The following is a 56846-nucleotide window of genomic DNA, read 5'->3' as shown; positions in this document are numbered from 1 at the left end:
GCGCCGGTGGTAATCGGCCACCGCCGCCTTCAGCGAGCCGCCCTTCTCTTGCGCGGCAAACGGGATCACCGTTGTCGTGCCGCCGCAGATGGCCGCGCGCGTGCCGGTGAAGAAGTCGTCGGCCATGCGCATGCCGTCGGGCATGGGCTGGTCGAGATGACAATGACCGTCAACACCGCCGGGCAGTGCCAGAAGGCCGCTGGCATCCATCTCTCGCGCGCCGCGTGGCAAGCCGTGGCCGAGCACGGCGATGCGGCCATCGCGCACACCGATGTCGCAGGTAAAGCGATCGGATGCGGTCACCACATCCGCATTGCGGATCACCAGGTCGAGTTCCGTGGACATGCTTAGCGCTCCTTCATTCCGTTAAGCGACGTCCGAGAACAGGCGGCCCCATCCACGCAGCTCGCGCGTGTCGACGCCCGCCAGCCGCAGTGATTTCCACACGACGGTCGAGATGGTGTCGTACACGGGAATGCCCGTTTCCGCTTCCAGCGCTTCAACCAGGTGGGCAGCGCGCAGGTTCGTGCAGAACGTGGTGATGGCGGCCGGCTTTTGCTGCGCAACGTCGCGCACCAGCGTGCGGATGGTGTCTTCTTCCACGTCTGCAAAGCTGTGGTTGACGTGCAAGTCCAGATGGCGCTCAGCCACGCACTTGAAACCGTGGCGCGCGTAGTTCTGCACGATGCGCTGCTGCACGTCATCCAGATACGGCGTAACGAGGGCGAAATCGCGCGCGCCGGTTTTGGCCAGAATCTCGTTGAGCGCCAATACTGACGTGGTGGCCGGAATGCCGGTGGCTTCCGTGATCTGGCGGCACAGCGCCTCGTCTTTCTCAAAGCCGAGCCAGCCGGACGACGTGCCGTTCCAGGCAATCACGTCGACATGCGCGTCGGCCAGCAACTTGGCGGCGTTCAGGATCTTCTCCAGATCGAACTGCCCAAGCGCCTGGTCGCGCAGAGAAATTTCCGTCACGGTAAAACGCGAGAAATGCGCGCTCACATTGGGCAGGCCGCTCACCATGGCGCTGGTAATGGGTTCCAGCGCCGTGTTGGAAGATGGGGTGAGCATGCCGAGCTTGATGCGTTTTGTCATGGGAGTCTTCTTCGTGGTTTGCGCCCCGCCGCACGCGAGCGTGGGCATCGGGGCGTGCTTTTTATGTTGATGCGTACGGTTGCAGCTTGTGGTCAGAAATCAGAAGCAAACGCCGCGCCGCAACCGCAAGTGGCATTGGCTTACGCCAGTTCATCGCGCCTCAGACCGGCAGCTTCTTGCTGTAGTCGATCAGCAGCGTCGAGCAGATGAAGAGGCCCGCACCGGCGGCGGCAAACAGGATCAGCGCCATGTCGTACGAACCGGTCGTCTGCACGATCAGGCCGACGATGATCGGCATGCCAACCCCGGCGAAGTTGCCGCCCAGATTCATCGTGCCGCCCAGGAAACCCACACGCTTGCGCGTTCCCAGGATCGACGGAATGCACCAGAACAGGCCGCACCAGCGCAGGAAGAACAGCGTGGTCGACAACAGTGCCACCACAACCACCGGGTCCTTGAAGCGGGCCACCGTGTAGATGGCGATCGTGGCCAGTACCGAAGCGATGCCAAACAGCGTGCGCAGCACCCGGGCTCGCGATGCCCCGGTGGCGATCCATTTGTCCGCAATCCAGCCGCCCACCATCTCGCCCACAAAGCCGGAGAAGAACATGGTGAACACGGCGCCGCCCATCTCCTTGATGTCCAGCCCGTGCACCTTCGACAGATAGGTCGGCATCCAGGTCAGGAGACCGTAGAACAATGCGTTGAAGCACATCCAGCCGAAGAACATGCCCCACACCGAGCGGTACTTGAAGAAGTCCAGCACGTTGCCGCTGACGGCGGCCGGCTCGGCAGCCTGGTCGGCGGCGTGTGCCTCTTCAATGTAGGCGGCTTCAGCCTCATTGACGGACGGATGCTCGCGCGGGTGGTTGCGGATGTACCACCACGAGAAGAGGCCGGCCACCATCGTCCCGATACCGGCCACCACGAACGACGTGCGCCACGAATCGAATTCGGCGATCAGCCCAGCGATGATGAGTGCGCCCAGTGCCGCGCCCAGCGGCGCGCCACCGTCGAGCAGCGTGGCACCGCGACCGCGTTCGTTCTGCGTCATCCAGATGGCGTTGAGCTTGCCGCCGGCGGGGTAGATGGGCGCCTCGGCCGCACCCAGCCCCAGACGCGTGACGAGCAGCGGCACCCAACCGGTACATAGTGCTGCAATGGATTGGAAGAAACCCCAGCCCAGCGTTGCGCCGGCAATTACCACGCGCGGCCCAAAGCGGTCGGCCAGCATGCCGCCCGGAATCTGCATGAGCGCGTACGTCAGAAAGAACGAACTCAGCAGTAAGCCTTGCACCGCCGGGCCGATGTTGAATTCCTTCGCGATCAACGGCATCGCGACTGACAACGATGCGCGGTCGACGTAGTTGATGGAAATCAGCATCAACATCATCAAGAAAATCTTCCAGCGCACAGAGCTCTTCGTCTCCGTTAGCGCCATGGCCGGGGCCGGGCTTGCGGTTTCCATTACGCGTGTCTCCTGGTAGCTCAGGAAGTCGTTTCGGAAAACGGGCTTGGGGGCCGGACTTGACGCCGATCCGCCCCAACTCCGCCCACCGAAACGACCTCCTGAGTCGATTTGATTGGTTTGTGTTGCGCAACGTGGCCGAGTATAGGATACGTAATCTGTAATTACAACATCTGTAAGTTGTTGATTTTATTGACTACAAAAAGCACAATCTCGGTGTGTGATAGCCTTTTGTGGTGCATCTTCCCCATTCTGGTGACGTCTGTGACCCAACCGCTGCTTCAATCCCCTCGCCTGCGCACGCTCGGCATGTCGGCCGAAATCGCTTCGCGCCTGCGCACCCTCATCGAAGAAGGCGAACTGCCGCCCGGCGCCCGCATCGACGAGCGTGCCTTCTGTGAAATGTTCGATGTCTCCAAGACGCCGCTGCGTGAGGCGCTCAAGGTGCTGGTGGCCGAGGGGCTGGTGCTGCATCGGCAGTACATCGGCTACCGCGTAGCACCGCTCGATCTGGATGAACTGCGCGCCACCTTCGAAACGCTGCATGGGCTGGAATTCACGGCTGGAGAACTGGCAGCGGCCCGGCTGTCAGAGGTGGCTCTGGCGCGCCTGGAACGCAAGCACCAGGCGATGCTTGACGCGCACGCGGCGGGCAGGCGTACCGAGTACTTCCGCATCAACCAGGAAATTCACCAGCTCATCATTGATGGCACGGCCAACCCAGTGCTGGCCGGCATTTACGCGACGTTGATGAGCAAGGTGCACCGCGCGCGCGGCGCGGCCAACGCCGACACGCTGCGCTGGCAGGAATCGCACGAAGAACACGAAGCCATCATGGCCGCCCTTCGCGAGCCAGGACGCCCGCGCTTGGCACAGGTGCTGCGCCTGCACTCGGAGAACACTGCCAAGGAAGTGCTGAGCGTCGTGGCAAGCAGCCTGGCCGAGGCCGGGCGCCCGACCCGATCGACCAAGGATGCCCCCAAGAAAGGCGCGCAATGAAACTCGTACGCGTGGGGGCGCCCGGCGCAGAACGCCCAGGCTTGATCGATACGCAAGGCCGCGTGCGCGACCTGTCAGGCGTGATCAGCGAACTGGGCCCGCAGCAGTTGTCCGATGCCGCGCTCGCACAACTCGCAGGCGTAGACATCGGCGCCTTGCCCGTGATGCCGGATACCCGTTTTGGTGTGCCATGGACCGGCATCGGCAAGATCATCGCGATCGGCCTGAACTATGCCGACCATGCCGCCGAAGCCGGCTTGCCCCCTCCCGCGGAACCCATCCTTTTTCTTAAAGCCAACAGCGCATTGAACGGTCCCAACGATGCCGTCATGCTGCCGCGCGGCTCTGAAAAGACCGACTGGGAAGTTGAACTCGGTGTGGTGATCGGCAAGACGGCGAGCGATGTTTCCCGCGAACAAGCGCTCTCACACGTTGCCGGCTATTGCGTGGTGAACGATGTGTCGGAACGCGAGTTCCAGCTTGAGCGCGGCGGCACGTGGGACAAGGGCAAGGGCTGCGACACCTTCTGCCCCGTCGGCCCGTGGCTGGTCACGCGTGACGAAGTGCCCGACCCGCAGGCGCTTGGCCTGTGGCTCGACGTCAATGGCAAACGTGCGCAGCGGGGCAGCACGGCGACCATGGTGTTTGGCGTGGCGCATCTGGTGAGCTACGTCAGCCGCTTCATGACGCTGCACCCAGGCGACCTGATTTGCACCGGTACGCCGCCCGGCGTCGGCATGGGAGCCAAGCCCCCGCGCTATCTCAAGGCCGGTGACACCATGCGCCTGGGCATCGACGGCCTTGGCGTGCAGACACAGACGGTCGCCGCCTACACCAAAGCCTAGACAGACATGCGGCGCGGCGCGCTTAACGCTGTGCCGCCACCAGCTTGCGCATCGCGTCCACCAACTTCGGATCAACCGCGCCCAGCGTATTGGTGCGCGCGGTGATGCGCCCTTCTGCGTCCAGCAGCAGGATCGTGCTCGAATGGTTGAAATCGCCATCTGCCAGGCGCCGGTATTGCACGCCCAGCAGCGCCGCCACCTCACGCGTGCCGCTGGCGTTTGCGCGGGCGACTTGCCAGTGGTCGTCGGCGCCATGCGCGTTGGCTGTCTTCTTGAGCGCCGCAACGGAATCGCGCTCCGGATCGACCGTCACCATCAGCACCCGCACGCCGTCGTGCGCGGGCTTACCACCCTTGGCGAGCGTCGCGCGAATGGTCTCAAAGATCATCGGGCAGACCATCTGGCACGACGAATAAAACATGCTCACGAGTACCGGCTCGCCGCGCAGGTCTGCCAGGTGGAAGACGCGGCCGTTCTGGTCGGTCAACGCCACATCAGATTGATACAGCGAGCCCGAAGCGACGGGCCCGGCAGCAAGCGCGACGGCTGCGGCACCGGCCAGCATGAGTGCCACAAAGGCACGACAAAGTTGCTTAAGAAGCGTCATGGACGTTCTCCATTGATGGATCGGGCGCAGCGAAAGCCAAGGCTTCCTGTGGCATCGGCGCCTTCAAGTGATGACAGCAACGCCACGCGCATCAGCACGGCGTAGCTGTCGCGGCGCACGATGCTGATGGCACCGGCGCCGCAAAACTTCTGCTTGTCGGGGTCGCCCTGCGTGCGGCTGTCCCCGGCGATGAAGAGTGCGTTGAAATCGTCGACCCATTCCCAGATCAGGCCGTGCAGATCGCGCACGCCATGGACATCCGCTGGACCGCCAACGGGCGGCAACACACGCGTGGCGGGCCGTTCGTACCAGCCAAGAATGCGTTGCGCCCATTGCGGGTCGTCGCGGGCGTCTGCGCGTGTGGCGTCGGCCGCGGCGGCGGATTCCCACTCAAGCCAAGTCGGCAGGCGCGCCCCTTCGCTTTCGCAATAGGCACGGGCCGCAAACCAGCTCACGCCAGTCACCGGCGCTTGCGGTGAGGCTTGCGCATCGGCGTGCGTCGCGTCGGCCCAGTCGGCAAGGTAGGCCTTGCCGGCAAAGACCTGCGGCACACGGCCACGCTGCCAGGCCTCGTGACGTTGTACGAAAGTCTGGAACTCACCGATGGTGACCGGCGTGGTGCGCAACTCAAACGGCTCGATGCGCACCCGCTGCGGCTGCCCCGGTGCGTTCTGGGGCAGCACGCTGTCGAAGTCGCCGCCGGGCAGCCGCACATAGGTGGCGCCCTGCGCAGCGGCGCCAGCCAGCGCCATCAACATGGCAGCAAGGTGCAAGGTCAGGCGGCTCATGGTCGTGCGGATCCGGTCAATGTTCGGCCACGGCCTTGGCGGGCGCCGGCTGGGCACGCACCTTCTTCACGTCGTCCGCGCTCACGCGGCCACCGGGGTTGTCCCAGCTGTTGAGCACGTAGGTCAGGATGTTGGCGACCTCGTCGTCATTGAGCTGCGTCATCGGCGGCATGACGGAGTCGTATTCCTGCCCGTTGACCTTGATCTTGCCGTTCAGGCCATGCAGCACGATGTTCATCGCCCGCTTCGGGTCTGCGGCGAGGAAATCCGACTTGGCCAGCGGCGGGAACACGCCCGGCAACCCGGCGCCATTGCCCTGGTGGCACACCGAGCAGGTACCCGCAAACAGCGCGCGGCCAGCCTGCACCTGATCCTGCACGGTCAGGGTACCGCTCACCGAAGCCTCGGTCGCCTTGGTGACGGCGCTCATGTTCGGTGCGGCACGATCGCCCAGGTACACAGAATCCAGTTCCTTGCCGGAATAGACGAGCTTGTTCTCCGGGCCATCCACCTTGAGGATCGCCATGGCGCCCTTGTTGAAGGCACGGAAGATGGAGTGGTCGACCAGCACATAGCTGCCAGGCACGCGCGCGGTGAACTTCACAACTGCCGCGCCACCCGCCGGGATCAACGTGGTCTGCACGTTCTTCTGCACGTTGGTGCCGCCCTCATAGCGCACCTGGTCGAAGATGGCGCCAATTACGTGGAAGCTTGAGACCAGGTTGGGCCCGCCGTTGCCAACGAAGATGCGCACCGTTTCACCCACCTTGGCGTGCAGCGCCTTGTCACCGGTGAGCGCACCTTCGGCACCGTTGAACAACACGTAGCTCGGGCGTTCGTCAATGGCTTTTTCCATGTCGAACGGCTGCAGGCCCTTCTCGCGGTACTTGCCGGCCGTGTAGAAATCGCCCTGCATGACGTAGTACTCGTGATCCACCTTGGGCAGGCCTTCGGGCGGCTCAACCAGGATCAGGCCGTACATGCCGTTGGCGATATGCATGCCCACGGGCGCGGTGGCGCAGTGGTAGACGTAGACGCCCTCGTTAAGCGCCTTGAAGGTGAACTGCGATTCATGGCCCGGTGCGGTGAAGCTCGATGCTGCGCCGCCGCCCGGACCGGTCACGCCGTGCAGGTCGATGTTGTGCGGCATCTTGCTGCTCGGGTGATTCTTGAGGTGGAACTCCACCGTGTCGCCCTGCCGCACGCGAATGAAACTGCCGGGAACGGTGCCGCCGAACGTCCAGAAGGTGTAGCTGACGCCTTCGGAGATCTGCATTTCCTTCTCGACCACTTCCAGCTCCACGATGACCTTGGCTGGATAGTTCCGGTGGACCGGCGGTGGCACAAGCGGCGGACTCGTGAGGACGGCGTGGATCGGCTCGCCGCGCGGCGGGCCAAAATCACCCGGCAACTTGGCGCTGGCGGCGCGCGCCGCAGTGCCCGCAAGCACTGCGCCCAGCACCACAGAAATCAGGCCCGCGCGCATCAGGCTGCGGACGGTGTGAAGACGGCTCATTTTTTCTCCCGTGTATCGGTCTGGTGTCGTCCGCTCCACGTTAGGCCCCGGCAGCCAGTAGGGCTTTGATACAGCGCAAACGAAAAACGGCCCTGATCGGCACATCCGCGCTGCTGCATGGCGGACAAGCCCAGTCGTGGCGTGATTTGCCGCCTCAAGATACCCATAAAACAAGCATCTGATATACATCAATAAGGCCGGAGATTCACCTCAGTAACATAGTTGCATCCTTAATGCATCTTTTTGATGCGACACCCACAGAGGGAATCCCCATGACACAGTCCGCCTCCACCATCCAGCTCGACCTGCGCGTGCTGGCGCCGCGCGAGCGCCATCCGCTGATCTTCTCCGCCTTTGGCGAACTCGGCATCGGCCAGAGCCTGGAGCTGATCAACGATCACGATCCGCGCCCGCTGCAGTCTCAGTTTCAAGTCGAGCGCCCGGGACAGTTTTCCTGGGACTACCTTGAGCGCGGCCCCGGTACGTGGCGCGTTGCCATCACCAAGGTGGCCTCTGCCGCCAGCGCCGGCCACTGCTGTGGTGGCTGCGGTGGTGGCGCCTGAATTTCCGATCGCATCCTGCAAGGAACCTTGTCATGAAAAACAACCAAAGGCTGTGGCGGTGGCTCGGCCTGATCTTCATCCTGTCGTTCGGAGCATTGGGCTATCTGGGCCGGCAGATCTATCTGGCAGCACCGCCGATCCCGCATGCCGTTGTCACCTCTGTGGGCGAGGTGCTCTTTACCGGCGAACAAATCCAGCGCGGCCAGGAAGCCTGGCTGGCAGCCGGCGGCCAGCAGCTTGGCACCGTCTGGGGCCACGGTAGCTACGTTGCACCTGACTGGTCTGCCGATTGGCTTCACCGTGAAGCCACGGCGCTGCAAGCCATCCGCGCGCATCAGCAGTTCGATACCGATGCGCCGTTGACGACCGTGCAGCAAGCCGCCGTCGACGCCAGCGTGAAAGAAGAAATGCGCCGCAATACGTACGACGCAAATCACGACATCCTGACCGTGTCGCGTGAGCGTGCGGAAGCCATCCGCGGTGTGGCGCAACACTTCGAGGCGCTGTTCGGCACCGATCCATCGCTGGCAACGTTGCGCGATCAATACGCCATGGCCACCGGCGTGCTGCCGGAAGCGGCCGATCGCGAAGCCCTGGCGGCGTTCTTCTTCTGGACGTCGTGGGCCGCCGCTGCCGACCGCCCAGGCGAGACCGACATCTCGTATACGAGCAACTGGCCGCATGAACCGCTCGTGGGCAACACCATGACCGGCGGTGCCGCCATGTGGTCGATGGTCAGCATCGTGCTGCTGCTGGGCGGTATTGCCGCCATGCTGTGGCTGCACGGCAGCAGCAAGCACGAAGAGGAAGCTGCGCCGCTGCCGGCCGATCCGTTCCTCAACGTGGTCGCCACGCCGTCGATGAAGGCCACGCGCAAGTACTTCTTTGCCGTGATCGGCCTGATGCTGGTGCAGATCGGCATGGGCGCCATTACCGCGCACTATGCGGTGGAAGGTGAATCGTTCTTCGGGATTCCGCTGGCGCAGGTGCTGCCGTATGTGATCAGCCGCACGGTGCACACGCAACTGGGCGTGCTGTGGATTGCCACGGCGTGGCTGGCCACGGGCCTGTACATTGCGCCGCTGCTGTCGGGGCGTGAACCGAAGTTCCAGAAGCTGGGCGTCGACCTGCTGTTCTGGGCGCTCATCTTTATCGTGGTGGGCTCCATCGCCACCGGCTGGCTCGGCACGTTGCAACATCGCGGTGCGGACTTCGGCTTCTGGGTCGGCAACCAAGGGCTGGAATACACCAGCATGGGCCGCGTGTGGCAAATCCTGTTGTTCGTCGGCCTGCTGTTCTGGGTCGTGCTGCTGGGCCGCGCCCTGTGGCCGGCACTGAAGACGCCGTCGGAATCGCGCGGGCTGATCGCCATGGTGTTCCTGTCGGCCACATGCATCGGCGGGTTCTATTCGACGTCGCTGGTGTGGGGCCAACACACGCACTATTCGATGATCGAATACTGGCGCTGGTGGCTCGTCCACCTGTGGGTCGAGGGCTTCTTTGAAGTGTTCGCCACCGCCGTCATCGCGCTCATCTTCACGCGCCTGGGCCTGATTCGCGCCAGCAGCGCCAACCGGGCCATCGTGGCTGAAACGATCGTGTTCCTGTTCGGCGGCATTCTGGGCACGCTGCATCACCTGTACTTCACGGGGACACCGACCTCGATCATCTCGGTGGGTGCAGTGTTCTCTGCGCTGGAAGTGGTACCGCTTTCGCTGATCGGGCTCGAAGCGCTGCAGAACTATCGTCGCACGCAAGGCACGCCGTGGCTCAACGCCTACAAGTGGCCCGTGCTGTGCTTCGTGGCCGTGGGCTTCTGGAACACCGTCGGTGCGGGCCTGCTCGGCTTCGCCATCAACCCGCCGGCTTCGCTGTACTACGTGCAGGGTCTGAACATGACGGCCGCCCACGGGCACGCGGCACTGTTCGGGGTGTACGGCATGCTCGGTATCGGCTTGATGCTGTTCTGCCTGCGCGGCCTGTATGCGCGCAGCCTGCATGCCGATCGCCTGCTCAAGCCCGCGTTCTGGGGCCTGAACATCGGCCTGGCAATGATGGTGTTCATGTCGCTGTTGCCAGCCGGTATCTACCAGGCCTGGGCCAGCGTCACCAAGGGCATGTGGTACGCCCGTTCGCCGGAGGTGGTGCACTCGAAAGTGATGGAAACGCTGGTCTGGCTGCGTGTGCCGGGTGACATCGTGTTCGCCATCGGTGCGCTTGTGCTGGCTTGGTATGCGCTGCGGCTGCTGCGCCGTCCGAAGGCACAACAGACCGAGCCGCTGCCGGCTTCGGCTCGCGCCACGCGTTAATTCTTAACCCAGCTGTTCTCTCAAAAACCCGCAGGGCCCGTGTCGATTCGACCGGGCCCTGCGGGTTTTCCTGTAATGCCTGCCGCTCGCAAGCTCCCTACAATGACGAGTCATATAGATGAATAGTTGACCACTTCCGATACCCATGCCCGCCGATCTCCGCCTGCCCCGCTATCAGCAACTGCGTGACGATCTGGCCGCGCAGATCGCCCAGCAGCATTGGCGCCCGGGCGACGCCATCCCGACCGAAGCCGAGCTTGCCAAGACGTACAACGTGGCGGTCGGCACCGTCCGCAAAGCCGTCGACGTATTGGTGGCCGAAGGGCTGCTCGAACGCTTCCAGGGCCGTGGCACCTTCGTGCGGCGTGCCAGCTTTGCCAGTTCCTTGTTCCGCTTCTTCCGCTTCCAGAGTGAAAGCGGCGAGCGGCGCATTCCCGAGAGCCGCATCCTCAAGCGCGACGTGCTCGATGCGCCGTCGGCGCCGGCTGCGGGTCTGCAGATTGAGACCGGCTCACCGGTCATTCGCCTGACCCGGCTGCGCCTGCTGGATGGCGCGCCAATGCTCGCCGAAGAAATCTGGTTGCCGTACGACCGTTTCGCGCCGCTCGCCACGCTGGAACTCGACGCGTTTGGCGACCTGCTGTATCCGCTGTACGAATCCCACTGCGGCCAGATCATCGCCAGCGCCGAAGAAACGCTCACCGCCGAGGCCGTCAACGCAACGTATGCGCGGCTCTTGCGCATCCAGCCCGGCGATCCGGTGATGGTCATCGAACGCGTTGCGCGCGGCTACGACCGGGTGCCGCTTGAATGGCGGCGCTCACGCGGGGCGGCGGCGCACTTCCGGTACCACGTGGATATCCGGTAACGCCACCTCTCGCTGCCACCCATACGGACAAAAAACACACACAGGAGACAACATCATGCAGGCCAACTCATCGACGGCCCCACCGCTGCTGGATGTGCGCGGCGTCACGCTGCAGTACAAGACACGCCAGCATCTGGTGACGGCCACCTACCGCGTCGACTTTCAGGTCTACCCCGGCGAGCGCTACATCCTGCTGGGCCCATCGGGCTGCGGTAAATCGACATTGCTCAAGGCCATCGGCGGCTACCTCACGCCCACCGAAGGCGAGATCCGCCTGAAGGGCCAGCCCGTGACCAAGCCTGGCCCGGATCGCATGATGGTGTTCCAGGAGTTCGACCAGCTCCTGCCGTGGAAGACGGTGAAAGAGAACGTGCTGTTCCCGCTGCTCTCCACGGGCAAGCTGGGCCCGCGTGAAGCCGAAGAACGTGCCCTGCACTACATCAACAAGGTCAACCTCACCAAGTTTGCCGACCACCACCCGCACATGCTGTCGGGCGGGATGAAGCAACGCGTAGCCATCGCCCGCGGCATGGCCATGGAACCCGACGTGCTGCTGATGGACGAGCCCTTCGCAGCGCTCGACGCGCTTACGCGCCGCAAGATGCAAGACGAGTTACTGCAGCTGTGGGATGAAACACGCTTCACCGTGCTGTTTGTCACGCACTCGATTCCGGAGGCGATCCGCTGCGGCAGCCGCATCCTGATTCTCTCGCCGCATCCCGGGCAAGTGCGCGCCGAACTGCCGAGCCTTGTACGCGGCGATGATGACCCTGAGCGCTTTAAGGCCCTCGAAGCCGAGATCCACGACATGCTGTTCGCCCGCACGGTGGAGGAAACCCATGCAGACTGAAACCCTATCCATGCCGGCCACCACCGACATCAGCAACCGCGCGCCCGTCTACAGCACGCCCGTGGCGTTCGAGCGCATCGGCGTGGTGGAAAAACCGCTCTCCATTGCTGAACGCCTGTACGAGCAGGCATGGCTGCGCAAGCTCGTCATCCTCGTCGTGCTCGCACTCGTGTGGGAAGGCGGTGCGCGCTGGCTCGACAACCCGCTGCTGCTGCCGACCTTCTCCGATACCGTGCAGGCGCTGTGGGCAGGGCTGGCCAGCGGCACGCTGTTCGCCCGCATCGGCACGTCGATGCAAACGCTGCTGGCGGGCTATGCGCTGGGCCTGGCGCTGTCGTGCGCACTGGTGGTTCTGGGTATCAGCAATCGGCTCGGGCAGGACTTCCTGGAAACGCTCACCGCCATGTTCAACCCGCTGCCGGCCATCGCCCTGCTGCCGATCGCGCTCGTGTGGTTTGGCCTGGGCAACGGCAGCCTGATCTTCGTGATCGTGCACTCCGTGGTGTGGGCGGTGTCGCTCAACACGCATGCAGGCTTCCTGTCGGTATCGAACACGCTGCGCATGGTGGGCCGCAACTACGGGCTCTCGGGCATGGGGTATCTGACCAAGATCCTGATCCCGGCGGCGTTCCCATCCATCCTCACGGGCCTGAAGATCGGCTGGGCCTTCGCATGGCGCACGTTGATCGCCTCGGAACTGGTGTTTGGCGTCAGTTCCGGCCAGGGCGGCCTCGGCTGGTACATCTACGAAAACAAGAATCAGCTGCAGATTCCGGAAGTATTCGCCGGCCTGCTGACGGTGATCATCATCGGCCTGCTGGTAGAGAACCTAGTATTCCGCACGCTGGAAGCCCGCACCGTCAAACGCTGGGGCATGCAGAACTGAACATGGGAGCAACGCCAGCGCCCCAGACGGTTTGGCCGTACCTTGCCCTATGCGGCGCCTTGAATTTTTGTGAGCGGGCGGAAAAAGGAAGGAGGCCTGTTTGAGCGAAGCGAGTTTGCCTCCTTCTCCGCACGGTCACAGAAATTCAAGGAGTCTTTCGCCGCATCGGGCGCGCCTTTCTTTGCTTACTTTCTTTGGCAAGACAAAGAAAGTGAGTCGCCCCCGGCAGGGGGTGAAACAAGGGATACACCACCAACAAGCATAAAGACCAACAGAGCAACAAGGAGACAAAATATGCAGCACCCCCGCCGCACCATCCTCCGCCTGACAATCGCCGCCACGCTGGCTGCATCGCTCCTGGCCGGCGCCGTCAGCACCGCGCATGCCGAAGCCAGCGAAGTCCGCATCTCCCACGGCTACGGCATCCTCTACCTGCCCATCATGGTGATGGCGAGCGAACACCTGCTGGAGAAGCAAGCCAAGGCCGCCGGCCTGGGCGACGTCAAAGTCAGCTATCGCATCCTGGACGGCGGCAACGTCATCAACGACGCCATGCTCTCGGGCGCGCTGGACATCGCCTCGCTGGGCGTGCCAGGCTTCCTCACGCTGTGGGACAAGACGCGCGGCAGCGCGATGGAAGTGCGCGGACTGTCGTCGCTGAGTTCGTCGTCGATGTACCTCATGACACGCAACCCGAACGTGAAGACGCTGGCGGATTTCTCTGACAAGGACCGCATTGCCGTGCCCGGCATCAAGACCTCACTGCCGGCCGTGGTGCTGCAAATGGCTGCCGCCAAGACCTTCGGCGACAAGCAGTTCAACAAGCTTGACCCGATCACCGTGCCGCTGCCGCACCCTGACGCCACCGCCGTCATGCTGGCCGGCGGCAGCCAGATCAACAGCCACATGGCCTCGCCGCCCTTCTCGTACACCGAGGCCGCGGCACCCGGCCTGCACCGCGTGTTCAACACGGTCGATGTGCTGGGTAACATCACGCTGGACATGACCTACACCAGCAAGAAGTTCTACGAGGCCAACCCGAAGCTGTCGGCGGCGTTCGTGGCGGCGCTGGATGAAGCCAACGCCCTCATCGCCAAGGACAAGACCAAAGCTGCGCAGATCTACATTGCGCAATCGAAGGTGAAGAGTTCGCCGGAAGAAGTGAAGAAGATCCTGGACGATCCGGATTCGCGCTTCACGACCACGCCCGTGGGCGTCGCACACTATGCTGAATTCATGCAGCGCGTGGGCACGCTCAAGAACAAGCCCGCGTCGTGGAAGGATGTTTTCTTCCCGACGGTGCAGAACCGGCAGGGTTCGTAACGCAAAACGCCTGAGCACAACGAGCAGCACGCAGCATCCGCACGGAGGCATTTCATGGCACTACGCATCGTCCGGCTCGGCGAGCCGCGTCACCCCGACGAAGGCTTGCGCATCGGCACCGTGCGGCGCCCGCCACGCGGCGTGCCCAAGGAAGAATTCGCCAGCCGCGATTTCTACGACGTCTGGATGCCGCTGCTCTCTCCCACGCCCGAACTCGTCAAGCAGGCCCAGGCCGCACAGACCGCGCACGACAAGGATCAGCAAAACAAGGGCTGGCAAACCTTCGTGCGCCACTTCCGCACCGAAATGCGCGACGGCGATGCGGCACGATTGCTCGACATGCTGGCCGCGCTTTCGCACCAGACCAACCTGTCGGTCGGGTGCTATTGCGAGGACGAGGCGCATTGCCATCGGTCGGTGCTGCGCGAGTTGTTGAGGGAACGTGGGGCGAAGCTGGCTCCGTGAACAAGCACGCCACTTATACAAGGAAGACCATGACCAGCCTGCCCCGAACGCTTCGTCACCGCACCGCATCTGCCCTTCTGCTCGCACTGGCAATGACCAGCGCGCAGACAGTCATGGCGCAAACTGCGCCCGCCGTGCTCCAGCCAGCCGATGCACACCACATCGTCGCCACGCTATCGGCCACGGGGGTGCAAATCTACGTTTGCAAGCGCGACGGCGACAAGCCCCTGGCGTGGGCCTTCAAGGCGCCACTGGCGGAGCTTTACGATGCCAGCGGCAAGCTCGTCATCAAACACGGTGCGGGCCCAAGCTGGGAAGCCCCAGACGGCAGCAAGATCACAGGAAAAGTCTTGCAGCAAGTGCCCAACACCGCGGAAGCCGGTGCCATTCCGCTGCTGCTGTTGCAAGCCACCAATGTTGGCGGCGCGGGCTTGTTGAGCGGTGTGCGCTACGTGCAGCGGCTGCAGACCCACGGCGGCATCGCACCCGCACAACCTTGCACGGAAGAAAGCCAGGAAGGCCGCAGCCCGTACCTGGCGCAATACGTCTTCCTCGACTGACGCACCGCTGCCAGAGGTTGGTGCCCCTACCCCATACGGGGGACGACGCGCCTCCTTGGCGACCCTATAACGAAGAGACGCGCGACCGGTGGTTCACCGCGTCGCGCCGTCGTCATTCGTCATTCCAGGAGCACCACCATGGGCCGCCGCTACATCGATTGCCGCGCCTTCCCCAGCGAGACCAACTGCTCGGTCGCCATCAGCGCCGACAGCGATGCCGAACTGCTGGAGGCGGCTGTGCAGCATGCCGTTTCCGTGCACAAGCACACCGATTCCCCCGAGTTGCGGGCGCAACTGCAGACCCTTTTCCAGGACGGCACCCCCGCCGTAGCGCCACCAAAGATGGCCGCTACCTGATCAAAACGCGGCCGCCCCTACCGACGCGCCGACAGCGCCAGCATCAGCCGCACCACATCGCACTGGCTGTGCGTGTTGGTCTTGCGATAGACGTGCTTGAGGTGCGTGCGCACCGTGTCGAGTGAAATGCCTAGCGTGCGGGCAATACAGGCTGGGTCGGAGCCGCTTGCGAGCAGATCGGCCACATCGGCTTCGCGGCGCGTCAGGTGGAATGCATCGGTCAACCACAGGCTGGCCGGCTGCGCAGGCGAGAACCCTGTGCGTGCCGCAACGCGTTGCCAGCACAACGGCAGGGCTTGCGCAAAGTGCGGCAACAAGGCTTGTGGTGCCGCACCGTGCCGCATGGGTTGCGGCACGCCCGACTTGCAGTAATCGAGCCACACCGCGCCGCGCACTTCGGCATCGGCCACAGGCCACGAATCGACGCCATCACCGCGCACTGCATGCAGCAGCATGTCAGCCGCGCGCGCGCCACGCGATGCCACCCAGTGCCACCTTCTATCGACGCGCCACCGGATCATTGCCGCAGCATGGTCTGCGCCGCACGCGTCGCGCAGCACGTTCATCACGCCCACGGCATCGCCTGCGCAGGCCGCTACGTAGCAGTGGCGCAGCACGGTTGCCGAGGCATGAGGTGACGTGGTCAGAAGACGCGGCATAAGGCAATACGGGCGCAGCGGCTTGCGACCGCTGCGCCCGTCTGGAAAGGGACTTCATTATAGGAAGCGCGTCACCTCCTGCACTGCTCCTTTTGCCCTAGGCCAGCCTGCGCCTCAGGCCAGCGCGCGGCGCGACATCCAGCGTGCGCGCAGATGGTCGTACGCGAAGTTGAAACAGAACGTGTACGGCAGGAACAGCAGCATGATGCCGACGTCGAGCACAAAGGCTTCCCACAGGCCCACGTCCAGCCACCAGGCGGCCAGCGGCACCAGCATCAAGACCAGCCCGCCTTCGAACAGACAGGCATGCACCACCCGCAGGATCACGGTGCGCGAAAGCCGGTAGCGACGCTCCACGCGTTCGAAGATGGCGTTGAACACCATGTTCCATACCATTGCCACCGCGGCAAACATGAGGGTCATGACACCCATTTCAGCCAACGGCAAATCCATCAGCCAACTAAACAGGGGCGCGCAGATGAGCATGGCAATCAGCTCGAACGTCAGCGCATGTACGAGACGCTCGGCTGGCGTTTTGTATGAGACTTGCATTGCGATTACCTCCAAAAGCAGACGTCATTTTCATCGGTGTAAGCCGCTTTATCCAGTTTCGTATCATCGGTTTTTCCGATACATTGATAGGAACTCCCCCCCCTCTGAGGTTCCGATGCGCCACTCCCCGGAAGCCCTGCTCGCCTTTGCCGAAGCCGCCACGCTGGGTTCGTTCTCGGCGGCGGCCCGCAAACTGGGCAAGCGGCAATCCACCATCAGCGAGGCAATCGCCAACCTGGAGATCGATCTTGGCCTGACGCTATTCGACCGCAGCACGCGTCAGCCGACGCTGACCGAGGCGGGCCGTGCCATGTTCACGCAAGTGCGTCGCGTGCTTGACGCCAGCGCGCAGATGGACCGCCTGGCCGCGCAGATGGCTGGCGGCCTGGAAGCGCGCCTGACGCTCGTGGTGTCAGACACTTACCAGTCCGACCGCTATGAACAAACGCTCGCCACGCTTGAGCAGCGCTACCCCGACCTCGAACTCGAATGCCTGATCGCCGAACACGAAGACGTGGTCGACATCATCCAGTTGGGCCGCGCCCAGATCGGCCTGGTGGCCGCGCAGGCGGCCTATCCGGCCGACGTTGGATGGGCAACCATTGCAGAGCAATCGGAGATCGGACTGTTCGTCGGGCTGCAGCACCCGCTCGCCCGATATGGCGACGAGGAAGTGCCACACGCAATCCTGCGCGAGGCACGCGAACTGCGGCTGAACACCTTCGTCGACAGGGCTGGGCCGCGTGCCGACGCAGTGCCCGTGCGCAGCGCTCGCCGATGGTCTGCGCCGAGCTATCTGATGCTGCTTGAAATGGCGGTGCTGGGCTTCGGCTGGACGGAGCTGCCGCGCTGGCTGGTGGATCACTTTGCGGCAGACCGGTTGCATGAAGTGCGTGCGCGCGGCTGGCCCCGCCTGGTGCCAGTCGACGCGGTATGGTCACGCAATCGCACGCTTGGGCAGGCAGGCGCGTGGCTGCTGGAGACGATGCTGGCGGGCTAGGGGCTCACGCGTTTTCGTCGAGCCGGTCGATGATCAGATGCGAAAGCTGCGCCGTCTGCTCTTTCGACAGCGAAAACTCCATGCCAAATGACGGAAACGCAGAGGCAGGCGCCCCCAGCGCGGGCGACCCGCTCGCCACGCGGCCCGTCAGCGAGAACGACTCCAGCTGTCCATCGACGTAAGCACTGAAATCGAGAGCCAGCCGGTCGCCGGGCTGAAACGCCGCGCTGGCACTTTGCACAAGTGCACCATTCAGGCAGATGTCGCGGATCACCGCCACACGATCTGCCGCTGATGCCGCCTGCCCTTCGGGGCGCAAGCGGGCACCGATCCGTACTTGCACGCGCTTGGCACGGCGCAACGGCATCTTCTGCATCTTGATCGGCGCAGACAGCACCAGATACGGTGAGGGAAACTGCCCCACCGATACCACGCTGCACATCATGGTGACGACCGCGCGGCCCGAGAACCCGCGCAACAAGAGAATGTCCCGTACCTCCGGACGCAGCGTGCGCTTGCCGTCGGCCGGCTGCGTGACGAACACCGCTTCGCCTTCGATATAGCCGATCAGTCGACACGGCAGCAGCCCCCGCAGCGGGGCAGATTTCTCCTGCACCTGCAGAACGATGCCGACGCCCAGGCCCGTTGTCCCAAGGCGGGGCTTCGTCTCAGCCGGGGCGGCGGGCGCGGGGGGAGCAACGCCACTGCTTTCGTCCAACGCCAGCACGGGACCATGATGAAACAGCAGGCGCACGTCTTCGGCATCCGGCACCACAGCGCCGGCGGGCAGCAGTAGGTGACCTACGCTGTCGGCCAGCGGGAACGGCAGCGGCTGGCCGACCGGCACGTCTTCCTGGGTAAGCTGCCGCGTTTTTGGTTGGGTCATGAGGGGGCGATGGATCTGTGCGTCTGGGCCGGGCATATGCCCCGGCAGGCATACCGGCCATTTTGCAACAATGGCGGGCAAACGGCCGGAGATCAACTCGCGCGAACCCTGCCTGCCTGACGCACATCAACGACAAGCGTTTGCATCACACCGCCAGTGCCGTCGCCTCGATTTCAACCGCCAGACCGTAATGCAGCGTGGGCACGGGCACCACGGCGCGTGCGGGCCGCAGTTCGCCGATCCACGCCCGATACAGCGCATCGAACGCCGGCCAGTGCGTTTCCATGTCGGTCACATACACGCGCACCTGCACGAGGCGCGAGCGGTGAGTGCCGGCCGCGGCAAGCACGGCGTCAAGATTGGACAGCACTTGGCGCACCTGCGTCTCGAATGGCGCATCAACGAGCTTTTCGCCTGCCGGCGTGACTGGAATCTGCCCTGCCACGAACACGAAACCATTGGCGCAGACTGCGTGCGAGTAGTGCCCCGCAGGCGGACGCAACGCCGGCGCGTTCAGGTAGCGCGCATTGCTCATTTGGCCACCTCCGCCCCCAGCACCAGCCTGGCGAAGTGCTGCAAGTCGACATTGCCGCCCGACAGAATCACGCCGACGCGCTTGCCATGCACGTCGACCTTGCCGGTGAGTGCGGCTGCGGCGGCCAGACAGCCGGTGGGCTCAACCACCGCCTTCATTCGGCTGGCGAAGAATTGCATGGCGCTCACCAGTTCCGCATCGCTCACGGTCACGATGTCGTCGACCAACTCGCGAATCACGGCAAACGTGTAGTTGCCCAGGTGCTGCGTCTGCGCGCCATCGGCCAGCGTCTTGGGCGTATCGATATGGACGATCTCGCCCTTGCGAAAGCTCTGCTGGCCGTCGTTGCCAGCCTCGGGCTCCACGCCAAAGATCTTGCACGCGGGGTTCAGCGCGCGCGCCGCCGTGGCGCAACCCGAGAGCAGGCCGCCGCCGCCCAGCGGGGCCAGCAGCACATCGAGCGGGCCGACCTCTTCGATCAGTTCCTTGGCCGCCGTGCCTTGCCCGGCCATCACGTGCGGGTGGTCATATGGCGGGATCAGCGTGAGGCCATGTTCTTCGGCCAGCCGGCGGCCGATGGCTTCGCGGTCTTCGGTGTAGCGGTCGAAGAACACCACCTCTCCGCCGTAGCCGCGCGTGGCTTCCACCTTCACGACGGGCGCGTCCTTGGGCATGACGATGACAGCACGCATGCCCAGCAGGCTGGCCGACAGTGCAATCGCCTGCGCGTGGTTGCCAGACGAAAACGTGATGACGCCCGCCTTGCGCTGCTCCGGCGTGAATTGCGACAGCGCGTTGTACGCGCCGCGAAACTTGAACGCACCCATGCGCTGGAAGCTCTCGGCCTTGAAGAACAGCTCGGCGCCAGTCATGGCATTGGCGGTTGCTGACGTCAACACGGGCGTCTTGTGGGCAACGCCTTGCAAACGCGCGTGGGCGGCAACAACGTCGTCGTAGGAAATGGGCAGGCTCATGCGAGGTTCTCGGGAAGGTAGGTGTAGACGGTTGAGCGCGCCACGCCGAGGGTCTGCGCGACTTCGGTCAGCGCACGGCGCAAGTTCAATAGGCCGCTGGCGGCCAGTTCTCGCATAGCTTCGCGGCGCTGGTCGAGCGTCATGGCCATGGGTGTGGTGTTGCGTGCGGCGGCAAACTGTTCCAGCGCGACGCGCACGTCTTCCACACGGCGTGGCGCCAACGATTCGGGCACCGGCGGCGCGGCCACATCAACGCGCATCAGTTGCGTAAGGCCGGTTGTCACGGCGTTCAACATGGAGACGTCCATGTTCAGGCAGATGGCCGCGACATATTGCCCACGGCTGTTCTTCAGGCCGATCGACGTGCTCTTGGCCGGGCGCCCGTTGGGAAACCGGTTGGCGTAGTTTTCAATGACTTCCGGGAAGTCCGGATCGGCAAGGCGTGCGAGTCCCAGCTCGGTCACGGCGTCGCCCACTTGGCGGCCGGACAGGTTATTGGCGATGGCGACGACGGAATGATCCGGATCGGTCAGGTCGTGCAGGACGACTTCCACCAGCGGCGCCAGCGTGTTGCCTAGCGCCTCGACGATCTTGCGGCCTTCGCGCAGCAGAAGGCGGTTTTCTTCGATGGACTTCATGGACGTTGACGATACGTCAATTCCTGACATTTCGTCAACACCATGGGAGCCGCCATGACGGCGTGCGGCTCCCCGCGAGAAAAAAAAACGCCTGCCCGAAGGTCGAGAGAGAACGGAGGTAACTGGGGCAGGCGAAGAAAGACTACTCAGGCACCAGTTGGCCCGGGGGCTGCGCCGTTTCGTGAGATGCGTGCTGCGCCTCGGCCGCGTTGCCAGGCCGTATCCTGAACCAGATCGAGTACATCGCCGGCAGGAACACCAGGGTCAGGATCGTGCCCGCGAACGTTCCGCCGATCAGCGTGTAAGCGAGCGCACCCCAGAACACCGAATGGGTTAGCGGGATGAAGGCCAGGATAGCGGCCAGCGCCGTGAGAATCACCGGGCGGGCACGTTGGACCGTCGCTTCCACCACGGCCCGGAACGGGTCCAGTCCTTCGCTCTTGTTGTGCTGAATCTGCCCGATCAGGATCAATGTGTTGCGCATCAAGATGCCCGACAACGCAATCAGGCCAACCAGCGCGTTGATGCCAAATGGCTGCCCAAACAGGATCAAGGTCGGGACCACGCCAATCAACCCCAGCGGACTGGTCAGGAACACCATGACCATCGCCGGAATCGATCGCACCTGGAAGATGAGAATCAGCAGGGTCACCGCCAGCATGATGGGGAACAGCGGCAGCATGGCCTTCGTTGCCTTGCCCGACTCTTCGATGGAGCCCGCCTGCTCAATGCGGTATCCGCTCGGCAGTTTCTCGATGATGGGCTGAAGCTGCTTGCTGATGGCGGTCGACACATCGGGCGGTTGCAGACCGTCTGCAATATCGCCGCGCACCGTGATGGTCGGCATGCGGTCGCGCCGGCGGATGATCGGCTCTTCCATGCGCACATCGATCTTGCCGATCTGCGAGAGCGGAATGCGCTGCCCGTTGGCACCAGCCAGTGTGAAGTCTGCGATCTTGGCCGGGTCGAGCCGCACGTTGCCAGCCGAGCGCGCGGTCACCTGCACGGTGCGGATGTCTTCGCGCACCGCCGTCACCGGAACGCCGTTGAGCAGGAATTGCAGTTGCTGCGCGACGGCACTGGAGGTCAGGCCCACGGCCTGGAGACGGTCTTGCTGCAAGGTGAAATGCAGCGTGGGCACACGCATGCCCCAGTCCGTATTGACCGTGCGCATCATCGGGCTGGCGTCCATGACCTGCCGCACATCGGCCGCGATGCGGCGCAACGTTTCCGCATCCGGACCGGTCACGCGGTAAGCCACGGGGAACGGCGAATACGGACCGAACACGAGCTGCGTAACACGCACGCGCGCCTCGGGAGCGAGGCCATCTGCAACGGCCTGGCGCAAGCGCAGCTTCAGCGCGTCACGCTCTTCCTGGCTGTCGGTGCGGATCACGATCTTGGCGAACGACGGATCCGGCAGCTCCGGCCCCATGGCAAGATAGAAACGCGGTGCACCCTGGCCGATGTAAGCCGTCACGATCTTGGCTTCCTGCTGTTTGGCGAGCCAGCCTTCGATTTTTGCAGTCGCTGCGTCGGTCTGGTTGATCGACGTGCCGTAGGGCATCTGCACCTCGACCAGCACTTCGGGCCGATCCGAAATCGGGAAGAACTGCTTCTTGACCACCGCCATGCCCACAATGGCCAGCACGAAGAGCCCGACCACCGCCCCCGCCACCAGCCATTTCCGCGCGATCACTCGCCCGAGCAACGCGCGGAAGCGGTTGTAGCGCGGCGTGTCGTAAATGGCAGCGTGACCACCTTCGACCTTCTTGAAGTCGGGCAGCATCTTCACACCCAGGTAAGGCGTGAACACGACCGCAACCACCCACGACGCAATCAGCGCAATGCCGACGATCCAGAACATGTTGCTGGTGTACTCACCCGCCGTGGAGCGTGCAAAGCCGTTGGGCATGAACCCGACAGCCGTCACCAGCGTGCCCGAGAGCATGGGCGCGGCTGTGTGGCTCCACGCATAGGCCGAAGCGGCCACGCGGCTGTAACCCTCTTCCATCTTCACCACCATCATTTCGATGGCGATGATGGCGTCGTCCACCAACAAACCCAGTGCCAAAATCAAGGAGCCGAGGGTGATGCGATCGAAGTTCTTGCCTGTCGCGGCCATCACCACAAACACCACGGCGAGCGTCAGCGGCACGGCTGCGGCCACCACAAGGCCTGCACGCCAGCCCATGCTGACAAAGCTCACCACCATGACCACCAGCAGCGCGACAAAGAACTTGAGCATGAACTCATCAACGGACGCGGCGATGTTGACCGCCTGATCCGTCACCTTGGTCAGGCTCATGCCGAGCGGCATGTCCGCATTGATTGCGCCGATTTCCTTGTCGAGCGCCTTGCCCAAATCGAGCCCGTTCCATCCGTCGCGCATGACGATGCCCAGCAGCAGGGCGGGCTGCCCACCATTGCGCACCATGAACGTGGCGGGGTCTTCATAACCGCGCTTGACGGTGGCGATGTCCGAGAGCTTTAACGTACGGCCTTGCGAAACCACCGGCGTATCGCGAATCTTTTGCAGTTCATCGAACGCGCCATCCAGGCGGACGAACACCTGCGGCCCTTTGGTTTCCACCGAGCCGGCGGCCGTCAACGCATTCTGGCTGTTGAGCGCAGCAAACACATCTTGCGGGCTCACGCCCAGCGTTGCCAGCCGGTCATGCGAAAACTCAACGTAGATGCGCTCGGACTGCTCGCCGATGATGTTGACTTTCTTCACGCCGGGCACGTGCAGCAAGCGCTGCCGCTGCGTCTCTGCATCGCGCACGAGCGCACGTTGCGGCTCGCCCTGCGCCTTGAGCGCAAACAGGGCAAAGGTCACGTCCGAATATTCGTCATTGACGATCGGCCCGATCACGCCCGACGGCAGGTTGCCCACCTCGTCGCTAACCTTCTTGCGCGCTTGGTAAAACTCCTCCTGCACTTCCGACGGCGGCGTGGTGTCGAGCAAGGTCAACGTGGTGAACGCCAGGCCCGGGCGCGTGTACGTTTCTGTGCGGTCGTACCAGCGCAGCTCCTGCATGCGCTTTTCGATCTTCTCAGCCACCTGGTCCTGCATTTCCTGCGCGGTAGCACCCGGCCACACGGTCACGATGTTCATCACCTTGACCGTAAACGCCGGGTCTTCCGCACGGCCCAGTTTGAAGAAGGAAATGAGCCCCGCCAGCGAGATCAGGCAGATGAGAAACAGCGTGACGGCACGCTCGCGCACGGCAAGCGCCGATAGGTTGAAGCGGCCCGGGCTCACAGTCGCACTCCCGCGATGGCAGTGCCGGTGCCCTGCCCGGCCACGCGGACTTGCTGGCCCTCACGCAGCAGTTGTGCGCCTAACGCGACGATCCGCTCGCCTTGTTTGATCTGGCCGGCAACGCTTGCGCCTTCGTCACCAAGGCGCACGATGGTGATGGAACGCCACGACACCTTGGCAGGGTCCCCCTGAATGACCCAAACACCGGGACCCTTGCCGGTATCAAACACCGCACCTAGCGGTACCTGTAGATCGCCTTGCGCTGTCGCCAGCCGCTCAGGAATCTGGATCGTGACGGTCGCACCAAGCGGCGCATTTGCCAGTTCGCCATCCAGCACATAACGCGCTTCGTACGTGCGGGTGAGCCGATCGGCTGCATCCGACAACTGTCGGAGCTTGGCGGGCGTGCCATCGCTTTCCTTGCCGAACAACGTGGCTTGTGCGACTGAGCCGATTGCCGGCCGCAACGTTTCCGGCAACTGAACCACCGCTTCACGGCGCCCGGCATGGGCCAAGCGCACCACCGCCTGTCCGGCATTCACCACTTGGCCCGGCTCGGCCAGCGTTTCCATGACCACGCCATCGCCATCGGCAACGAGTTCTGCATAGCGGCTGGCGTTGCGCGCTACGTCAGCCTGCGCTTCAGCGGCGCTCAGTTGCGCTTTTGCGGCATCCGCGGCGGCCTTGGCCTGGTCATAGGCGGAGGCGGAAATCGCGCCAGTGCCACGCAAGTCGCGGTAGCGCGCTTCGTCTTCCGCCGTCTGTTGCGCGCGTGCCCGGGCGGCGGCCACGGCTTCTTGCTGTGCGTGCGCGGCCAGCTTCAGATCCACAGGATCGATGCGCATGAGCGGCTGCCCGCGCTTGACGGGTTGCCCCGCGTCCACCAGCCGCTCCAGCACCTTGCCGGACACGCGGAACCCGAGGTCGCTCTGCACCCTCGCAGCCACCACGCCCGTGAACGAGCGCGATGCAGACGCCACAGGCCGAACAAACGCCGCGCGCACCAGAGGCGCCTGGGTGCGTGGGTCAGCGGGGGCTTTTTCGCCGCAAGCGCTCAGCGCGAGCGGCAAGGCAAGAACAACGGAAGAAGTAATAAGGCGACGCGAAAGCATGAAAGCCCCATCGACAGGATGAACTGGGCTTTCATTCTTGTTCTTGTGACCAATTTAGTCAATGGTCACAAAGAAAAAAACTGCATGTCAGGGGGAAAGACTCCGGAGCACGAGGCTCGAAAGCAGTCCCGGCGCCGTGTCCGTGTAGTCAAAGCTGTACTGCAGAAGCAACGGATTCATGTAGGGGCGCATGACCAGGGAGATGGCAGCTGTGGCTTCGTCCAGCGGCGTCTTGCGCTCGAAGTCTCCGGTCTCGCGGCCCTCCTGCAGCACACCGCGCAGCAACGTCTGGATACGGCCTTCGTAGGCAATCACAGACTGCCAGCGCTCAGTCGCTGCCGAGGCGGCAATTTCATACAGCTTGCGGTCATGGGAAAACAGCCGGAGGCTGGACTCCGTCAAGGCTTTGAACATGCGGCGCAGCTTCTCGGGCGGAGAGTCTGCCTCCGCCAGGGCTGCATTCACGTCGGCCTCGATCTCGCGCAGGCAGTTGGCGCAAATCATCTCGCCAATGGCCTGCTTGGACTCGAAGAACTTGTAAATGTAGGCCTTGGAAAAACCGATGGCCTTGGCCAGATCGGACACAGCGGTCTTCTCGTAGCCGTAGCGGCTGAAGTGCTCGGTGGCGGCGGCGACGATCTGGTCTCGCACATCGTGATCCGCCGGGCCGCGGGCGGAGACGGGGTAGGGAGGGGTCTTCATGGGCTTCAGCTTACGCGAGTCGCGATAGTTGAACAACTTGTGACCAATTTGTACTATAGTCACTAAAAATTTCGATGGACCTCATCATGTTGCCAAAACACGCCTCTGCGGCCCTCCTCCTTGCATGCTTGGCGGCCGGATGTGCGGTCGGCCCCGACTATGTGAAGCCCGACGCACCGATCCCGGACCGGTTCCGTGGCCAGACCGCAGTGGAGCAGCGCCCCGCCAACACGGCAGCTGACCTCTCCACGTGGTGGGCGGGCTTTGGCGATCCGCAACTCACCAGATTGGTGCAGCTTGCACTGGAACAGAACCTGGACCTTGCCCAGGCGTTCGCACGCGTTACCCAGGCCCGTGCAGGTTTGGGAGCAGCCAATGCCGCGCTGCTGCCCTCCGGCAATGTCACGGGTCAGGCTGCGCGTGCATACCAGTCTGTCGAAACCCCATTGGGCCGCGTGCTGAACTCGAGGCCCGGCTTTGACCGCTACGGCAACGCGTTCGAGGCTGACGTGAACGCCAGTTGGGAGCTGGACGTATTTGGCGGCCTACGCCGTGGCCGCGAGGCTGCGCTGGCGGACTACCAAGCCTCCCAAGCAGGCGCCGTCGCCACACGGCTGGCCGTGGCAGCGCAGACTGCCGATATCTACATCACCATCCGCGGCTTGCAAACGCGCCTGAAGGTGGCGCGCCATCAGGTGAAGACGCAAGAGGAATTGCTCGCCACCATCAACCTGCTTTACGGCAAGGGGCTGGCGGCGGAGCTTCAAGTCAGGCAGGCGGAAGGTGCGCTGGCGCAGGTTCGCGCCTCCATTCCGCAGCTTGAAGCAGGTCTGGATGCAGCGATGAACGCGCTGGACGTGATGCTCGGCTCGTTACCGGGCACGCACCGGGACGAGCTTGCGCAAGACGGTGACATCCCCGCCGCACCGCAGATTGCCATCAGCGGATCGCCCGGCGATTTGCTGAGGCGCCGCCCCGACCTCATCGTCGCCGAGCGCCGCCTGGCGGCTTCCAACGCGCGCATCGGCGTCGCCATCGCGGAGTACTACCCGAAGTTCTCGCTTGGCGGCCTGTTGGGCAGTGCCACATCGGTGGGCGCCGGAAGCCTGTTCGGCAGCGGCGCCAGCCAATTTGCCGGCGTGCTGGGCCTGCGCTGGCGCCTGTTCGACTTCGGCCGCATCAACGCGCAGATCGATCAGGCCAAGGGGCAAGAGGCGGAGATGCTCGCAGCGTACCGGCTTGCCGTGCTTCGCGCCACGGAAGATGTGGAGGACGCCTTCTCTGCCCTCGTCAAGCGCGAGGAGCAGGCCACGGTGCTCACGCAAGGCGTGGATTCGCTGAGCCGCGCGCGAAATGCTTCATTTGCTGCGTATCAAAAAGGCGTCGTCAGCCTGATCGAAGTCCTGCAGGCAGACGAGAGCCTGTTGCGTGCATCGGACGCACGCGCCCAGGCCCAAACGGAATCCGCGCGTGCCGCTGTCGCGGCATTCAAGGCACTGGGCGGAGGCTGGCAGCCCGATATCCCGACCGCCGTCGCCAGCAAATAAACCGCTGACAAAAACCCGATTTACCGCAGATCCCATTCACCCATACAGAAAGAAGTTGCCATGTCGAATTCCAAAGTCGTTGTGATTACCGGCGTGTCCTCGGGCATCGGCCGTGCCACCGCCGCGAAGTTTGCTCTGCGCGGGTGCCGCGTATTCGGCACCGTGCGCAACATCGCTCGCACTCAACCGATCGCCGGCGTTGAACTGGTCCAGATGGATATCCGTGATGAAGCCTCTGTCCAGCGCGGAATCGAGACGATCATCGCGCAGGCCAAGCGTATTGATGTACTGGTCAACAGCGCCGGCGTGGCCCTGCTCGGCGCGACAGAAGAAACGTCGGTTGCCGAAGCCCAGACGCTGTTCGACACCAACGTGTTCGGCATCCTGCGCACCACGCAGGCCGTCTTGCCGCACATGCGTGCGCAACGCTCGGGGCGCATCGTCAACATCAGCTCGGTGCTCGGCTTCCTGCCAGCGCCTTACATGGGCCTGTATTCGGCATCCAAGCACGCGGTGGAGGGAATGTCCGAGACCTTGGATCACGAGGTGCGCAAGTTCGGAATCCGTGTGGTGCTTGTCGAGCCGTCATTCACCAGAACCAGCCTGGATGCCAACGCACCTCAAGCGGTTTCCAAGGTCTCCGCCTACGACGCGGAGCGCGGCATCGTTTCGCAGGCCATTCAAAAGAGTGTTCAGAAGGCGCCGGACCCTGATGGGGTCGCAAGCACCATTGTCGATGCCGCACTGGGAGCCTGGAAGATGCGCCGTACACCCAAAGGCGAGGCGTCCCTTCTCAGCAAGCTGCGCCGGTTCATGCCGGCAGGCCCTGTTGACGCGAGCCTGAGGAAGACATTCGGCCTCTCCTGAGCGCGCTGCGGCAAGCGCGCTCACTCCCCACCCAAAAGCTCAACAATGTTCATTTGGAGTCCAGAACTTCGGACCTGCCACCAGAAAACATCTTGAAAAAAGCTCATCAAACCTGCCCCTTCATGGAAGCTTGACGACGCATCCTGTCAGGCGTGGCGGCAACGCGTGCGTCTGCCGCCAAAGCCCCGCATGGCATGGTTCCTGCACGCCGAAATGCGCCGTACCACCAAAAAAAGTCGGGGGACTTGCGTGATGAAGGGGCAGCACAAAAGGGGAATTCGCCTAACAAGAGAGATGTGCACGGGGGCTCACGCTACGCTGCACTGTAAGCGGCGGCGCTGTGTTTTCCGGACCCGCTATGGAGACGGAGCCCCGCACACCAGGGTGACCGCAGACCTCGCCGCCTGATCGCTCGTCAGGATGTGCTCGAAGTGCCGCTGCGCCGCGTGCATCATCACCATGCGGCTGTCTAAAGCCATCGCATGCGCAACGGCGCAGGCTCGCCTACCGCGCACGGGCCGCACATTGCACGGCGTGCGACTGTTTGGGCTTGCGGCGCTGTTCGCTGCGCAGTACGCCCACGCTACCCCGCTGGGCACATGGGATTTTTCCATCGAGCGGGCGCCCTTGGAGCGCGTGTTGATGGAAATCGCCAACGTGAGCGGACAGCCCATGTCGTTCCCCTCCGGTCTTGCCAAAGACCTGTTGGCTGGTCCGGTTCGCGGTGCCATGTCGGCTCAGCAGGCTGCGGAACAGGCCCTCAAAGACAGCGGTCTGCAACTGACCACGCTGCCCGACAACACGTTGACCATCGTGCGGACCACAGAGCAGCCGCGCGACATCGGGACCCTGCCCCCAGCTGAAGTACGCGCAAAGACGGGCGGCGACTTTGCCGTCTTCACAACAGGCCCCATCACGCATATCGAGACGCCTATCACGAGCGTGCCCCACGCCGTCAGCACCCTCACAAGAGAGTTGCTCACCAGCCAGAATGCCCCGTCGATGGCGGATGCCCTGGCGCTTGCCGGTGTCTCATCAATGTCGCTCGACCCGACTGCCGCCCCACGGTACGCCACGCGGGGTTTCATGACAGGACAGATCTCGGTCGATGGTCAGCCCGACAAGATGGCTGCGCTGCGCCCCCTCGAGGCGGTAGAAGATGTTTCAGTGATCAAGGGAACGCATGCTGACATCGGGGGTGCCCCCACCGCCGTGGGCGGCATCAATGCCAATCTCAGGGCACCCACGGTAGCGCCGCAACGAACGGTGTCCGTAGAAATCGGCTCGCACGCCGAGCGCAAAGCCCTGGTGGATCTGGCCGGCCCAATCGGATCGACCGACCTGTCTTACCGGACGGTGGCGTTGCAGGACACAACAGCCAACAGCGATTCCGGATACGCCGGTCGCCGCAAGAGCTACGGGCTCGCGGCGCTCGGGTGGCACGATGCCGCTACGGAGGTCACGGTCGGACTCGAATCCGTCACCAGCCGCCAGCCCATGCCGCTCGCCACGTTCGCACTGAATGGCGCGCCTGTCCGATTGGCCATGCAAAGCCCGCTGGGCAATGCCGACGACAACGTGCAGTCCCGCGCGAGCCGCGCCTATTACAAGGTCTCGCGCAACCTGTCGGACGATTGGTCCTTGCACTCACGTGGCACATACGAAGCGCTCACCGAACAATCTGCGCTCTGGCATACGGCGCTCGTGGTCAACAACACGGCACCTACGTCGACGCTGAACCTTGGCGATCGCAGCAACGACACCTCATGGGCCATCTCGAACGAGCTCACGGGCAGGTTCGCACATGGGCCGTTCCAGCACGTGCTCACATTCGGCTGGGATGAGTTTCAGGAACGGCAGGACATGGTCTTTGCGGCGACGCCTTTGCTGATGCCGCAGAATCCGTTTGCCCCTGTTCAACTGCCGCCGGCCACGTTCGTGCCGGGCATTCAAGTTTCGCAATCGGTACGGCAGTCGGTGTTTCGCGTGCGCGACCAAGTCGCCATTGGCGAGCATTGGGAGCTATCCGGCGCCCTGTACGTGAACAACTACATCGCCAAACTGCCGCTCGCGCAGCTTCAGGGCTCCCCCTGGACGCCGTCGCTGGGCGTGCTCTACAAGCTGACGCCGCATACCGCATGGTTTGCCGATTACTCACGCGGTTTCCGCCTCAACACCAGCTACTTCGACCCGTGCCAAGCCTTGTTGCCTGAACGGAGTCGTCAGTTGGAAACCGGGCTGCGCTGGGCAGATGTCAACCGCGCGCTGACGATGCAGGCCGCGTTGTATCGCATTGACGCGCGCCACGTGAGGGTGGTGGATGTGGCGCCCGCCGGCTACGACACGCAAATCGCACAACAGAGCAGCGAAGGACTGGAAGTCTCGATGCAAGGTGCGGTAACGAAAGGCTTGGACACTTCGCTGTGGGTGGCACTGTCTCGCGTATCGGGCACGCTGACCACGGGGTTCCTGCCGCAGGCGCCATTCCTGAGCGGAGCGGTTTGGACGACGTACACCATGCAGGCGGGCCCATTGAAAGGCGCGGGCGCCGGGATTGGCGTCACCGGGCAACGCGGCGCCCCATGCTACGGTGACACCCCGTTTCGCATGCCCGGCTTCATGCGCGCCGACGCCAGTCTCTTCTGGCACCAGAAATCCTGGAGCGTCGATCTCTTCGCGCGCAATCTCTTCAATATCCGGGCTTACGGCAACGCACAGTCTGGAAACTTCATCCCCGTTCAGCCGGGCCGCACGCTGACACTGCGCGTGACCCACAACTTCTGACGTTGGCCGGCCAAGCCGGCAAGGCGAGCGCTTAAGAAAAGCCGCTTAGCGCTCGCCACCCAGTCGGGGCCACCGGCCAACAGGTGGGCTTAAATCTGGCTCATGCCGCCGTCGGCAATGATCTCCGTGCCGACAATGAAGGCCGATTCCGGCGCCGACAGATGCAGCACGGTCGAAGCAATCTCCTCCGGCTGGCCAAAGCGGCCCAGCGGCACCTGGCTCTGGATCTGCGCAGCGGTGGCGGCCAGCGTGTCGGCATCCAGGCCGAGCTTGCCGTACAGCGGCGTCGTCACGGGGCCGGGGCTGACCACATTCACGCGGATGCCCAAGCCGATCAGCTCACCCGACAGCGTCTTCGCCAGCGAGATCAGCGCAGCCTTGCTCGCGGCATACACCGACGAATTCGGCATGCCGATGTGCGCGTTGATGGAGCCGTTCAGCACGATCGACGTGCCCTTGTTGAGGATGGGCAGCAGTGCCTGGATCTGAAAGAACGCGCCCTTCACGTTGGCGTTGAAGGTGGCATCCCACAGTGCCTCGTCCACGTCCGGCACGGCGGCAAACCGGGCCATGCCGGCGTTGATGAACACGGCGTCCAGACGCACGCCGGCTTCCTGCAACTGACGGGTCAGCTCGCGTGCGGCCGCCACGCTGCCGGTTTCATTGCGGATGGCGATGGCGTTGTTGCCGAGCGCGGCGCGCGCCGTTTCCAGCGCTGCGGCATCACGGCCGGTAATGACCACACGGGCGCCTTCCCGCACAAATGCCTGGGCGGCTGCCAGGCCAATACCGCTGTTGCCGCCAGTGACCAGAACGGTCTTGCCTTCGAAGCGATTCATGATGTCCTCCAGTAGGAAAGTTGAACTTGAACAATCGCGTGACTGCAGTGTGGACGCGGGTAAGCGGTTTGCCATACGATCTGGACGATGAACATGTTCGAAGGAATTGCACATGTTGACGGACGAAGAATTGGCCCTGCTTGAGGCCATCCGGCAGACGGGCAGCCTGTCGCGCGCGGCGGCGCAACTGGGCAAGGCGCCGTCGACCGTGTCGTATGCCGCACGGCAACTGGAGCAGCGCTTCGACGCCTTGCTGTTTGATCGGCGCGGCTACCGGCTGCAGCTCACGCGCGCCGGGCAGTTGTTGACGGAAGAAGCTGCGCGGCTGGCGCAGGACGTATCGCGCGTGGCGCAGCGCGTGCGGCAGGTGGCCAACGGCTGGGAAGACCGCTTGTGGATCGTGACGGACGAACTGCTGGAGTTCGAATCGCTCATGCCCGTGATGCACGCGTTCGACGCACTGCAATCGGGCGTGGCGCTGCGCGTGACGCACGAGGTACTGGCCGGCACATGGGAGGCGCTGCGCGACGGCCGTGCCGATCTCGTCATCGGGGCGACCAACGAGCCGCCGTCCATCCCGAACCTCGGGTGGTTCGAACTGGGCGTGGTGGAGTGGGTGTTTGCCGTGTCGCCTCGGCATCCGCTGGCAGCCATTGAGGCGCCACTCGCGCGTGAGGAAATTGCCCGGCATCGGGCCGTGGTGGTGGCCGATTCAGCGCGAACCACCGCCGGCCGCGCCTACGGCATGCTCAGCGGGCAACCTACGCTGGCCGTGCCCAGCATGCGTGCCAAGACGCTCGCGCAGCGCGACGGCCTGGGCGTCGGCTGGCTGCCGAGGCAGCGCGTGGCATCGCTGCTCGCGCGCGGCGAGCTGGTGGAGAAACGCACCACCGATCCACGTGAACCGAACCTGCTCTACGTCGGCTGGCGCAGCGGCGATGGCGATGGTGAAGGCCGCGCACTCCAATGGTGGCTCGAACAACTACGGCAGCCGCGTCTGGCCAAGCGGCTTGTGCAGGGCGTCGACGCATTCGCCTGAAACTTCACCGGGCCACGTGATCTTGCCTATGCTGGGATGACGCCGACGCCGCATTCGCCCGTCGGCGCAACACAAGCGACGCCGACTGTTGCGGAATGATCAACGTTGCAGCGTTTGTCTTCTGACAAACCCTCGGGTGGGTCAACGCGCGCGGTCGGCCAGCGTTAATCGGTCACGCACGTATCTCCGTGCCTCGTTGAGGGTCTCGTTATGAAACTGTCTGCGTTGATGTTTTCGATGGGTGCGCTGGTGATGGGCTCGGCGTTTGCGCAGGGCACCGCCGCGCCCGCCACCGCACCGGCAGCGGCCCCGGCGGCCGTCCACGCGGTCTGCAAGGATGGCACCCCGTATAGCGGCGCGACGCTCAAGGGCGCTTGCCGCGGCCATGGCGGTGTCGACAAGAAAGCCAGCGCAGGCGGTGCACCTGCTGCCGCGCCGGCCGCTGCACCTGCCGCACAGGCTCCGGCCAAACCTGCCGCAGCCGCTCCCGCCGCGCCTGCCCCGGCACCTGCAGCCAAACCCGCAGCCGCAGCGCCTGCCAAACCGGCCGCGGCCGCTGCAGGCACCGTTGCCCCCGGCGGCGGCCCCGACAAGGTCTGGGCCAATGCCAGCACCAAGGTCTACCACTGCCCGGGCGATCGCTATTACGGCAAGACCAAGCAGGGCGAATACATGACCGAAGCCGACGCCAAGGCTGCCGGCATGCGCCCCAGCCGCAACAAGGCCTGTACCAAGTAAGACACGCCTGAAGCAAACCCGCACGCCGCGGCCCACCCGGGTCGCGGCGTCGTCCATTTCAGCCTGATTACCGCATCGCATGCCCCCCAGCAACGAACATCCCGCCGTCGCCCTGCAACACCCAGAGGGCTTCGCCCCGTTGGCTGCGCCGCCCCAGCCGCCACAGCAGCGGGTGGTGCGCGACGTCATCGCAGGGTTCTCGATTGCGGGCCTGTTGCTGCCCGAAGCCGTTGCTTACGCAGGCATTGCCAGCCTGCCGCCACAGGCCGGGCTAATCGCATTGCTGTGCGGGCTGGTGGTCTATTCGCTGGTCGGCACAAGCCGCTTTGCCATTGTCTCGGCCACATCGTCGTCGGCCGCCGTGCTATTTGCGACGGTGCTTGCGGAGCCCGGCGCCAGCGGCCCGACGGCGCTCACGATGGCGGCGGCGCTCATCATCGCAACGGGCGTGCTGTTCATCCTGGCGGGCGCGGCACGCCTGGGCGGCATGTCGGATTTCATCGCGCGACCGGTGCTGCGCGGTTTCACGTTCGGGCTGGCACTGACGATTGCCGTCAAGCAGTTGCCCAAGATCCTCGACGTGACGGTGCACCACAGCGACACGCCACGCATCGCGCTCGACCTCATCACCAGTGCGGCCAGTGCCAACCGGTACAGCACGACATTGGGCGCCGTCGCACTCGCACTGCTCTTCGGCCTTGGGCGCTGGGGGCGCATTCCGGCCACGCTGGTCGTCATCGTGCTGGCCATCGCGGCCGGCTACTGGATCGACTGGCACAGCTACGGCATTGCCGTGGTCGGCCATATCGACCTGCAGAACATCAGCTTCGGCGTGCCTGCGCTGAACCGGGTGCAATGGATGCAAAGCGCCGAACTCGGTTTTGCCCTCATGCTGATCCTCTATGCCGAGTCCTACGGCTCGATCCGCAACTTCGCGCTCAAGCACGGCGATGGCATCTCCGCCAACCGTGACCTCGTCGCACTGGGCTGCGCGAATCTGCTCTCTGGCCTGCTGCACGGCATGCCCGTCGGCGCCGGGTATTCAGCCACGTCTGCCAACGAAGCTGCAGGCGCGCAATCGCGTTTTTCGGGGCTCTGCGCGGCGGCCGTGGTGGCGCTGATCGTCTGGTTGTTCCTGCCGCAACTCGCGCGCATTCCCGAGCCGGTGCTGGCGGCCATCGTGATCTTTGCGGTGAGCCATTCACTGCATCCGGCTGTGTTCAAGCCCTACTGGGCTTGGCGCCGCGATCGGCTGGTAGTGATTGCCGCGTTGCTGGCCGTGCTGGTGCTGGGCGTGCTGCACGGGCTGCTGGCCGCGATTGGCGTGAGTCTGCTGTTGACGCTGCGCCAGCTTTCCGAGCCCAACGTGAGCGTGCTCGGTCGCCTGCGGGAGAGCCACGATTTCGTCGATGTGTCACTGCACCCCGAAGCCAAGCCGGTGCCTGGCGTGCTGATCGTCCGGCCCGAAGTCCCGCTGTTCTTCGCCAACACCGAGCGCGTGCTCGGCAAGGTGCGTGCGATGCTGCAACAGCCGCATGAGCCCGCGCTGCGCGCCATCATGCTCAGCCTGGAAGAAACACCGGACGTGGATGGCTCGGCCATCGAAGCGCTGCGCATCTTCGCTGCCGAATGTGCGGCGCGCGGCCTGCAACTGATGCTGGTGCGACTCAAGCCGCGCGCGCTGACCGTCCTGCAGCGCGCCACCGACAACACGCTGCGCACCGAGATGCTGCACGAGCTGAGCGTGGACGAGTGTGTGCAGTCGCTGGCCTCAACGGGCGGTACACCCGCACCGGCCTAGCGCGACAACGCCGCCTCGTTCCAAACACGCCGGTCTTCCCGGGGCTGCGCGACGCACGCCAGCCCCCGGCGTTGGCGGATTAGCGCGGGGTGTTGCCCGCTGCACGCGCGCCTTCGAGAATGATGCGCGCCAGCTTGGCGTAATCGCCATCAAAGTGATGGCCGCCAGGCAGCTTCACCAGTTGCACCTGCTTCGGGTCCAGGCCCGGGCAATTGGTGTCTTTCTCTTCCTTGCCGTAGATGCACATGCCCAGGCCCGCCGGCAGCTTCTGCACCTCCGGCAGGATCGGCAGGCCGGACGCGCTGCTCGACACCCAGTTGGTCATGTGGAACTCAAAATCGGCACGCTTGCCCAGGCCCATCATCACGGCCAGCGCAACATGCTCGCGCGATGCCGCCGGCATCCGGTTGACGATGAAGGGCAGCACGTCTGCGCCCTGCGAATAGCCAATCAGCAAAGCCTTCTGTTTCTTCCAGCGCGCGGCGTAAAAGCGCACGAGCCGATCCATATCGGCGGCGGCAGAGGCTGGCGTGCGCGGCGTCCAGAAGTAGCGCAGCGAATCGATGCCGACCACGGGCACGCCTGACTTGGAAAGCGCAGCGGCCACCTCCTTGTCGAGCCCTGCCCAACCGCCGTCACCCGAGAGCAGTACGGCAAACAACTCCGACGATGTACCGGGCTGCGCGGGCACTTCGATGATCGGCAGGTCGGACACCGCTGCGGGCGGCGGCGGGGGCGGCGGTTTGCGCTGCGCGACAAGCTTGGCGAAAGCGGTCTTGAATGGCTCGGAGGCGGTCACGGGCGGTGCATTGGCAGCCGACACGGTGGCCGGCAACGCCACCGACTGCGCCCCCGAAATCGTATCGATGAAGGCTTGCGTGGCACGCGCTTCGCACAGCGGACCGGAGCGCCGCGCAAACGACGTCGGCGTGGCCGATTGCAGCGCCACCCACGGCGCAGACAGCTTCGTGGCGGGCAGCAGAACCACCCCGGCATTTTCAGGCGGCTTGACGCGCTTGGCGGTGGTGCGGCTCTCGCTCATGCGGCGGCTGAAGTGCACGCCCTCGCCCTTGCACAGCGGCTTGCGCAGCTCCAGCACGGGGCAGAATTCCATCGACATGGCCGCGGCAAAGATATTCGGGCGCGCCTGCGCAATCATGGCGTAGGCCAGCGCACCGCCTTCGTTGTCGCCAACGAGGATGGGCGGGTAGTAGCCTGGCACTTTCTCGTAGGCCTGCAGGAAGCGGCTGAAGTTTTCGAGGTCACCGTCCGGGAAGGCGCAATCGCCCAGGTCGGCCTCCAGGCTCGCGAACAGCGCAGGTGTCGACAGGCCTGCCACCAAGGCGCCCTGCTGCGCGAGGCTCTCTGCCATGCGCGATGCGGCGGGCGTCCAGCCCAGGTCGCCCGAGAGCATCAGCACGACGGAGCGGATTTCGCCCCTCGGCTTGTAGACCGGCACATCGCGAAAGCGCCCGTGCGTGACGAACTCGACGGCACCCGGCGCCGCCGCGGCCGTGGTGGGCGCCACCACGGGCAGCGACAGCACGCCGCCGTTGGCGGCCTTGTTGGCGGTGACAGCCGCAGCGCTCATCTGCAGGCGAGGCGGCATGTCGCCGCGCGGCGGCACCGCCACAACACCGCTGGCGCCCGTCATGCCCACAGGCGGCACCAGCACCGGACCCTGCGCAGGTGTGGGCTTGGCGGCAGCCGGAGCATCGGCTGCGATGGCCCAGGACGTTGCCAGCACCATGCCGACCGCACTCAAATGCCCAGCCCAACGCAAGCCTTTGCGTAGCACTCCCCGATACCGCGCCTCTTGTGTGCGCGGTGCTTGCCAACTCATTTGGAGATCACTCCCTTCAAGCCGCCGCCGATCAACGCGGCGACGTCCGTCAATGTGAACAGCGGCGCAATACCGCCACGTGCGAGCAGGTAGCGGGCTTCCCACACCGGCTCGAACTTGTCTTTGAAATTGCGCAGCCCTCTGAAATTGTAGAAGCGCGCGCCGTGTCGGAACATCATCCGTCCGAAGCGGTGCCAGCGCGGCGCAAGCTGATGCTCAACCATGCCCGACATCGGTGCCATCCCCAGCCCGAAACGCTGATACCCCTGCGCCTGGAAGTGGAGGATGACCTTGCCGAACAGGAAATCCATCGTGCCGGGCGGCACGTCGCTGCGATAGCGCATCAGGTCGACGCTCGCCTCGATGCGCAGCACGTCGGGGCACATCAGCGTGGCAAACGCCAGGATGACGCCCTCGCGGCGCACCACGGCCACGGGCTGGCTGCGGATGTAACGGTCGTCAAACGCGCCCAGCGAAAAGCCTTTTTCGCGCGCATTCTGGTTGCGTAGCCATTCATCGGAGATGGCGCGCAATTCGTCCAGCACGGTCGACACCTCCGCCGTCGGGATGATCTCGAACGACAGGCCTTCGCGCTCGCCGCGCGTCACGCCATGGCGCAGGTTGGCGCGGCGCGAGCCCTTCAGGCTGAACTCGGGCAGCGACACATACGCCTCTTCGCCCAACTTGTAGGCACGCAGGCCCGCATCGAGATACAGCGACAGCGTCTGCGGCCGCGTCTTGTAGAACGCGGCGCGCCCGCCATGCGCGTCGGCCATTTCGATAAAGCGCCAGATCAGCTCGGGCCATTCCTGCTGCGCGCCCACGGGGTCCGACAACGCCACCCACGAGCGCCCCTGCTTGGCGTACATGATGAACGCGTTGCCCGACGGCGAAAACAGCAGGCTCTTGTCGCCCATCAGCGCGAGCGTGGCATCGGCGGCGGGCTGCTTGCGGACGATCTCGGCCGCGCGGGAGAGTTCTTCGTCGCTCGGGAAAGTCGTAACGCCCGGCTCCTTGCGAAAGAGCTGCCACATGCCGAAGCCGAGCCCCGTTACGGCCACAGCCATCAGCGCGCGGATGGAACGCGGCGCATCGCCGTCGAACGTGAATTGCCACCAGAGCTGGTTGGCGTAAGCCACCTCGCGGTAGGCGAAGAAGAGGATCCACACGCACGCCGCAAACACGCAGACCATGGCGAGCAGCCACCCCGCCTCCAGGCGCTGCGAGAACAGCGACGACGGCCGGTCAAACTGGCGACGCGAGATGACGAGCAGCACCGCCAGCGTCACCAGCACCGCCATCTCCGACACGGCTATGCCCTTGGGCAACGCCAGCACGCCGGTGAGCAGCGACAGCACCAGCGCCGCCCACCACGCGGCGTCCAGCCGGTGCAGCAGCCCGCGTGCGACAAACAGCATGATCAGCCCCGCCACGCTGCCGATCATGTGCGAGGCTTCCACCACGAACAGCGGCACATGCATGCGCAGAAGGTCTTCGGCTTCGTCGCTGGCTGGGGTGACGCCCGAGACGAGCAGCATCACGCCTGCCACCATCGTCAGCGCTGCCAGCAGCCCCGGCGACAGCTTGACCGCGGCGCGGCCGAACGGCGCCCCCGCGCCGGAACGCAACTCGAACGCGCCAAGCATGGCGGCGGCCACGACCAGCGGCAGCAGGAAATAGATGACGCGGTAGAACAACAGCGCAGCAAGCACCTCGGCCGGCGGCGCCTGGCCGCTGCAGCCCAGGAGGATGACGGCTTCGAACACGCCCAGACCGCCCGGGCTCTGGCTGAGCACCCCCAGCGTGACGGCCAGCGCGTAAAACGCCACAAAAGTGGGCAGATCGACGGCGCCTGCTGGCATCAGCACCCACAGCGCCGCCGCAGCCGCACTCATATCCGCCGCTGAAATCGCGAACTGCCGCGCGGCCAATCCTGGCGGCGGCAGGCGGATTTCCCATCGGCCGAACAGCGTCACATGGCGCTGACGCATGCACAGCACGAGCAACGCGACGACGCCGGCCAGGACCAGCAGTGCCACGACTTCGAGCAGCGCCGCCGGCAAATGCGTAATCGCGGCGATGTGCGGCGCGCCCCACAGCAGCCCGACCGCGCCAAAAGCCGTGGTGGACACGCCCAGCGCCCCTGCATCAAACGCGACCGCCTCCGTCACACGCGCGGCATCGACCCCGGCCGCCGTGTACAAGCGCGTGCGCACCGCCCCGGCCGTCAACGAACCGAGGCCGACGGTGTTGCCCAGCGCATAAGCAATGAACGAGGTGGTGGCCACCGTAGCGGGCGCCACATGCGCGCCCGCATAGCGCAGGCCGGACGCGTCGTAACCGGTCAGGGCGACGTAACTGAGCGCCGTGGCCAGCATGGCCAGCATCAGGTGCGAGCGCGGCGTGACCTGCAGCGCGGCGACCATGTCGGCGTAGTGCACATGGTCGAGCAGCGCATACAGGCTGTCGAACACCAGCGCGCCAAGCACCAGCACCACACCGATCACGATCCAGCCAGCGAGGCCAAAGCCGGAATCAGCGGGCGCAGGCGTGGCAGGCGTGGCAGGCGCGTCAGGCACGGTGCGGGCCGAGGATCGGCGTGATGTTGGACTGGCGTCGTTGGACGCGGCGTCAGGCATGGTGAAAAACGAAATCCTGCTGGCTTGGTGGAGTGCCGGTCAAAGCGATACACGAATCCGGACACGCAGAGACGGGAGAGCGCGGCAAGCCAAACCGCCGAAGCCCATGCTCCGCACGGTATCGACGTCCTGATTGGACCCCGACCTGCCGGCACGGGCTTGTCGCGCGCGCCGGCTTTCTCTCGCCCCGCGCTTCAGACGGCGCGTGTGCTGGATTCGCACGTTGTTTGCGGCCTACGTAAGACGGCTAAAACCGCCGATGCGTTGACACGCAGCCCGCATTTTACGGTTTGGGCGCGCTCTCCGGCGCCTTGGGGGGCACATCGGGCTTGCCGGCATCGACGGAAACCGGGTCACTGGCAGGAAAGGTTTCCTCAATGCCCTCGTCGAGCAGGGCTTCTTCATGCGTATCGGCCACGGGCGGATGGGGGTTGGCGGGCGCCGGAGTGGGTGAGGCGCGATCGTCTGGCTCTGGCATGGCGTTCTCCAAGAATGCTTACCCAGAATAGGCAAAGCTGGCCTGACACGACGGCATGGGGGGCGGAATGCACATCTGTCGGGTGGGCAACATGCCCAGCGCCGCGGGTGCGGCACTCAGCCGAGGATCAGCAAGCTGCACACCCGCCGCCAAAAACGTTGCGTGAACAGGATGAAATCAACCACCGCAAACGTTTTCATTGCAGAAAACGTCTTAGATAGTATTGCGTAGGAAGGTGGAGTCCGGTACACAATTGAGGCTACCGTTTTCAATATTTTCACAATTCTGCGCATGCCTTTACAGCGCGCCACGGGTGCCTTCCTACGGCGGCCTTCCCTGCTGATCATCGGCGCGTCGTTGCTGGCGCTAATGCTGGCCGCACTGACCGCGCTGTCGCTCTGGGAAATGCGCACGGACGCGCTGGCCCGCGCCCGCGACGCTGCTGGCAACCTGTCGCTGATCCTGCAACGTGACATCGCGCGCAACATCGAGGTGTACGACCTGTCGCTGCAGGCCGTGATCGACGGTGTGCGCGACCCTGCCATGCTGGCGTTGCAGCCCGCCGTGCGCCAACTGGTGCTGTTCGACCGGTCGACCAACGCGCAGGACCTGGGCTCCCTGCTGGTGACTGACAAGGTCGGCAACGTGGTCCTCGATTCCCGTTCGGTACCGCCGCGGCATATTCACCTGGGCGACCGCGACTACTTCCAGGTGCATCAGGGATCCGCGAACGTCGGGCTGTATATCAGCGAGCCATTTACCCCGCGCGTGACTGGCCTGGATACGTCGCTCGGACTCAGCCGGCGGCTGAACGGCCCGCATGGCGAATTCAACGGCATTGTGGTCGGCACGCTGCGCCTGAATTACTTCCGTCGGCTGTTTGACGGCATCAACCTCGGCCCCCACGCAACCGTAACGCTGGTACGCACCGACGGCACGCTGCTCATGCGGCGCCCGTACAGCGAAAAACTCATCGGCCGCAGCCTGGCCGATGCCACCGCCTTCCAGAAGCGGCTGCTCGCACCGGAAGGCTCCTACGTAGACGTCGCCGGCATCGATGGCATCGAGCGCCTGTTCAGCTTCCGCCATATCGGCGACCACCCGCTGATTGTCACGGTCGGTCTGGCCACCGAAGACATCTACGCAGAATGGCGGCAGCGCGCATGGGTGATCAGCGGCATCGTGCTGATGCTCGACGCGGTATTCATGGTGCTGTCGTTCCTTTTTGCGCAGCAACTGCGCAAGCGGCTCGATATGGAGCAGCAATTGCATCTGCTGGCCAATACCGACAGCCTGACCGGACTCGGCACGCGCCGTGCGCTGGACTCGGCATTGGACGTTGAATGGCGTCGCGCCAATCGCCATCACACCCCGATGTCGGTGCTGATGATCGACGTGGACAACTTCAAACCCTACAACGACAAGTACGGCCATGCCGCCGGCGATACCGCGCTGCGCACGGTGGCACGCTGCATCAACGACAGCATCAAGCGCCCGGGAGATTTTGCCGGCCGCTATGGCGGCGAAGAGTTCTGCGCTGTGTTGCCCAATACGGACCTCAACGGCGCCATGCGCGTGGCCGAAAGCATCCGCACCGCCGTGCTGGGCGCCGACGAGCCCAACGTGGGAAGCGCGTACGGCAAGCTGACGGTCAGCATCGGGGTGGCTTCCCACTCGGGCATCGCCGCGGCGGACGATACCGTTCAAGACCTCATCCACCTCGCCGACGGGCGCCTGTATGAAGCCAAGGCGGCGGGCCGCAACGTGGTCATGCCCAGACAGGAGCGGCCGAAGCTGGCAGTGGTCTAGTCCAGCCCCCGTCAGGCACCCCACTTTGGGGGCATGCCATTATCGGCCATCGCTTCTGCACAATGCGCGTGACTTTCAGGAAAACGCTGTGAGCAAACCTCCGCACTCCCACTTCGATACGTCTGCGCTGCCGCGCGAGCATCAATTTGCGGCGTGGCGAGATGCCATCAACGTGCTGTTCGATACGCGCTCGGCCGCGCCGCAGTCGCATGGCTTTCAGGCCAGCGTCGACGCTTATCTTTGCGGCGAGACGGGTGTGGGCATGATCAGCGCGCAGGCACAGCACTATGATCGTTCCCGCTCCAAGCTGGGGCGCGACGGCATGGATGTCTACGTGCTCCAGTATTACCTGGAAGGCAGTTGCGGACAGCGCGACTGCGCCACCGGCACCGCCACACGCCCCGGCGATCTGTTTATCGTCGACGCTGCTCAGCCGCTCGCCACAAGCACGAACGACAGTCGATTCCTGAGCCTGGCCGTGCCACGACGCCTGCTGGCGCCGCTGCTTCGCGCACCGGACGAACTGAGCATGCGTGTGCTGCGTGGCGATGCCCCGATGGTTGGGCTGCTGCGCGATCACCTCTGTTCGCTCTATCAATCGGTCGGGAAGTTGAGCAATGCCGAGGCGCAGGCCGTCATCCCGGGCACGCTGCAACTGGCGGCGGCCGCCATCAACTGCCAGGTGACCGAAGCCAGTGCGCCGGCCGTGAGGGAAAGCCTGTTTGCGTCGATCTGCCGGCACGTGCAGCACAACCTGTCCGATCTCGCGCTTTCGCCCGAAGGCGTGGCCGTGCAGTTCGGTATCTCGCGCGCCACGCTGTACCGGCTGTTCGAGCGCGAGGGCGGCTTCTTCAACTACCTGCGCACGGAGCGCCTGCGACAGTGCCACGCGATCCTGGCCGACCGATCGCAGACGCACCGTTCGGTGGCCGAAATCGCGCAGACCTACGGTTTTTCCGACGCATCGAACTTTACGCGCGCGTACCGCCGCGCCTCTGGCATGTCGCCGCGTGAAACGCGCATGCTGGCCATCGAAGGCCGCGCCGCTGCCATGCCTTTCGTGCAACACAAGGACTGGCGCACCTGGGTCATGCAGATGCGCTGAAGCGCGCGCCTCCCTTCCCCGCACTCCCTTTTTTCTCCCACCTCCCGCGCCCTGCCGCCTCCAAGACTGAGACGCGCTGACAGGTTCGCGCGACGGCCGAACCGGTTCGCGCGCGCAGCCCCTTTCGTCATTGAATCCCCGCTGACGTGCATGCGAGCATCCGGCCCGACCTGATGAGCGCCCATGCGCTCGCGGCGGGCACGTGCGACGTGCCCTCTCTTCGTCGAACAGGTCAAAGCGGTGCGGACATCCCGCGCTTTGCACAACACACAACGACAAAACGGGGGTCTCGTGAAAGACATTACGGGAAAAACGCTTGCCTTGACGCTGTTCGCCACCGTGGCCCTGGCCGCGTGCGGCGGCGGAGATTCAGGTAGCAATACCGCCAACAACGGCGGCAACACGGGTGGCAACACGCCGCCTGCATCCACGTGCGCAGAAACCGGCGTCGATGCCAAGTACGCCTGCCAGACCGGCAGCACCGAGCCGCTGTACGCCTATCAATGGGCGCTCAAGCAAGCGACCAGCTTCTTCGCGGCGTTCGGCCTGGTGGCCAACGGCACGACCGACATCGACGTGGAAGACGCGCACAAGGCCGGCATCAAGGGCCAGGGCGTGAACGTGCTCGTGCTGGACGACGGCATCGACGTGCACAACGAAGATCTGTTTGCCAATGCCAACTCGGACATGACGCACAACTTCGACGATGGCTCGAACGATCCGACACCGGCAGACATTCCCGCGAACATCAAGGACGCGCATGGCACCAACGTGGCCGGCATCATCGCCGCGGCGCAGAACGGCAAGGGCGTCATGGGGATCGCTCCGCGCGCGACGCTGGGCGGGGCGCGCTTTATTGGCGCGGCGAATCCCGACATCACCGCCGCCTACGGCGGCGCTGCCTGGTCGAAGAACGGCCACCTCATCAATGCGTCGTACGGCGCAAACCCGCAGGCGCCGCTGGAGTACGACACGTCCACCTCGACACAGGCCGCGGTACGCGCCTTCCCGAACCTGCGCAACGGCCGCGGTCTGGTCATGCTCAAGGCGTCGGGCAATGAATATGAATCCATCAACGACGACATCAACCTTCCGCCGCGCACGTGCCCGACCGTGGGCGGCACCGCCGGCATGATCGGCTGCGAGAACCCTGCCAATGATCCGGAAGCGCTGGAGCCTGGCGTAATCGTTGTCGGGGCGGCAAACGCGCAAGGCATCAAGTCGAGCTACTCCAACGCCGGATCGGTCAACTGGATCACAGGCTTGGGCGGCGAATACGGCAACGGCGGCAAATACGGTGAGGTGGGTAGCGGGCCAAAGATCTTCTCGACCGACCTCAGCGGCTGCGCACGCGGCTACAGCCGAGCCAATCCGGACGACACCTATGACTTTGCGATTCCAGGCACCGCCACCAACCTGAAAGACAACGCGAAGTGCGACTACTCGAGCATGAACGGCACATCGGCGGCCACGCCCACGCTGTCCGGCGTGGTCGCGCTGATGCTGGCAGCCAACCCGAACCTGACGTGGCGCGATGTTCGCGAAATCCTGCGCGCGACGGCGCGCAAGATCGACACCGATTACGGCAGCCGTGACGGCCGTAACGCGCGAATCGACTTGCTTACGGGCGCCGCCACTGGAGATACCAGCGCCGCACTGACTGACGGCGCGACCACCGCGCGGCTGGACTACGGCTGGCAGACCAATGCCGCCGGCTATGCATATTCCACGTGGTACGGCTTCGGTCTGGTCGATGCATCAGCGGCGGTGAAAATGGCCAAGGCCACTGTCACCTACAAGCCGGCTGCATTGTCGGTGCCGGACTTCGCGGCGGCCTTTGCCAACGTAAACCAGTTCAACTACGGCGCGGTGCAGAAGCTCGGCCAGTTCAACGTGTCGGGCACGGACAAGGTCGACGCGCTGCAGCTGCGCGTATCGGGCTCGGTGTGCGTGGGCAGTGTCGGCTTCTTTGTGAAATCGCCCTCGGGCACGGTGTCGGCGTTGTCCCTGCCGTACAACGGCTATTACAACAACGGCGTTGATACCGTGAACAAGTACGGCCTGGGCAGCTACGCCTTCTATGGTGAGAACGCGGCCGGCACATGGGAGGTCTACGCCGTAAGTGGCGTGCCGACCAACGCCTGCTCGACGTACCAGCCCCAGGGCGGCACCCACACCGTGACGCTCGCCGCGCCGCTGGCCGTGGAGTACCGCGTGATTGCTGCCAAGTGAGCCCGTTCGGAGACCAATCAACATGATCAATACAACCCTGATGAAGACCGTGGCGCTGGCGGCGCTCCTCTCGATGGCTTCGGCGTGCCAGGCGGCCGACGTGACGGTGGGCAAGCACCTGAGCACGCAAGAGCTGGCCCGGTACGCAAGCGCACCGACGGTGCAGATCGAATCGCAGTCGTTCAAGGTGCTCTCCAGCGGCACGCGCACCAAGGCTGCGGGCGCGGCATCCTCAGCCGTCACGCAAGTGGCCAATGAGCGTGGCGTGGTGGGCGAGAGCCGCAACGAGGTGGTTGTCTCGCAGGTGTCGGTCGACAGCGTGCGCCAGGCAGTGAGCAGCCTGCCCGCAACGCCCGTGTCGGCGGAGTATTACGGGCACCTGAACATCAGCACCCTGCGCTTCGCTTCGTTCCAGGACGCTGTGAACGCGCGCGCGCAGCTCAAGAAGACCCTGCCGCAGGCGCGTGTGGACGTTCCGATCCAGTACGCCAAGCCCGTGGCGCGCTGATTCACTAACGCAAGTTGTACAAGACGCCCCGCCTCCGCGCGGGGCGTCTTGCATGGAGCGGCGTATCATCCCGGCCTTTTCCCCGTCAGGACAACACCATGACCAAGGCCACCGGCAGCTTCGAAGCGCTGGCCGCACGCGAAGGCGGCCTGCAGCACCGTCTCTCTTCTGCACAACTCGCCATGATCGCCATCGGCAGCGCGATCGGCACCGGCTTGTTCCTGGGTAGCGGCGCGGCCATTCAGTTGGCCGGCCCGGGCGTGATTGCAAGCTACGCCATCGGTGCACTCATCGCCCTGCTGCTCATGGGCTGTCTGGCCGAGATGGTGGTGGCCCACCCGACCACCGGCTCTTTCGGCGCGTATGCCGAGCATTACGTGAGCCCGCTCGCCGGTTTCCTGGTGCGCTACGCGTATTGGGCGGCGGTCGTCTTCGTGATCGGCGCGGAGGTGACGGCGGTGGCGGTGTACATGGCGTACTGGTTTCCGGGCGTGCCGGCCTGGGTATGGATCGTGGGCTTCTCTGCCGTGCTCGTGTGGATCAACGCCAGCAGCGTCGAAGTATTCGGCGTGGCCGAATACTGGTGCTCGATGATCAAAGTGGTGGCGATCGTCGCGTTTCTGGCGGTGGCGAGCTATGCCATCCATCGCGCACCCGAAGGCGGGCCGATCGGCTTTCACAACTACGTGAGCGCGGGCGGCTTTGCGCCGCACGGCTGGAATGGCGTGTGGTTTGGCGCGGTGGTCAGCATCTTCAGCTTCTTCGGTATCGAGCTGATTGCCGTGGCCGCCGGTGAGGCACGCGAGCCAGAAGCCGCCGCCACCCGCGCATTCCGCTCCACGCTGTTCCGGCTGGTGTTCTTCTACCTCTGCACGCTCGCGCTGATGCTGGCCGTGGTGCCGTGGCAGCAGGCCGGCACGGGCAAAAGCCCCTTCGTGCGGGTGATGGAAATCCTCGGCATTGCCGGTGGTGCAGGCGTGATGAACTTTGTGGTGCTGACGGCGGCGCTGTCGTCGATGAACGCGCAGTTGTATGTGTCGACGCGCATGCTGTTCAGCTTGGCACGTGGCGGGCAGGCCCCCAGGGCACTCGGTGTGGTGAGCCAGCGGGGCGTGCCGCTGCGCGCGCTGGCGGTTTCCAGTTCCGGTGCGGCATTGGCTGCCGTGCTGAGCGTGGTGCTGCCGGGGCACTCGTTTCTTTTGATGATGGCGCTGGCGATGTTCGGCGCGCTCTTTACGTGGCTCGTCATCTTCATCACGCACCTGCGCTTTCGCCGCGCAGCGGAACGCGAAGGGCGCACGCTGCGATTTCGCATGTGGGGCTTTCCGGTGCTGACCGTCATCGGGGCCATCGCGATGGCGGTCATCATCGTCAGTACGGCGTGGATGGCAGATTTCCGCATGACGTTGGTCGTGGGTGTGCCGTTCCTACTGGTGATGACCCTGGTATTCCGGCAGGCGCGGCTGGGGGTGTCGCCTGCGCGTCAGCCCTCTGCGCGCAGCTGATCCTCCACCAGCGCTACCCAGCACGCTGCCCCGATCGGAATCAGCTTGTCATTGAAATCGTAGCCGTCGTTGTGCAGCGAGCAGCCGACCCACTGGCCGCCCAAACCGTTGCCCAGCGCGAAGTAGCAGCCAGGGCGCTTCTCCAGCATCCAGGCAAAATCTTCACTGCCCATCTGCGAGGACGGCGGCACCTGGATGACGCGCTCCTCGCCCAGCACGCTCGCCACGGCACGACGCGCGAAGGCGGTCTGCTCGGGCGTATTGCAGATGGCCGGCACCAACCGCTCGTAGACGATCTCTGCGCGCACGCCATAGGACGCGGCCTGGTGCGTAATGACCTCGCGGATGCGCGTCTCCAGCAGCTCGCGCACCTCCGGCTTGGTGGCGCGCACGCTCAACTTGAGCATGGCCGTTTCGGGGATGATGTTGTGGGTCGTTCCAGCCTGCATCTGCCCAACGCTGATGACGGCCGCATCCACAGGCGCGACGTTGCGCGAGACGATGCCCTGCAGCGCCACCACCGTCGCCGCCAAAGCCAGCGTCGGATCCACAGCCAGGTTAGGCATGGCGCCATGGCCACCGCGCCCGCTGAAAGTCACGGTCACGCGATCTGACGAACCGCCCAGCGGGCCGCTCTGCACGACGGCCACGCCCAGCGGCAAGCCGGGCGCGTTGTGGAAAGCGTAGATGCCATCGCAGGGGAAGCGCTCGAACAGACCATCCTCCATCATGGCCACGGCGCCGGACAGCCCCTCTTCATCGGGCTGGAAGATGAGGTTCAGGGTGCCGTTGAAGTTGCGCGTGGCCGCCAGGTGCTCGGCGGCGGCAAGCAACGTGGCGGTATGGCCATCGTGGCCACACGCATGCATGCGGCCGTCCACCTTGCTGGCGTAGGGCAAGCCTGTGCGCTCCTGCATGGGCAACGCATCCATGTCGGCGCGCAGGCCGATCGTGCGCTTGCCGTTGCCCACCTTCAATTGCCCCACCAGGCCGTGGCCGCCGACGCTGTGCACGTCATAGCCCCATTCACGCAGCAGACCGGCGACGAGCTGGGAGGTGTGCGGCACGTCGGCACCCAATTCCGGATTGGCATGGATGCGATGACGCAGTTCGGCAAAGCGGTCAGCGCCCACGTGCAGGGCCTGGGGGATGCTGGGTGACTTCGGATCGAGGTACATGGTGCTAGGTCAGAGGCGAACTGGGTAAAAGCAACGATGGCGCGGTATCAATCTCAATCGCGGCCGGGATACGTCGGGAACAGCGTGAGCGCGCCCAGGCTGATTGCACTGCTGGCCAGCAGATACCAGGCCGGTGCCATCGGGTTGCCGGTTACGCCCAGCAACCACGTAACGACGAGCGGCGCAAAGCCGCCGAACACGGTCACCCCCAGGCTGTACATCACCGACATGCCGGTTGCGCGATGCTGGCGCGGGAAGGCTTCCATCAGCAGCGCCGCACCCGCGCCATTGCTGACGGCCATGATCGTCACGCCCAGCGCGATCAACCCCATGGTGAGAGCCAACCCCGCACCGGAAGACAGCAGCACGAAGCCCGGGTACGTGCACGACAGGCTGACCGCAGACGCGACATACAGCATCGGCTTGCGTGTCGGCAGGCGGTCGGCAATCAGACCAAACAGCGGCGACATGACCAGCATGGTTGCCCCCGCCACGCAGGCCGTGAGAAACGCCGTGACCGGCGGCATGTGCAAAGAGTGGATCAGATACGTGGGCATGTAGAAAATCAGGATGTACATGGACGCAGTGGCCCCCGTCATCAGCAGCATGCCCAGCACCAGCGTGCGCGCATGCTGGCGAAGCACGTCGACCACGCTTCCGTGCGGGGCGGCCTCGTGCGTCTCCTTCAGATGCCGGCGTATGTACATGCCGACCGGCGCGATCAGCAAGCCCATCAAGAACGGCAACCGCCATCCCCAGCTCTGTAAAGCCTCGGGGCTGAGCACGGCGCTCACACCGGCCGCACTCAACGCGCCGAGCAGCGCCGCCGCGCCCTGCGTGGCTGCCTGCCAGCTCACCAGGAAGCAACGCCGGCCCTTGCTGGCCGATTCCAGCAGCAGTGCCGACGCCGCGCCGATTTCCCCGCCGGCCGACAGCCCCTGTAGCAAGCGCCCGAGCACCACCAGCACCGTTGCCGTCACGCCAATCGTCGCGTGGCTCGGTGTGAAGGCGATCAGCGCGGTGCCGGCCGTCATCAATGCAATCGTCAGTGTGAGTGCTGCCTTGCGGCCACGCCGATCGGCCATGTTGCCGATCAGCACAGCACCCAGCGGCCGCATGACAAAGCCCGCACCAAACGTGGCGAATGACAACAGCAACGAAGCCAGCGGGCTGCTCGACGGAAAGAACAATCGCCCGATGGTGGCGGCAAAGAAGCTATAGACCGTGAAGTCGTACATCTCGAGCCCGTTGCCGATGGCGGCGGCAACGACAGCGCGGCTCGAATGCGGGGTGACGGTGGTGGTGCCTTGGCGCGGGGCGCCAGCGGGCACGGCGATCTGGGCATCCATCTTGATGTCTCCTCCAGTCGGGCGGGCTTCTATGAGCGTCCCGCAATGCGCTGGATTGAAGGGCAATAGTAGGAGCTGTCGGGCCGATTCCGCCTCTCGCTTTTTTTCATGGCTATAGCTGTTGGCTATGGCGGGAGCGCGCATCCCGGCCTGCCCGGCTAGCCCAACGGCCGCCCGAGGCGGATTCCACAGTACAGTTGCTGGCTGACGGCGTGGCATGCCAACCCTTCGCTGCACCGTGTATCAAGGACACCTATGAAGCTCAACCAGCTACGCGCACTGGTCACCGTTGCCGAGACGGGCAGCATCCAGGAGGCCTCGCGCCTGCTTCACGTCACGCAGCCCGCGCTCAGCAAGACCATCAAGGAGCTGGAAACGAGCGTGGGCGCAACGCTGTTCGTACGCTCGAGCAAGGGCATCCGGCTTACGCCGTATGGCCAGCGCCTGGTCGGGCATGCACGCTTGATCAACGAAAGCGTGAAGCGCGCACGGGAAGACCTGGAAGACATGAAAGGGGCGGTGACGAGCGAACTGACGGTGGGCGTCACCCCGGTCACCGCGCTCATCGGGCCGGTGGCCGATTGCCTCGTGACCTTCCGGCGCGAATTTCCCAATGCGCGGTTGCGCATCCTGGAGGCACGTCCGGGCCAGTTGCTGGAACTGCTGCGCGAGGGCGCCATCGACTTTGCCCTGACGTCTCAGTTGCAGCCGGGCGAGCGCGGTTTCGACCACACCGTGGTCTGCCGCGCGCAGACGCTGATCGGCGTACGCAAGGGTCACCCGTTGCGCGGCCACCAGCCTCTGCATGCCTTGCAGCAAGAAGAGTGGCTGGCCCCTGATTCGCTTGCTGACGAGCACTCGCCGCTGTACCGACTGTTTGCCGATGCCGGTCTCGCCCCGCCCGAGCGCGTAGTCGAATGCAACTCCATGACGCTGCTGCTCGAGCTGTGCTGGAAATCGGACGCCCTGCTCCTGCTGTCGAGCGAATCGACGCGCTCGCCCATCATCCGTCAGACGATCGACTTTATCGAGACTGATCAGCCAATGCCCGAGCGCGTCATCTCCCTGCTCACGCGGGATCGCCACGTTCTGACAGCGCTCGGCGCGCGCTTGTATGACGCGCTGGCACAGGCGTTGCGGCAAGCCTATCCGGAGCGGCCGGCGCAGCCGTGAGCCAGCGCGATTCCGTGCCCGATCAGGCCAACGCCAGCGCCTGATCCAGATCGGCCAGCAGATCATCGATATGCTCGATGCCGATGGATAGCCGGATCGTCTCCTGCCGCACGCCAGCCTTGGCGAGTTCAGTCTCTGAAAGCTGGCGATGCGTGGTCGATGCCGGATGCGTGGCCAGCGACTTCGCGTCGCCAATGTTCACCAGCCGCGTGAACAACTGCAGCGCGTCCTGAAAACGCGCCCCAGCAGCGAAACCGCCCTTCACGCCAAACGTAAGCAGCCCCGGGGCCTTGCCTGAAAGGTACTTGCGCACGAGCGCGTGGTCGGGGTGGTCGTCCAGGCTTGCATGGTTGACCCACTCCACCTTGGCGTGGCCGCGCAGATGCCGGGCGATGTGCGCGGCGTTCTGCGTGATGCGGTCGATGCGCAGGCCCAGCGTTTCGATGCCCTGCAGGATCAGGAACGCGTTGAACGGCGACAGCGCCGCGCCGGTATTGCGCAGCGGCACCACGCGGGCGCGGCCAATATACGCCGCGTCGCCCAGGGCTTCCGTATAGACGACGCCGTGGTAGCTCACGTCCGGCTCGTTCAGGCGCTTGAAGCGCGCCTTGTGCTTGGACCACGGAAACTTGCCCGAATCGACGATCGCGCCGCCCAGGCTCGTGCCGTGGCCGCCCAGATACTTCGTCAGCGAATGCACAACGATGTCGGCGCCGTGCTCGAAGGGCCGTGTCAGATACGGTGTCGGCACGGTGTTGTCGACAATGAGCGGCACGCCGTGGCGGTGCGCGATCTCGGCCAGCGCGGCAATGTCGGTGATGTTGCCTAGCGGGTTGCCGACCGTCTCGGCAAAGATGGCCTTGGTGCGGTCGTCGATCAGCGCTTCGAACGATGCAGGGTCACGCGGGTCGGCAAAGCGCGTGGTGATACCCGACTGCGGCAGCGTGTGCGCAAACAGGTTGTAGGTGCCGCCGTACAGCGTGCTGGCCGAGACGATGTTGTCGCCTGCTTCCGCAATCGTCTGGATCGCATATGTCACGGCCGCCTGCCCCGACGCCAGCGCAAGCGCCCCGATGCCGCCTTCAAGCGCGGCAATGCGCTTCTCCAGCACATCGTTGGTCGGGTTCATGATGCGCGAGTAGATGTTGCCCGGCACCTTCAGGTCGAACAGATCGGCGCCGTGCTGTGTGTCGTCAAACGCAAATGCAACGGTCTGGTAGATCGGCACGGCCACCGCGCGGGTGGTTGGGTCGGCGCTGTAGCCGCCATGGACAGCCACGGTGTCGGGTTTCCAGGCGGGGGCGGTGCTCAAGGACGGCTGCGTCATGGTGCGTCTTCGGAAGGTTGGTCCGGCGAGCATATGTTCAGCCCTGCGGTTGGGGGAACGACCGTTTTTGTCTTTGGTTATGCGTGAAACGGCACGATGCGGAGGCCGCATGCGGTCATGCGGATATCGCATACCTAGGGTAAACACGTGCCACCTGGCGTGAGCCGAACGGATAGCCTCCACAGCATTGAACGCACCGCGCCGGAGGGGACATGGAAGTCAAATGGATTGAGGACTTTATTGCCCTCACGCAGCACCAGAGCTTTTCGCGGGCGGCGGAAATCCGCAATGTCACCCAGTCCGGCTTCAGCCGGCGTATCCAGGCGCTTGAGCAGTGGGTGGGCGCCGAGCTGGTGGATCGCAGCACCTATCCGCCCACATTGACAGCAGCCGGGCGCCTGTTTGAAGAGGCCGCCGATGACGTGCTGAGCAAGCTGATCGACACACGCGCCATCATTCGCTCCGAGCACCGCATGCCCGGGCCGGGGCTGCAGATTGCAGCGGGTCACACCATCTCATTGAACTGCCTGCCCACCTGGTTGGCGACGGTCGGCAAGCACATCGGCAACCTGCGCGCTCGCATTATTCCGGGCAATGTGCACGACTCGGTGCTCATGTTGGTCAACGGCACCTGCGACCTGATGTTCGCGTACGACCACCCCAACCTGCCGCTGCATCTTGACCCGATCAAGTACCCTAGCCTGACGGTCGGGCGCGACACCTTCATGCCGGTCAGCAAGCCCAACGCGCGGCTAGGGCCGATGCACCGCCTGCCCGGCACGGCCAACCGGCCCCTGCCGCTCATCTCTTACACCCCCACGAGCTATTTCGGCCGTTGCCTGGCGCTGCTGTTGAGCCGGGCCGATGCGCAACCGTTCCTGCGGCTCGACTATGAATCCGACATGGCCGAAATGCTCAAGAAGATGCTTCTCGCCGGTGAAGGCATTGCCTGGCTGCCAAAGAGTTCGATCGAGGCGGAGCTTGCCGCCGGCGTATTGGTGCCGGCCGGCGGGTCAACGTGGTCGCTTGATCTGGACCTGCGTGTGTATCGCAACCAGTACACGCGCAACGAGCTGCTGGAAAAACTCTGGCGCCATCTGAGCCTGCCCTGAACCTGCATCGGCAGGCCGTTTGCTCGTTTACCCGAACTATGCGGCGCTCGCATGAGCCCTTGCGGGAGCCGCATCACGACGCACGCTGCCGTTCCTACACTCCGTCCACGCAATGAAAGCCGAGCCGAATAACCGGCCGGCGTCGTGCGAAAGGCCACGGATTCGGTGTTCTCCGATTCCGGCAAGAGACCTCACTGGACGGAGCACCATGAAAAAGAATCGCCTTACCGCAACTATCCTGGCAGGCATGCTGCTAGGCATCGCCGTGGGCTATGCGTGCCACAAGCTCGCACCCGACGCCAATGCCGCCAAAGCCATCGCCGGCTATTTCTCCATCATCACGGACATCTTCCTGCGGCTGATCAAGATGATCATCGCGCCGCTGGTGTTCGCCACGCTGGTCTCGGGCCTGGCCGGCATGGAGGGCACGCAGGCCGTGCGGCGCATCGGCTTGCGCTCCATCGCGTGGTTTCTTTGCGCGTCGTTGATCTCGCTGGCGCTGGGGCTTGTGCTGGCCAACGTGCTGCAGCCGGGGGCGGGTCTGAACATGACGCCCAACGCCGCTGATGTCGCTACCGGCCTGAACACCGCCGGCCTGAACTTCAAGGACTTCATCACCCACGCGTTCCCCACCAGCGTGCTGGATTCCATGGCACGCAACGACATCCTGCAGATCCTGGTGTTCTCGGTGTTTTTTGGCGTGGTGCTGGGCGTGCTCAAGGGCGATGAACGTATCGCGCCGCTGTCGCGCACCATCGATGCCCTCGTGCCGGCCATGCTCAAGCTGACCGACTACGTCATGGCGCTGGCGCCCATCGGCGTGTTCGGCGCCATTGCCTCGGCGATTACGCTGCATGGGCTCGATGTGCTGACGACATACGGCAAGCTGGTCGGCAGCTTCTATCTGGGCCTGGCGCTGCTGCTGTCCATCCTGATCGGCATCGGCCACATCTTCCTGGGGCGCCAGACGTGGGCGTTGCTCAAGGCGATTCGCGAGCCGGCCATGCTGGCGTTCTCTACCGCCAGCAGCGAAGCCGCCTACCCGCGCCTGACCGAAAAGCTCGAAGCCTTTGGCGTCGACAAGAAGGTCGTCGGTTTCACGCTGCCGCTGGGCTACGCGTTCAACCTGGATGGCTCGATGATGTACCAGGCGTTTGCGGCGCTCTTCATCGCGCAGGCGTTCGGCATCGAGATGCCGCTGTCGCAGCAGATCCTGATGCTGCTGGTGCTGATGATCAGCAGCAAGGGCATGGCTGGCGTGGCGCGCGGTTCGGTGGTGGTGGTGGCAGCGGTGGCGCCGATGTTCCATCTGCCGCCCTCGGGCGTGGTGCTGATCCTGGCCATCGACCAGATCCTGGACATGGGCCGCACGGCCACCAACGTGGTCGGCAACAGCATCGCCACCACGGCCATCGCCAAGTGGGAAGCGCGCCGGGCCGCGCGTGAGCAGACGCAGGATTTCGACGGCCTCTCCAACATTTCGGGCGTTTCTGGCATTCCGGGCGAAGTGAAATGACAACACCGCATGCGCGTCGCTCGCTGGGCGTGATTGGTGGGCTGGGGGCACTGGCCAGCGCAGACGTGTTCTTCAAGCTGATCCAGTCCACCCCGGCCAGCACCGATGCCGAGCATCTCGACATCGTGTTCGAGCAGCATCCGTTTTCTCAGGCAGGCCATACGACGGCAGCCACCACGGAGCGCAAGCTCTACATCTTCGATCTGATCCGCGACTTCCAGCGGCGCGGCATCGGGGCAGTGGTGCTGCCCTGCTTTTTGAGCCACACCTTCATTGACGAGCTGACCGCCAATTCACCGTTGCCGATCGTCGACATGATGGCGGGGCTGCGTAGCCACGTGCGGCGCAAGTTTCCGGCCGCGCGCCGCATCGGCGTGCTCGCTTCTGACACCACGCGCAACAAGCGTTTGTTCGAGCGCTACTTCAATGCGCCCGAGTTCGACGTCGTCCACCCGCGCGTTGAGGGCATCGACCATGTGACCGAAGCGGTGTACGCCCCCGACGGGATCAAGAGCGGCAACCTGCGCGGGCGCCCCATCGATCTGTTGCGCGACGCCTGCGCGGATCTCGTCGACCAGGGTGTCGACGTGATCCTGCCGGGGCTGACCGAGATCGCCCTGGTGCTCGACGAGCTTGGGCCCCTTGGCGTGCCCATCGTCGATTCCAACCTGGCCTACGCGCAGTACGTGGTGTCGGGGCAACACGATGCGCCCGGCAAGCTGTTCAAGGTGGGTGTGGTGGGCGGCGTGGGGCCCGCAGCCACGGTCGACTTCATGCAGAAAATCGTGCGTAACACGCCGGCCACGCGCGATCAGGACCACATCAAGCTGCTGGTCGAGCAAAACCCGCAGATTCCCGACCGCACCGAAAACCTCATCGGTGAAGGGCCGGACCCGACCATCTCGCTATACGCCACGTGCCGCAAGCTGGAGGCGGGCGACGCCGACATCATCGCCATTCCGTGCAACACGGCACATGCGTACGTTGAGCGCGTACAGCCGTATCTCAGCATCCCGATCGTCAACATGCTGACCGTAACGGCCGAGCATATCCGCCGCACGCTTCCGGCCTTGTGCAAGGTCGGCCTGCTGGCGACCTCCGGCACGGTCGCAAGCGGTGTGTACCGCAAGGCGCTGGAGGCGGCGGGCCTTGAGCAAGTGGTGCCCAGTACCGAGCAGCAAGCCCGTGTGATGAACGCCATCTACGGCCCGCAGGGCGTGAAAGCGGGCTTCACCGCAGGCGCCTGCATTGACGATCTGATGGCCGCCATTGACGAGTTGGCAGCGCGCGGCGTCGAGGCGGTGATTCTCGGCTGTACGGAACTGCCGCTGCTGCTGCCGCACGCCAGCGTCAACACATCTGAAGGCCGGCTCGTCACGCTGATCGACCCGACCGATGTTCTGGCGCGGCACTGCGTTGCGCGCGCCCTCGCCCACCCTTCTCCATCGCATTCCAACGCTTCATTACAAACGACATGACCCACCGTATCGAACACGACCTGCTCGGCGACCGCGAAATCCCCAGCGATGCCTATTACGGCGTCCACACGCTGCGCGCGCTGGAGAACTTTCCGATTACCGGCACCCCCATTTCTGTCTATCCGCAATTGCTCAACGCACTGGCCAGCGTGAAGGC

Annotated in this window: 50 protein-coding genes (2 of these 50 cut by a window edge); 28 read left to right on the top strand and 22 right to left on the bottom strand. The window is 64.4% G+C overall.

Annotation, left to right across the window (positions count from 1 at the left end; genetic code table 11):
- From hydA to ACEN9T_RS07930, 3 genes are all read right to left on the bottom strand, one after another.
- On the bottom strand, positions 1 to 345 hold the 5' portion of the coding sequence (gene hydA / locus ACEN9T_RS07940; protein ID WP_092972235.1) for a dihydropyrimidinase. The gene continues 1071 nt to the left of window position 1, outside the view; only the first 345 of its 1416 coding nucleotides appear in the window; its start codon is at positions 343 to 345; the stop codon falls past the left edge of the window.
- A gap of 21 nt (positions 346 to 366) precedes the next feature.
- A complete protein-coding gene (locus ACEN9T_RS07935; protein WP_024978375.1) occupies positions 367 to 1095 on the bottom strand; it encodes an aspartate/glutamate racemase family protein in 729 nt (242 codons plus the stop codon).
- Positions 1096 to 1255: 160 nt separating this feature from the next.
- Positions 1256 to 2563, bottom strand: a complete 1308-nt coding sequence (locus ACEN9T_RS07930; RefSeq protein ID WP_092972236.1) for an MFS transporter — start codon at positions 2561 to 2563, stop codon at positions 1256 to 1258.
- A gap of 216 nt (positions 2564 to 2779) precedes the next feature.
- Between ACEN9T_RS07930 and ACEN9T_RS07925 the strand changes: the two genes are divergently transcribed.
- Both ACEN9T_RS07925 and ACEN9T_RS07920 read left to right on the top strand, forming a co-directional pair.
- Positions 2780 to 3562: a GntR family transcriptional regulator gene (locus ACEN9T_RS07925; RefSeq protein ID WP_413706030.1), complete on the top strand. Its 783-nt coding sequence runs from the start codon at positions 2780 to 2782 to the stop codon at positions 3560 to 3562.
- Positions 3559 to 4407: a fumarylacetoacetate hydrolase family protein gene (locus ACEN9T_RS07920; protein ID WP_413706029.1), complete on the top strand. Its 849-nt coding sequence runs from the start codon at positions 3559 to 3561 to the stop codon at positions 4405 to 4407. Before ACEN9T_RS07925 ends, ACEN9T_RS07920 begins: the two co-directional genes overlap by 4 nt.
- A gap of 22 nt (positions 4408 to 4429) precedes the next feature.
- Here the strand turns inward: ACEN9T_RS07920 and ACEN9T_RS07915 are convergent, their stop codons facing one another.
- Genes ACEN9T_RS07915 through nirK form a run of 3 tightly spaced genes read right to left on the bottom strand, consistent with a single transcriptional unit; the run spans position 4430 to position 7318 of the window.
- Positions 4430 to 5014: an SCO family protein gene (locus tag ACEN9T_RS07915; protein WP_413706028.1), complete on the bottom strand. Its 585-nt coding sequence runs from the start codon at positions 5012 to 5014 to the stop codon at positions 4430 to 4432.
- Positions 5011 to 5802: a formylglycine-generating enzyme family protein gene (locus ACEN9T_RS07910; RefSeq protein WP_413706027.1), complete on the bottom strand. Its 792-nt coding sequence runs from the start codon at positions 5800 to 5802 to the stop codon at positions 5011 to 5013. The genes ACEN9T_RS07915 and ACEN9T_RS07910 overlap by 4 nt, the downstream gene beginning before the upstream one ends.
- Before the next feature lie 16 nt (positions 5803 to 5818).
- On the bottom strand, positions 5819 to 7318 hold the full coding sequence (nirK, locus tag ACEN9T_RS07905) for a copper-containing nitrite reductase (RefSeq protein ID WP_413706026.1): 1500 nt from the start codon (positions 7316 to 7318) through the stop codon (positions 5819 to 5821).
- A 272-nt stretch (positions 7319 to 7590) separates the two neighbouring features.
- Between nirK and ACEN9T_RS07900 the strand changes: the two genes are divergently transcribed.
- From ACEN9T_RS07900 to ACEN9T_RS07860, 9 genes are all read left to right on the top strand, one after another.
- Positions 7591 to 7881, top strand: coding sequence for a DUF2249 domain-containing protein (locus ACEN9T_RS07900; protein ID WP_004627827.1), 291 nt, complete (start codon positions 7591 to 7593; stop codon positions 7879 to 7881).
- 32 nt (positions 7882 to 7913) lie between these two features.
- The gene (locus ACEN9T_RS07895) at positions 7914 to 10190 is read left to right on the top strand and encodes a nitric-oxide reductase large subunit (protein WP_092972242.1); all 2277 of its coding nucleotides are present in this window, start codon (positions 7914 to 7916) and stop codon (positions 10188 to 10190) included.
- Between the two features lie 145 nt (positions 10191 to 10335).
- Positions 10336 to 11058, top strand: a complete 723-nt coding sequence (locus ACEN9T_RS07890; protein ID WP_024978366.1) for a GntR family transcriptional regulator — start codon at positions 10336 to 10338, stop codon at positions 11056 to 11058.
- A gap of 55 nt (positions 11059 to 11113) precedes the next feature.
- The gene (locus ACEN9T_RS07885) at positions 11114 to 11908 is read left to right on the top strand and encodes an ABC transporter ATP-binding protein (RefSeq protein ID WP_413706025.1); all 795 of its coding nucleotides are present in this window, start codon (positions 11114 to 11116) and stop codon (positions 11906 to 11908) included.
- Complete coding sequence (locus ACEN9T_RS07880; protein ID WP_092972244.1) at positions 11898 to 12794, top strand: ABC transporter permease; 897 nt, start codon at positions 11898 to 11900, stop codon at positions 12792 to 12794. The genes ACEN9T_RS07885 and ACEN9T_RS07880 overlap by 11 nt, the downstream gene beginning before the upstream one ends.
- 294 nt (positions 12795 to 13088) lie before the next feature.
- Positions 13089 to 14117: an ABC transporter substrate-binding protein gene (locus ACEN9T_RS07875; protein WP_413706024.1), complete on the top strand. Its 1029-nt coding sequence runs from the start codon at positions 13089 to 13091 to the stop codon at positions 14115 to 14117.
- A 54-nt stretch (positions 14118 to 14171) separates the two neighbouring features.
- Positions 14172 to 14582 carry a DUF488 domain-containing protein gene (locus ACEN9T_RS07870; RefSeq protein ID WP_413706023.1) on the top strand — a complete coding sequence of 137 codons (411 nt, stop codon included), beginning with the start codon at positions 14172 to 14174 and terminating at the stop codon, positions 14580 to 14582.
- A 29-nt stretch (positions 14583 to 14611) separates the two neighbouring features.
- A complete protein-coding gene (locus tag ACEN9T_RS07865) occupies positions 14612 to 15142 on the top strand; it encodes a DUF3455 domain-containing protein (RefSeq protein ID WP_413706022.1) in 531 nt (176 codons plus the stop codon).
- A 138-nt stretch (positions 15143 to 15280) separates the two neighbouring features.
- Positions 15281 to 15499 (top strand): DUF1059 domain-containing protein, encoded by a 219-nt coding sequence (locus ACEN9T_RS07860; protein ID WP_413706021.1) that lies wholly within the window; start codon positions 15281 to 15283, stop codon positions 15497 to 15499.
- Positions 15500 to 15516: 17 nt separating this feature from the next.
- Here ACEN9T_RS07860 and ACEN9T_RS07855 read toward each other — a convergent pair whose 3' ends face one another.
- Complete coding sequence (locus tag ACEN9T_RS07855) at positions 15517 to 16158, bottom strand: helix-turn-helix transcriptional regulator (protein WP_092972248.1); 642 nt, start codon at positions 16156 to 16158, stop codon at positions 15517 to 15519.
- Positions 16159 to 16272: 114 nt separating this feature from the next.
- The gene (locus ACEN9T_RS07850) at positions 16273 to 16710 is read right to left on the bottom strand and encodes a multidrug/biocide efflux PACE transporter (RefSeq protein WP_413706020.1); all 438 of its coding nucleotides are present in this window, start codon (positions 16708 to 16710) and stop codon (positions 16273 to 16275) included.
- A gap of 115 nt (positions 16711 to 16825) precedes the next feature.
- Here ACEN9T_RS07850 and ACEN9T_RS07845 point away from each other — a divergent pair, with 115 nt between their 5' ends.
- Positions 16826 to 17710, top strand: a complete 885-nt coding sequence (locus ACEN9T_RS07845) for a LysR family transcriptional regulator (RefSeq protein ID WP_413706019.1) — start codon at positions 16826 to 16828, stop codon at positions 17708 to 17710.
- Positions 17711 to 17714: 4 nt separating this feature from the next.
- Here ACEN9T_RS07845 and ACEN9T_RS07840 read toward each other — a convergent pair whose 3' ends face one another.
- From ACEN9T_RS07840 to ACEN9T_RS07810, 7 genes are all read right to left on the bottom strand, one after another.
- Positions 17715 to 18596: a PilZ domain-containing protein gene (locus tag ACEN9T_RS07840; protein ID WP_413706018.1), complete on the bottom strand. Its 882-nt coding sequence runs from the start codon at positions 18594 to 18596 to the stop codon at positions 17715 to 17717.
- A 145-nt stretch (positions 18597 to 18741) separates the two neighbouring features.
- A complete protein-coding gene (locus tag ACEN9T_RS07835) occupies positions 18742 to 19131 on the bottom strand; it encodes a RidA family protein (RefSeq protein WP_092972252.1) in 390 nt (129 codons plus the stop codon).
- On the bottom strand, positions 19128 to 20105 hold the full coding sequence (locus ACEN9T_RS07830; RefSeq protein WP_413706017.1) for a threo-3-hydroxy-L-aspartate ammonia-lyase: 978 nt from the start codon (positions 20103 to 20105) through the stop codon (positions 19128 to 19130). Before ACEN9T_RS07830 ends, ACEN9T_RS07835 begins: the two co-directional genes overlap by 4 nt.
- Positions 20102 to 20743 (bottom strand): transcriptional regulator, encoded by a 642-nt coding sequence (locus ACEN9T_RS07825; protein ID WP_413706016.1) that lies wholly within the window; start codon positions 20741 to 20743, stop codon positions 20102 to 20104. Before ACEN9T_RS07825 ends, ACEN9T_RS07830 begins: the two co-directional genes overlap by 4 nt.
- Before the next feature lie 142 nt (positions 20744 to 20885).
- Positions 20886 to 24008, bottom strand: coding sequence for an efflux RND transporter permease subunit (locus ACEN9T_RS07820; RefSeq protein WP_092972255.1), 3123 nt, complete (start codon positions 24006 to 24008; stop codon positions 20886 to 20888).
- Positions 24005 to 25120, bottom strand: coding sequence for an efflux RND transporter periplasmic adaptor subunit (locus ACEN9T_RS07815; RefSeq protein ID WP_092972256.1), 1116 nt, complete (start codon positions 25118 to 25120; stop codon positions 24005 to 24007). Before ACEN9T_RS07815 ends, ACEN9T_RS07820 begins: the two co-directional genes overlap by 4 nt.
- 87 nt (positions 25121 to 25207) lie before the next feature.
- Positions 25208 to 25822, bottom strand: coding sequence for a TetR/AcrR family transcriptional regulator (locus tag ACEN9T_RS07810; protein WP_413706015.1), 615 nt, complete (start codon positions 25820 to 25822; stop codon positions 25208 to 25210).
- A gap of 86 nt (positions 25823 to 25908) precedes the next feature.
- Here ACEN9T_RS07810 and ACEN9T_RS07805 point away from each other — a divergent pair, with 86 nt between their 5' ends.
- The 3 genes from ACEN9T_RS07805 (at position 25909) to ACEN9T_RS07795 (ending at position 31020) form a co-directional block, all read left to right on the top strand.
- Positions 25909 to 27369: an efflux transporter outer membrane subunit gene (locus tag ACEN9T_RS07805; RefSeq protein WP_413706014.1), complete on the top strand. Its 1461-nt coding sequence runs from the start codon at positions 25909 to 25911 to the stop codon at positions 27367 to 27369.
- A gap of 60 nt (positions 27370 to 27429) precedes the next feature.
- Positions 27430 to 28236, top strand: a complete 807-nt coding sequence (locus ACEN9T_RS07800) for an oxidoreductase (RefSeq protein WP_413706013.1) — start codon at positions 27430 to 27432, stop codon at positions 28234 to 28236.
- 459 nt (positions 28237 to 28695) lie between these two features.
- Positions 28696 to 31020, top strand: a complete 2325-nt coding sequence (locus ACEN9T_RS07795) for a TonB-dependent siderophore receptor (protein WP_413706012.1) — start codon at positions 28696 to 28698, stop codon at positions 31018 to 31020.
- A gap of 89 nt (positions 31021 to 31109) precedes the next feature.
- On the opposite strand, the gene ACEN9T_RS07790 is transcribed toward ACEN9T_RS07795, so the two are convergent.
- Positions 31110 to 31859 carry an SDR family oxidoreductase gene (locus ACEN9T_RS07790; protein WP_413706011.1) on the bottom strand — a complete coding sequence of 250 codons (750 nt, stop codon included), beginning with the start codon at positions 31857 to 31859 and terminating at the stop codon, positions 31110 to 31112.
- Positions 31860 to 31971: 112 nt separating this feature from the next.
- On the opposite strand from ACEN9T_RS07790, the gene ACEN9T_RS07785 reads away from it, so the two are divergent.
- The 3 genes from ACEN9T_RS07785 to ACEN9T_RS07775 all read left to right on the top strand — a co-directional run bounded on the left by ACEN9T_RS07785 (position 31972) and on the right by ACEN9T_RS07775 (position 35437).
- Positions 31972 to 32898 (top strand): LysR family transcriptional regulator, encoded by a 927-nt coding sequence (locus tag ACEN9T_RS07785; protein WP_413706010.1) that lies wholly within the window; start codon positions 31972 to 31974, stop codon positions 32896 to 32898.
- 210 nt (positions 32899 to 33108) lie between these two features.
- Positions 33109 to 33636 carry a signal peptide protein gene (locus ACEN9T_RS07780; protein WP_413706009.1) on the top strand — a complete coding sequence of 176 codons (528 nt, stop codon included), beginning with the start codon at positions 33109 to 33111 and terminating at the stop codon, positions 33634 to 33636.
- Between the two features lie 79 nt (positions 33637 to 33715).
- Entirely contained in the window at positions 33716 to 35437 is a 1722-nt protein-coding gene (locus tag ACEN9T_RS07775; protein ID WP_413706008.1) for a SulP family inorganic anion transporter, read from the top strand.
- A 79-nt stretch (positions 35438 to 35516) separates the two neighbouring features.
- On the opposite strand, the gene ACEN9T_RS07770 is transcribed toward ACEN9T_RS07775, so the two are convergent.
- The 3 genes from ACEN9T_RS07770 to ACEN9T_RS07760 all read right to left on the bottom strand — a co-directional run bounded on the left by ACEN9T_RS07770 (position 35517) and on the right by ACEN9T_RS07760 (position 40397).
- A complete protein-coding gene (locus ACEN9T_RS07770) occupies positions 35517 to 37280 on the bottom strand; it encodes a virulence factor family protein (RefSeq protein WP_413706007.1) in 1764 nt (587 codons plus the stop codon).
- A complete protein-coding gene (gene mprF, locus ACEN9T_RS07765) occupies positions 37277 to 39919 on the bottom strand; it encodes a bifunctional lysylphosphatidylglycerol flippase/synthetase MprF (protein WP_413706006.1) in 2643 nt (880 codons plus the stop codon). Before mprF ends, ACEN9T_RS07770 begins: the two co-directional genes overlap by 4 nt.
- 283 nt (positions 39920 to 40202) lie before the next feature.
- Positions 40203 to 40397 carry a hypothetical protein gene (locus tag ACEN9T_RS07760; RefSeq protein ID WP_092972264.1) on the bottom strand — a complete coding sequence of 65 codons (195 nt, stop codon included), beginning with the start codon at positions 40395 to 40397 and terminating at the stop codon, positions 40203 to 40205.
- A 291-nt stretch (positions 40398 to 40688) separates the two neighbouring features.
- Between ACEN9T_RS07760 and ACEN9T_RS07755 the strand changes: the two genes are divergently transcribed.
- The 5 genes from ACEN9T_RS07755 (at position 40689) to ACEN9T_RS07735 (ending at position 47556) form a co-directional block, all read left to right on the top strand.
- On the top strand, positions 40689 to 42206 hold the full coding sequence (locus ACEN9T_RS07755) for a diguanylate cyclase (RefSeq protein ID WP_413706005.1): 1518 nt from the start codon (positions 40689 to 40691) through the stop codon (positions 42204 to 42206).
- An 88-nt stretch (positions 42207 to 42294) separates the two neighbouring features.
- A complete protein-coding gene (locus tag ACEN9T_RS07750; RefSeq protein ID WP_092972266.1) occupies positions 42295 to 43311 on the top strand; it encodes a helix-turn-helix domain-containing protein in 1017 nt (338 codons plus the stop codon).
- 291 nt (positions 43312 to 43602) lie between these two features.
- Positions 43603 to 45543 carry a S8 family serine peptidase gene (locus ACEN9T_RS07745; protein ID WP_092972267.1) on the top strand — a complete coding sequence of 647 codons (1941 nt, stop codon included), beginning with the start codon at positions 43603 to 43605 and terminating at the stop codon, positions 45541 to 45543.
- Positions 45544 to 45565: 22 nt separating this feature from the next.
- Positions 45566 to 46051 (top strand): hypothetical protein, encoded by a 486-nt coding sequence (locus tag ACEN9T_RS07740; RefSeq protein WP_092972268.1) that lies wholly within the window; start codon positions 45566 to 45568, stop codon positions 46049 to 46051.
- A gap of 98 nt (positions 46052 to 46149) precedes the next feature.
- Positions 46150 to 47556, top strand: a complete 1407-nt coding sequence (locus ACEN9T_RS07735; RefSeq protein ID WP_413706004.1) for an amino acid permease — start codon at positions 46150 to 46152, stop codon at positions 47554 to 47556.
- Here ACEN9T_RS07735 and ACEN9T_RS07730 read toward each other — a convergent pair.
- Together ACEN9T_RS07730 and ACEN9T_RS07725 are read right to left on the bottom strand one after the other, a co-directional pair.
- Positions 47535 to 48734: a M20 aminoacylase family protein gene (locus tag ACEN9T_RS07730; protein ID WP_413706003.1), complete on the bottom strand. Its 1200-nt coding sequence runs from the start codon at positions 48732 to 48734 to the stop codon at positions 47535 to 47537. The genes ACEN9T_RS07735 and ACEN9T_RS07730 overlap by 22 nt on opposite strands.
- Before the next feature lie 53 nt (positions 48735 to 48787).
- Positions 48788 to 50083, bottom strand: a complete 1296-nt coding sequence (locus ACEN9T_RS07725; protein WP_413706002.1) for an MFS transporter — start codon at positions 50081 to 50083, stop codon at positions 48788 to 48790.
- A gap of 255 nt (positions 50084 to 50338) precedes the next feature.
- Between ACEN9T_RS07725 and ACEN9T_RS07720 the strand changes: the two genes are divergently transcribed.
- A complete protein-coding gene (locus ACEN9T_RS07720) occupies positions 50339 to 51256 on the top strand; it encodes a LysR substrate-binding domain-containing protein (RefSeq protein ID WP_092972272.1) in 918 nt (305 codons plus the stop codon).
- 22 nt (positions 51257 to 51278) lie between these two features.
- On the opposite strand, the gene ACEN9T_RS07715 is transcribed toward ACEN9T_RS07720, so the two are convergent.
- Complete coding sequence (locus ACEN9T_RS07715) at positions 51279 to 52583, bottom strand: O-acetylhomoserine aminocarboxypropyltransferase/cysteine synthase family protein (protein ID WP_413706001.1); 1305 nt, start codon at positions 52581 to 52583, stop codon at positions 51279 to 51281.
- A 212-nt stretch (positions 52584 to 52795) separates the two neighbouring features.
- Between ACEN9T_RS07715 and ACEN9T_RS07710 the strand changes: the two genes are divergently transcribed.
- From ACEN9T_RS07710 to aspA, 4 genes are all read left to right on the top strand, one after another.
- Entirely contained in the window at positions 52796 to 53695 is a 900-nt protein-coding gene (locus ACEN9T_RS07710) for a LysR substrate-binding domain-containing protein (RefSeq protein WP_413706000.1), read from the top strand.
- A 208-nt stretch (positions 53696 to 53903) separates the two neighbouring features.
- Positions 53904 to 55211, top strand: a complete 1308-nt coding sequence (locus ACEN9T_RS07705) for a dicarboxylate/amino acid:cation symporter (RefSeq protein ID WP_413705999.1) — start codon at positions 53904 to 53906, stop codon at positions 55209 to 55211.
- Positions 55208 to 56689, top strand: coding sequence for an amino acid racemase (locus ACEN9T_RS07700; protein WP_413705998.1), 1482 nt, complete (start codon positions 55208 to 55210; stop codon positions 56687 to 56689). Before ACEN9T_RS07705 ends, ACEN9T_RS07700 begins: the two co-directional genes overlap by 4 nt.
- Positions 56686 to 56846: the start of an aspartate ammonia-lyase gene (gene aspA, locus ACEN9T_RS07695; protein ID WP_252694539.1), read on the top strand. 1255 nt of this gene lie beyond the right edge of the window; only the first 161 of its 1416 coding nucleotides appear in the window; its start codon is at positions 56686 to 56688; its stop codon lies beyond the right edge, outside the window. The genes ACEN9T_RS07700 and aspA overlap by 4 nt, the downstream gene beginning before the upstream one ends.

The organism is Ralstonia sp. Ralssp110, from assembly GCF_047325135.1.
GTDB classification, from domain to species: Bacteria; Pseudomonadota; Gammaproteobacteria; order Burkholderiales; family Burkholderiaceae; genus Ralstonia; species Ralstonia mojiangensis.
This window is presented reverse-complemented; position numbering and strand designations above follow the sequence as displayed.

Coding starts and splice junctions, on each gene's coding strand:
- ACEN9T_RS07935 (WP_024978375.1), bottom strand. CDS start 1,095: ATGACAAAACGCATCAAGCTCGGCATGCTCACCCCATCTTCCAACACG.
- ACEN9T_RS07930 (WP_092972236.1), bottom strand. CDS start 2,563: ATGGAAACCGCAAGCCCGGCCCCGGCCATGGCGCTAACGGAGACGAAG.
- ACEN9T_RS07920 (WP_413706029.1), top strand. CDS start 3,559: ATGAAACTCGTACGCGTGGGGGCGCCCGGCGCAGAACGCCCAGGCTTG.
- ACEN9T_RS07915 (WP_413706028.1), bottom strand. CDS start 5,014: ATGACGCTTCTTAAGCAACTTTGTCGTGCCTTTGTGGCACTCATGCTG.
- ACEN9T_RS07910 (WP_413706027.1), bottom strand. CDS start 5,802: ATGAGCCGCCTGACCTTGCACCTTGCTGCCATGTTGATGGCGCTGGCT.
- nirK (WP_413706026.1), bottom strand. CDS start 7,318: ATGAGCCGTCTTCACACCGTCCGCAGCCTGATGCGCGCGGGCCTGATT.
- ACEN9T_RS07900 (WP_004627827.1), top strand. CDS start 7,591: ATGACACAGTCCGCCTCCACCATCCAGCTCGACCTGCGCGTGCTGGCG.
- ACEN9T_RS07895 (WP_092972242.1), top strand. CDS start 7,914: ATGAAAAACAACCAAAGGCTGTGGCGGTGGCTCGGCCTGATCTTCATC.
- ACEN9T_RS07890 (WP_024978366.1), top strand. CDS start 10,336: ATGCCCGCCGATCTCCGCCTGCCCCGCTATCAGCAACTGCGTGACGAT.
- ACEN9T_RS07885 (WP_413706025.1), top strand. CDS start 11,114: ATGCAGGCCAACTCATCGACGGCCCCACCGCTGCTGGATGTGCGCGGC.
- ACEN9T_RS07880 (WP_092972244.1), top strand. CDS start 11,898: ATGCAGACTGAAACCCTATCCATGCCGGCCACCACCGACATCAGCAAC.
- ACEN9T_RS07875 (WP_413706024.1), top strand. CDS start 13,089: ATGCAGCACCCCCGCCGCACCATCCTCCGCCTGACAATCGCCGCCACG.
- ACEN9T_RS07870 (WP_413706023.1), top strand. CDS start 14,172: ATGGCACTACGCATCGTCCGGCTCGGCGAGCCGCGTCACCCCGACGAA.
- ACEN9T_RS07865 (WP_413706022.1), top strand. CDS start 14,612: ATGACCAGCCTGCCCCGAACGCTTCGTCACCGCACCGCATCTGCCCTT.
- ACEN9T_RS07860 (WP_413706021.1), top strand. CDS start 15,281: ATGGGCCGCCGCTACATCGATTGCCGCGCCTTCCCCAGCGAGACCAAC.
- ACEN9T_RS07855 (WP_092972248.1), bottom strand. CDS start 16,158: ATGCCGCGTCTTCTGACCACGTCACCTCATGCCTCGGCAACCGTGCTG.
- ACEN9T_RS07850 (WP_413706020.1), bottom strand. CDS start 16,710: ATGCAAGTCTCATACAAAACGCCAGCCGAGCGTCTCGTACATGCGCTG.
- ACEN9T_RS07845 (WP_413706019.1), top strand. CDS start 16,826: ATGCGCCACTCCCCGGAAGCCCTGCTCGCCTTTGCCGAAGCCGCCACG.
- ACEN9T_RS07840 (WP_413706018.1), bottom strand. CDS start 18,596: ATGACCCAACCAAAAACGCGGCAGCTTACCCAGGAAGACGTGCCGGTC.
- ACEN9T_RS07835 (WP_092972252.1), bottom strand. CDS start 19,131: ATGAGCAATGCGCGCTACCTGAACGCGCCGGCGTTGCGTCCGCCTGCG.
- ACEN9T_RS07830 (WP_413706017.1), bottom strand. CDS start 20,105: ATGAGCCTGCCCATTTCCTACGACGACGTTGTTGCCGCCCACGCGCGT.
- ACEN9T_RS07825 (WP_413706016.1), bottom strand. CDS start 20,743: ATGAAGTCCATCGAAGAAAACCGCCTTCTGCTGCGCGAAGGCCGCAAG.
- ACEN9T_RS07815 (WP_092972256.1), bottom strand. CDS start 25,120: ATGCTTTCGCGTCGCCTTATTACTTCTTCCGTTGTTCTTGCCTTGCCG.
- ACEN9T_RS07810 (WP_413706015.1), bottom strand. CDS start 25,822: ATGAAGACCCCTCCCTACCCCGTCTCCGCCCGCGGCCCGGCGGATCAC.
- ACEN9T_RS07805 (WP_413706014.1), top strand. CDS start 25,909: ATGTTGCCAAAACACGCCTCTGCGGCCCTCCTCCTTGCATGCTTGGCG.
- ACEN9T_RS07800 (WP_413706013.1), top strand. CDS start 27,430: ATGTCGAATTCCAAAGTCGTTGTGATTACCGGCGTGTCCTCGGGCATC.
- ACEN9T_RS07795 (WP_413706012.1), top strand. CDS start 28,696: ATGCGGCTGTCTAAAGCCATCGCATGCGCAACGGCGCAGGCTCGCCTA.
- ACEN9T_RS07790 (WP_413706011.1), bottom strand. CDS start 31,859: ATGAATCGCTTCGAAGGCAAGACCGTTCTGGTCACTGGCGGCAACAGC.
- ACEN9T_RS07785 (WP_413706010.1), top strand. CDS start 31,972: ATGTTGACGGACGAAGAATTGGCCCTGCTTGAGGCCATCCGGCAGACG.
- ACEN9T_RS07780 (WP_413706009.1), top strand. CDS start 33,109: ATGAAACTGTCTGCGTTGATGTTTTCGATGGGTGCGCTGGTGATGGGC.
- ACEN9T_RS07775 (WP_413706008.1), top strand. CDS start 33,716: ATGCCCCCCAGCAACGAACATCCCGCCGTCGCCCTGCAACACCCAGAG.
- ACEN9T_RS07770 (WP_413706007.1), bottom strand. CDS start 37,280: ATGAGTTGGCAAGCACCGCGCACACAAGAGGCGCGGTATCGGGGAGTG.
- mprF (WP_413706006.1), bottom strand. CDS start 39,919: ATGCCTGACGCCGCGTCCAACGACGCCAGTCCAACATCACGCCGATCC.
- ACEN9T_RS07760 (WP_092972264.1), bottom strand. CDS start 40,397: ATGCCAGAGCCAGACGATCGCGCCTCACCCACTCCGGCGCCCGCCAAC.
- ACEN9T_RS07755 (WP_413706005.1), top strand. CDS start 40,689: ATGCCTTTACAGCGCGCCACGGGTGCCTTCCTACGGCGGCCTTCCCTG.
- ACEN9T_RS07740 (WP_092972268.1), top strand. CDS start 45,566: ATGATCAATACAACCCTGATGAAGACCGTGGCGCTGGCGGCGCTCCTC.
- ACEN9T_RS07735 (WP_413706004.1), top strand. CDS start 46,150: ATGACCAAGGCCACCGGCAGCTTCGAAGCGCTGGCCGCACGCGAAGGC.
- ACEN9T_RS07730 (WP_413706003.1), bottom strand. CDS start 48,734: ATGTACCTCGATCCGAAGTCACCCAGCATCCCCCAGGCCCTGCACGTG.
- ACEN9T_RS07725 (WP_413706002.1), bottom strand. CDS start 50,083: ATGGATGCCCAGATCGCCGTGCCCGCTGGCGCCCCGCGCCAAGGCACC.
- ACEN9T_RS07720 (WP_092972272.1), top strand. CDS start 50,339: ATGAAGCTCAACCAGCTACGCGCACTGGTCACCGTTGCCGAGACGGGC.
- ACEN9T_RS07715 (WP_413706001.1), bottom strand. CDS start 52,583: ATGACGCAGCCGTCCTTGAGCACCGCCCCCGCCTGGAAACCCGACACC.
- ACEN9T_RS07710 (WP_413706000.1), top strand. CDS start 52,796: ATGGAAGTCAAATGGATTGAGGACTTTATTGCCCTCACGCAGCACCAG.
- ACEN9T_RS07705 (WP_413705999.1), top strand. CDS start 53,904: ATGAAAAAGAATCGCCTTACCGCAACTATCCTGGCAGGCATGCTGCTA.
- ACEN9T_RS07700 (WP_413705998.1), top strand. CDS start 55,208: ATGACAACACCGCATGCGCGTCGCTCGCTGGGCGTGATTGGTGGGCTG.